Annotated in this window: 53 protein-coding genes, 1 tRNA gene, 1 pseudogene and 1 riboswitch; of the genes and pseudogenes, 31 read left to right on the top strand and 24 right to left on the bottom strand. The window is 61.5% G+C overall.

Annotation, left to right across the window (positions count from 1 at the left end):
• Positions 1–48: 48 nt before the first annotated feature.
• A complete protein-coding gene (locus NKJ91_RS33865) occupies positions 49–252 on the bottom strand; it encodes a beta-barrel domain-containing protein (RefSeq protein WP_502903631.1) in 204 nt (67 codons plus the stop codon).
• A 116-nt stretch (positions 253–368) separates the two neighbouring features.
• Complete coding sequence (locus tag NKJ91_RS24790; RefSeq protein ID WP_352457635.1) at positions 369–1,466, bottom strand: cupin-like domain-containing protein; 1,098 nt, start codon at positions 1,464–1,466, stop codon at positions 369–371.
• A 183-nt stretch (positions 1,467–1,649) separates the two neighbouring features.
• On the opposite strand from NKJ91_RS24790, the gene NKJ91_RS24785 reads away from it, so the two are divergent.
• Positions 1,650–1,790 (top strand): hypothetical protein, encoded by a 141-nt coding sequence (locus NKJ91_RS24785; RefSeq protein WP_352457634.1) that lies wholly within the window; start codon positions 1,650–1,652, stop codon positions 1,788–1,790.
• A 68-nt stretch (positions 1,791–1,858) separates the two neighbouring features.
• On the opposite strand, the gene NKJ91_RS24780 is transcribed toward NKJ91_RS24785, so the two are convergent.
• The 3 genes from NKJ91_RS24780 to NKJ91_RS24770 form a co-directional block, all read right to left on the bottom strand.
• The gene (locus NKJ91_RS24780; RefSeq protein WP_352457633.1) at positions 1,859–3,184 is read right to left on the bottom strand and encodes an HlyD family type I secretion periplasmic adaptor subunit; all 1,326 of its coding nucleotides are present in this window, start codon (positions 3,182–3,184) and stop codon (positions 1,859–1,861) included.
• Complete coding sequence (locus tag NKJ91_RS24775; protein ID WP_352457632.1) at positions 3,181–4,698, bottom strand: ATP-binding cassette domain-containing protein; 1,518 nt, start codon at positions 4,696–4,698, stop codon at positions 3,181–3,183. The genes NKJ91_RS24780 and NKJ91_RS24775 overlap by 4 nt, the downstream gene beginning before the upstream one ends.
• A 186-nt stretch (positions 4,699–4,884) precedes the next feature.
• Positions 4,885–6,528, bottom strand: a complete 1,644-nt coding sequence (locus NKJ91_RS24770; RefSeq protein ID WP_352457631.1) for a hypothetical protein — start codon at positions 6,526–6,528, stop codon at positions 4,885–4,887.
• Between the two features lie 585 nt (positions 6,529–7,113).
• Between NKJ91_RS24770 and NKJ91_RS24765 the strand changes: the two genes are divergently transcribed.
• From NKJ91_RS24765 to NKJ91_RS24745, 5 genes are all read left to right on the top strand, one after another.
• On the top strand, positions 7,114–9,264 hold the full coding sequence (locus tag NKJ91_RS24765; RefSeq protein ID WP_352457630.1) for an ATP-grasp domain-containing protein: 2,151 nt from the start codon (positions 7,114–7,116) through the stop codon (positions 9,262–9,264).
• A gap of 46 nt (positions 9,265–9,310) precedes the next feature.
• Positions 9,311–9,775 (top strand): hypothetical protein, encoded by a 465-nt coding sequence (locus tag NKJ91_RS24760; protein WP_352457629.1) that lies wholly within the window; start codon positions 9,311–9,313, stop codon positions 9,773–9,775.
• 311 nt (positions 9,776–10,086) lie between these two features.
• Positions 10,087–12,393 (top strand): CapA family protein, encoded by a 2,307-nt coding sequence (locus tag NKJ91_RS24755; RefSeq protein WP_352457628.1) that lies wholly within the window; start codon positions 10,087–10,089, stop codon positions 12,391–12,393.
• A 714-nt stretch (positions 12,394–13,107) separates the two neighbouring features.
• Positions 13,108–13,533: a hypothetical protein gene (locus tag NKJ91_RS24750; RefSeq protein WP_352451186.1), complete on the top strand. Its 426-nt coding sequence runs from the start codon at positions 13,108–13,110 to the stop codon at positions 13,531–13,533.
• 175 nt (positions 13,534–13,708) lie between these two features.
• The gene (locus NKJ91_RS24745) at positions 13,709–14,914 is read left to right on the top strand and encodes a TadE/TadG family type IV pilus assembly protein (RefSeq protein ID WP_352457627.1); all 1,206 of its coding nucleotides are present in this window, start codon (positions 13,709–13,711) and stop codon (positions 14,912–14,914) included.
• Between the two features lie 337 nt (positions 14,915–15,251).
• Here NKJ91_RS24745 and NKJ91_RS24740 read toward each other — a convergent pair whose 3' ends face one another.
• From NKJ91_RS24740 to NKJ91_RS24730, 3 genes are all read right to left on the bottom strand, one after another.
• Positions 15,252–16,643 (bottom strand): UDP-N-acetylmuramoyl-tripeptide--D-alanyl-D-alanine ligase, encoded by a 1,392-nt coding sequence (locus NKJ91_RS24740; protein ID WP_352457626.1) that lies wholly within the window; start codon positions 16,641–16,643, stop codon positions 15,252–15,254.
• 1,084 nt (positions 16,644–17,727) lie between these two features.
• Positions 17,728–17,804 (bottom strand) — tRNA-Arg (locus tag NKJ91_RS24735).
• Between the two features lie 47 nt (positions 17,805–17,851).
• The gene (locus NKJ91_RS24730) at positions 17,852–18,544 is read right to left on the bottom strand and encodes a winged helix-turn-helix transcriptional regulator (protein ID WP_352457625.1); all 693 of its coding nucleotides are present in this window, start codon (positions 18,542–18,544) and stop codon (positions 17,852–17,854) included.
• A 174-nt stretch (positions 18,545–18,718) separates the two neighbouring features.
• On the opposite strand from NKJ91_RS24730, the gene NKJ91_RS24725 reads away from it, so the two are divergent.
• The 4 genes from NKJ91_RS24725 to NKJ91_RS24710 all read left to right on the top strand — a co-directional run bounded on the left by NKJ91_RS24725 (position 18,719) and on the right by NKJ91_RS24710 (position 20,293).
• On the top strand, positions 18,719–19,045 hold the full coding sequence (locus NKJ91_RS24725) for a DUF1330 domain-containing protein (protein WP_023677873.1): 327 nt from the start codon (positions 18,719–18,721) through the stop codon (positions 19,043–19,045).
• Positions 19,046–19,172: 127 nt separating this feature from the next.
• Complete coding sequence (locus tag NKJ91_RS24720; RefSeq protein ID WP_352489378.1) at positions 19,173–19,697, top strand: hypothetical protein; 525 nt, start codon at positions 19,173–19,175, stop codon at positions 19,695–19,697.
• A gap of 120 nt (positions 19,698–19,817) precedes the next feature.
• A complete protein-coding gene (locus NKJ91_RS24715; protein WP_352457623.1) occupies positions 19,818–20,108 on the top strand; it encodes a hypothetical protein in 291 nt (96 codons plus the stop codon).
• A gap of 41 nt (positions 20,109–20,149) precedes the next feature.
• Positions 20,150–20,293 carry a glycine zipper domain-containing protein gene (locus NKJ91_RS24710; RefSeq protein WP_198023575.1) on the top strand — a complete coding sequence of 48 codons (144 nt, stop codon included), beginning with the start codon at positions 20,150–20,152 and terminating at the stop codon, positions 20,291–20,293.
• 72 nt (positions 20,294–20,365) lie between these two features.
• On the opposite strand, the gene NKJ91_RS24705 is transcribed toward NKJ91_RS24710, so the two are convergent.
• Positions 20,366–21,529 (bottom strand): M20 aminoacylase family protein, encoded by a 1,164-nt coding sequence (locus tag NKJ91_RS24705; RefSeq protein ID WP_352451192.1) that lies wholly within the window; start codon positions 21,527–21,529, stop codon positions 20,366–20,368.
• 270 nt (positions 21,530–21,799) lie between these two features.
• Between NKJ91_RS24705 and NKJ91_RS24700 the strand changes: the two genes are divergently transcribed.
• Together NKJ91_RS24700 and NKJ91_RS24695 are read left to right on the top strand one after the other, a co-directional pair.
• Entirely contained in the window at positions 21,800–22,978 is a 1,179-nt protein-coding gene (locus NKJ91_RS24700; RefSeq protein ID WP_352457638.1) for a D-alanyl-D-alanine carboxypeptidase family protein, read from the top strand.
• A gap of 4 nt (positions 22,979–22,982) precedes the next feature.
• The gene (locus tag NKJ91_RS24695) at positions 22,983–24,095 is read left to right on the top strand and encodes a CobW family GTP-binding protein (protein ID WP_352457622.1); all 1,113 of its coding nucleotides are present in this window, start codon (positions 22,983–22,985) and stop codon (positions 24,093–24,095) included.
• A 194-nt stretch (positions 24,096–24,289) separates the two neighbouring features.
• Here the strand turns inward: NKJ91_RS24695 and NKJ91_RS24690 are convergent, their stop codons facing one another.
• From NKJ91_RS24690 to NKJ91_RS24670, 5 genes are all read right to left on the bottom strand, one after another.
• Positions 24,290–24,565 carry a sulfurtransferase TusA family protein gene (locus tag NKJ91_RS24690; RefSeq protein ID WP_352457621.1) on the bottom strand — a complete coding sequence of 92 codons (276 nt, stop codon included), beginning with the start codon at positions 24,563–24,565 and terminating at the stop codon, positions 24,290–24,292.
• A gap of 5 nt (positions 24,566–24,570) precedes the next feature.
• A complete protein-coding gene (locus tag NKJ91_RS24685; protein ID WP_352457637.1) occupies positions 24,571–25,896 on the bottom strand; it encodes a L,D-transpeptidase family protein in 1,326 nt (441 codons plus the stop codon).
• A 212-nt stretch (positions 25,897–26,108) separates the two neighbouring features.
• The gene (locus NKJ91_RS24680) at positions 26,109–27,059 is read right to left on the bottom strand and encodes an acetyl-CoA carboxylase carboxyltransferase subunit alpha (protein ID WP_352457620.1); all 951 of its coding nucleotides are present in this window, start codon (positions 27,057–27,059) and stop codon (positions 26,109–26,111) included.
• 99 nt (positions 27,060–27,158) lie between these two features.
• On the bottom strand, positions 27,159–28,079 hold the full coding sequence (locus NKJ91_RS24675) for a site-specific tyrosine recombinase XerD (protein WP_352457619.1): 921 nt from the start codon (positions 28,077–28,079) through the stop codon (positions 27,159–27,161).
• Positions 28,076–28,225, bottom strand: a complete 150-nt coding sequence (locus NKJ91_RS24670; RefSeq protein ID WP_023677884.1) for a hypothetical protein — start codon at positions 28,223–28,225, stop codon at positions 28,076–28,078. The genes NKJ91_RS24675 and NKJ91_RS24670 overlap by 4 nt, the downstream gene beginning before the upstream one ends.
• A gap of 158 nt (positions 28,226–28,383) precedes the next feature.
• Between NKJ91_RS24670 and NKJ91_RS24665 the strand changes: the two genes are divergently transcribed.
• From NKJ91_RS24665 to NKJ91_RS24650, 4 genes are read left to right on the top strand one after another with little or no spacing between them, the layout of a single operon-like run.
• Positions 28,384–28,986, top strand: coding sequence for a shikimate kinase (locus NKJ91_RS24665; protein WP_352457618.1), 603 nt, complete (start codon positions 28,384–28,386; stop codon positions 28,984–28,986).
• A complete protein-coding gene (gene aroB, locus NKJ91_RS24660; RefSeq protein ID WP_352457617.1) occupies positions 28,983–30,125 on the top strand; it encodes a 3-dehydroquinate synthase in 1,143 nt (380 codons plus the stop codon). The genes NKJ91_RS24665 and aroB overlap by 4 nt, the downstream gene beginning before the upstream one ends.
• A complete protein-coding gene (locus NKJ91_RS24655; protein WP_023677887.1) occupies positions 30,122–31,018 on the top strand; it encodes an HlyC/CorC family transporter in 897 nt (298 codons plus the stop codon). The genes aroB and NKJ91_RS24655 overlap by 4 nt, the downstream gene beginning before the upstream one ends.
• A gap of 40 nt (positions 31,019–31,058) precedes the next feature.
• On the top strand, positions 31,059–31,865 hold the full coding sequence (locus tag NKJ91_RS24650; RefSeq protein ID WP_352457616.1) for an alpha/beta hydrolase: 807 nt from the start codon (positions 31,059–31,061) through the stop codon (positions 31,863–31,865).
• Between the two features lie 3 nt (positions 31,866–31,868).
• Here NKJ91_RS24650 and NKJ91_RS24645 read toward each other — a convergent pair whose 3' ends face one another.
• On the bottom strand, positions 31,869–32,171 hold the full coding sequence (locus NKJ91_RS24645) for a BolA family protein (protein ID WP_023677889.1): 303 nt from the start codon (positions 32,169–32,171) through the stop codon (positions 31,869–31,871).
• A gap of 133 nt (positions 32,172–32,304) precedes the next feature.
• Between NKJ91_RS24645 and NKJ91_RS24640 the strand changes: the two genes are divergently transcribed.
• From NKJ91_RS24640 to NKJ91_RS24615, 6 genes are all read left to right on the top strand, one after another.
• Positions 32,305–32,934 carry a J domain-containing protein gene (locus NKJ91_RS24640; protein WP_036238769.1) on the top strand — a complete coding sequence of 210 codons (630 nt, stop codon included), beginning with the start codon at positions 32,305–32,307 and terminating at the stop codon, positions 32,932–32,934.
• A 123-nt stretch (positions 32,935–33,057) separates the two neighbouring features.
• Positions 33,058–34,044 (top strand): cobaltochelatase subunit CobS, encoded by a 987-nt coding sequence (cobS, locus tag NKJ91_RS24635; protein ID WP_352451201.1) that lies wholly within the window; start codon positions 33,058–33,060, stop codon positions 34,042–34,044.
• Between the two features lie 11 nt (positions 34,045–34,055).
• The gene (gene cobT, locus NKJ91_RS24630; protein ID WP_023677891.1) at positions 34,056–35,954 is read left to right on the top strand and encodes a cobaltochelatase subunit CobT; all 1,899 of its coding nucleotides are present in this window, start codon (positions 34,056–34,058) and stop codon (positions 35,952–35,954) included.
• Positions 35,951–36,976: an esterase-like activity of phytase family protein gene (locus NKJ91_RS24625; RefSeq protein WP_352457615.1), complete on the top strand. Its 1,026-nt coding sequence runs from the start codon at positions 35,951–35,953 to the stop codon at positions 36,974–36,976. The genes cobT and NKJ91_RS24625 overlap by 4 nt, the downstream gene beginning before the upstream one ends.
• Before the next feature lie 188 nt (positions 36,977–37,164).
• A complete protein-coding gene (locus tag NKJ91_RS24620) occupies positions 37,165–37,533 on the top strand; it encodes an ArsR/SmtB family transcription factor (protein WP_352457636.1) in 369 nt (122 codons plus the stop codon).
• Positions 37,530–38,015 carry an SRPBCC family protein gene (locus NKJ91_RS24615; RefSeq protein WP_352457614.1) on the top strand — a complete coding sequence of 162 codons (486 nt, stop codon included), beginning with the start codon at positions 37,530–37,532 and terminating at the stop codon, positions 38,013–38,015. Before NKJ91_RS24620 ends, NKJ91_RS24615 begins: the two co-directional genes overlap by 4 nt.
• 57 nt (positions 38,016–38,072) lie before the next feature.
• On the opposite strand, the gene NKJ91_RS24610 is transcribed toward NKJ91_RS24615, so the two are convergent.
• From NKJ91_RS24610 to rpmB, 3 genes are all read right to left on the bottom strand, one after another.
• Positions 38,073–38,747, bottom strand: a complete 675-nt coding sequence (locus tag NKJ91_RS24610) for a spermidine synthase family protein (RefSeq protein ID WP_352457613.1) — start codon at positions 38,745–38,747, stop codon at positions 38,073–38,075.
• Between the two features lie 55 nt (positions 38,748–38,802).
• A complete protein-coding gene (locus NKJ91_RS24605; protein WP_352457612.1) occupies positions 38,803–39,483 on the bottom strand; it encodes a queuosine precursor transporter in 681 nt (226 codons plus the stop codon).
• An 81-nt stretch (positions 39,484–39,564) separates the two neighbouring features.
• Complete coding sequence (gene rpmB, locus NKJ91_RS24600) at positions 39,565–39,861, bottom strand: 50S ribosomal protein L28 (RefSeq protein ID WP_352457611.1); 297 nt, start codon at positions 39,859–39,861, stop codon at positions 39,565–39,567.
• 610 nt (positions 39,862–40,471) lie between these two features.
• Between rpmB and NKJ91_RS24595 the strand changes: the two genes are divergently transcribed.
• From NKJ91_RS24595 to NKJ91_RS24585, 3 genes and pseudogenes are all read left to right on the top strand, one after another.
• Complete coding sequence (locus NKJ91_RS24595) at positions 40,472–41,263, top strand: DUF3108 domain-containing protein (protein ID WP_352457610.1); 792 nt, start codon at positions 40,472–40,474, stop codon at positions 41,261–41,263.
• A gap of 43 nt (positions 41,264–41,306) precedes the next feature.
• The gene (gene yddG / locus NKJ91_RS24590; protein WP_352457609.1) at positions 41,307–42,194 is read left to right on the top strand and encodes an aromatic amino acid exporter YddG; all 888 of its coding nucleotides are present in this window, start codon (positions 41,307–41,309) and stop codon (positions 42,192–42,194) included.
• Positions 42,191–42,863 (top strand): annotated as a pseudogene (locus tag NKJ91_RS24585) (lysoplasmalogenase family protein). The gene yddG and the pseudogene NKJ91_RS24585 overlap by 4 nt, the downstream one beginning before the upstream one ends.
• A gap of 4 nt (positions 42,864–42,867) precedes the next feature.
• Here the strand turns inward: NKJ91_RS24585 and NKJ91_RS24580 are convergent.
• Entirely contained in the window at positions 42,868–43,296 is a 429-nt protein-coding gene (locus NKJ91_RS24580) for a cupin domain-containing protein (RefSeq protein WP_352457608.1), read from the bottom strand.
• An 11-nt stretch (positions 43,297–43,307) separates the two neighbouring features.
• Positions 43,308–44,075 carry a hydroxyacylglutathione hydrolase gene (gloB, locus tag NKJ91_RS24575; RefSeq protein WP_352457607.1) on the bottom strand — a complete coding sequence of 256 codons (768 nt, stop codon included), beginning with the start codon at positions 44,073–44,075 and terminating at the stop codon, positions 43,308–43,310.
• Between the two features lie 98 nt (positions 44,076–44,173).
• Between gloB and NKJ91_RS24570 the strand changes: the two genes are divergently transcribed.
• The 3 genes from NKJ91_RS24570 to NKJ91_RS24560 all read left to right on the top strand — a co-directional run bounded on the left by NKJ91_RS24570 (position 44,174) and on the right by NKJ91_RS24560 (position 47,788).
• On the top strand, positions 44,174–44,944 hold the full coding sequence (locus tag NKJ91_RS24570) for a class I SAM-dependent methyltransferase (RefSeq protein ID WP_352451212.1): 771 nt from the start codon (positions 44,174–44,176) through the stop codon (positions 44,942–44,944).
• A 128-nt stretch (positions 44,945–45,072) separates the two neighbouring features.
• The gene (locus NKJ91_RS24565) at positions 45,073–46,905 is read left to right on the top strand and encodes an ABC transporter ATP-binding protein/permease (protein WP_352457606.1); all 1,833 of its coding nucleotides are present in this window, start codon (positions 45,073–45,075) and stop codon (positions 46,903–46,905) included.
• A 76-nt stretch (positions 46,906–46,981) separates the two neighbouring features.
• Positions 46,982–47,788, top strand: a complete 807-nt coding sequence (locus NKJ91_RS24560) for a DUF1194 domain-containing protein (protein ID WP_352457605.1) — start codon at positions 46,982–46,984, stop codon at positions 47,786–47,788.
• A gap of 18 nt (positions 47,789–47,806) precedes the next feature.
• Here NKJ91_RS24560 and NKJ91_RS24555 read toward each other — a convergent pair whose 3' ends face one another.
• Positions 47,807–48,832, bottom strand: a complete 1,026-nt coding sequence (locus NKJ91_RS24555) for an RNA polymerase subunit sigma-70 (protein WP_023677906.1) — start codon at positions 48,830–48,832, stop codon at positions 47,807–47,809.
• 42 nt (positions 48,833–48,874) lie between these two features.
• Positions 48,875–49,621 (bottom strand): SDR family NAD(P)-dependent oxidoreductase, encoded by a 747-nt coding sequence (locus NKJ91_RS24550; protein WP_352457604.1) that lies wholly within the window; start codon positions 49,619–49,621, stop codon positions 48,875–48,877.
• A 234-nt stretch (positions 49,622–49,855) separates the two neighbouring features.
• Here NKJ91_RS24550 and NKJ91_RS24545 point away from each other — a divergent pair, with 234 nt between their 5' ends.
• A complete protein-coding gene (locus tag NKJ91_RS24545; protein ID WP_023677908.1) occupies positions 49,856–50,176 on the top strand; it encodes a DUF1330 domain-containing protein in 321 nt (106 codons plus the stop codon).
• A gap of 25 nt (positions 50,177–50,201) precedes the next feature.
• Here the strand turns inward: NKJ91_RS24545 and metW are convergent, their stop codons facing one another.
• Both metW and metX read right to left on the bottom strand, forming a co-directional pair.
• Positions 50,202–50,816 (bottom strand): methionine biosynthesis protein MetW, encoded by a 615-nt coding sequence (gene metW, locus NKJ91_RS24540; RefSeq protein WP_023677909.1) that lies wholly within the window; start codon positions 50,814–50,816, stop codon positions 50,202–50,204.
• 115 nt (positions 50,817–50,931) lie between these two features.
• Positions 50,932–52,101: a homoserine O-acetyltransferase MetX gene (metX, locus tag NKJ91_RS24535; protein WP_023677910.1), complete on the bottom strand. Its 1,170-nt coding sequence runs from the start codon at positions 52,099–52,101 to the stop codon at positions 50,932–50,934.
• A gap of 92 nt (positions 52,102–52,193) precedes the next feature.
• A riboswitch (SAM riboswitch) is annotated at positions 52,194–52,271 on the bottom strand.
• Between the two features lie 138 nt (positions 52,272–52,409).
• On the opposite strand from metX, the gene hisC reads away from it, so the two are divergent.
• Positions 52,410–53,519, top strand: coding sequence for a histidinol-phosphate transaminase (hisC, locus tag NKJ91_RS24530; protein WP_023677911.1), 1,110 nt, complete (start codon positions 52,410–52,412; stop codon positions 53,517–53,519).
• 6 nt (positions 53,520–53,525) lie between these two features.
• The gene (locus NKJ91_RS24525) at positions 53,526–54,461 is read left to right on the top strand and encodes a prephenate/arogenate dehydrogenase family protein (protein WP_352457603.1); all 936 of its coding nucleotides are present in this window, start codon (positions 53,526–53,528) and stop codon (positions 54,459–54,461) included.
• Positions 54,462–54,682: the final 221 nt, after the last annotated feature.

Raw genomic sequence — 54,682 nt, 5'->3', positions numbered from 1 at the left:
ATATCATCGCGTCTCCCCAAAGAAAGCTTGACCCCAGCACTCCGGTGCTCAGGTTCTCCTGGCTGCCGGATGCGCACGTCTGCGGTCTTCACCGGATGCGTACGCTTTCAAAGACTCCGGTCTCAGAACAATTCGAACTGAATAGAAAGTTTGACCGGTCCGAGGATCAATCAGTTGGTCAGCTGAAAGAGTGCGCATGTCGCCGCTCATCGCTTGCTGGTAACGTCTGCTCACAGCGCTCAGCCAAACCATCGCGTAACCGCCGTCCCCTCCTCAGCTTGTCGCAGGATGAAGGCGATCTGCACCTCCGAAAACTTCAACTCAGTGGAAAATTCCAGCTCAGAATGGTCAGAAATCCGGGATGCAGGTCACTGCCGAACAGGTAGTCCAACCGCGGGATGCGAGAGCGCCTCAAACTCTGCCTTCGTTAGGTCTTGCTCGGTCTGAAACCACCGCGCCATGAGGACTCCGAGATCTTCGGGGATCCGCAACGCCTTTGCTTGGTCCCGCCCCAACTGCGCCAGGAATGCGCACCATTGATCGTATTCGGTTTTGCCGGTGTCGCTCTTCCACTCAACATAGGCATGCTGGGCCAGAGTCTTAATTTCGTCGGTGGGGATCGGTTCGATGCCGTAACGGTATGCGCCTTGCAGGACCTGATAGCCGAATACAAGCAGAGCGCCGGCCCAGTCCAGCGCACTCCGTCTCAAACGCCGGTTGATGCTGACAGAGAATCCCTCGGTTTCAACCTCATGCCACCAATCGACTGGCATATACAAAACGTCACCTGCATTCAGTACGGCAATCTCTCCATGCAGTTGATTCAACAACGGGAACTGGTCAAAATCGGGATTATTCAAATCCACAAGCGCCCGCCTGGGCTTGTCGGCCGTCTTTTCATGCTGCGGATAGATGAAACTATAATCCCAAGGGGGGAACATTTTTACGGCTTTTGTCCCGTGTAGCTGCACCAGGAATGCGTACCAATGATCATAATGCGCCTTGGCGGTAACCCCTTCGGAAGCAACATAGGGAGACGAGCCAACGAACTCCAGGTCGCTTGGCCAAGGCAATGCCTCCAGAAGACTGCTCGGGACTTTCCCACCAAACATGTAGTAGCGCTCGTTTGCATCGATCAGCGGTTGCCATTCCCCCTGGCCTAGGATCCGCTCGAACAACTCACGGAAGGTCATTTCGTGTGTCATCCCGCTCTTGCGTAAGACATAGGATGCAGCGGAAACCGTGGTCTCGTCCCCTGGAACCACCGTAACCTGCCCGGTATGCCGCGCCCATTTGGGGTCATCCAATCCCCAACCGTCGGAGGCTGCAACCCAGCCTCGAACAACAAACGGCCGATTTTGTCGGATTGCCGTGGAGATTTGCTTGCTGTCAATCTCCTCGATCGGTTTCATGTTAAGCTTTGGCGTTTCGCGAGCTGATTCAGCGAGTTTGGCGTTGCTGGCCATGGTTTCCACCCTTATTGAGATGACCTTAATCAAAGAAATGAAATACAAATTGCGTTTCAGTTGGATGATATGTGGCTGTCGGGAGCGATGTCGTCGTGCATTCGAATGGCAGCGATCCAGGCACTTGGTGTTCAATGGCCGTGCTGATCGACGAAAGCCGTCACCTGGCAGCGGGATACGCCGATGGCCTGGCAGAGCTTGGCGCTGTTTCCATTCCTCACCGTGCGCGAGAATGTCGAGTTCGGCCTGCGCATGCGCGGCGTCGACAGGGCCGAGCGGCGGCGACGCGTCGACTGGTGGCCGCGAATCTGGAAGAAGACATAATACTCGATACTCGCCCCCAATTATACTCGAACGGGAGCGTAAAAGTCTTTGTCTATTGCTCGTTCTCTTTATTCACGAAGAGCACGTCCCATAGCGGCATAGACCGGCGCGCTGAGATACTCCCATGCTGACCTCGCTCCAGTTTCGATCATGACCTGTGTGCCCATTCCAGCTTGCAATGCTCCAGGCTTCAAAGACTCCGGCCTCAGAACAATTCGGACTGAATAAAAACCCTGACCGGTCCGAGGGTCAATTAGCCGGTCAGCTGAAAGAGTGCGAACGTCACCGCTCATCGGTTGCTGGTAACGTCTGTTCACAGCGCTAAGCCACACCGTCGCGTGCAGTCCCACTTTCACCTGATCGACGTCGAGGGGGTCAACGTTTGCCACAACAACGAAGCTATCCTCCTGAGGGACGATGTCCATCAGCGGCTCTCCCGCCGTTACGACCCCTCCATTCGTGTGGACCTTAAGTCCCACTATGGTGCCTCCGATAGGAGCACGTATCTCGGTACGCGTCGCCACGTCATCAGCAGCGGCCATTCGCTGCTCGTATTCGTATATTTTGGCGCGGGTTTCTCCTAGTGTCTCGACGATATCGGCCGTCGTCGAGGCGCTAAGTTCGGCAATCTTGAATTTCGTCTCCTCCATCTTTTGCTGGGTCGCGCCGATCGACGCTACATACCCGCTTAGGGCACCTCCCACGTCCGCCTTTTCTCTTTCCAAATCTACAAGGCGCGTCCTGACTACCAACTTCCTTTCGTACAGGCTGCGCACATCACCTAATTGCTCCTCGATCAGCTCGAGCTTCCGGGTAGCCGCTACCACTTGCCCTTCAAAACCCTCTATCTCCTTCGCCATGCTTCCGGTTGCTTGCTGCAGCAGGGAGAGCTGCTCTCTGAAGAGGTTTTGACGTGTCCGAAAGACACTCTCCTGCCCGGAAACAGCATCCGCTGCCAATTTGCCGGACGCTTTCAATTCAGGCGGAATTTCGATCGAGTCCTTTCCATCTCGTTCCGCGACCAAGCGCGCTTCCGTAGCCTTCGCCTCGTACCACTGCGCCTTGATTTCATTTGCAGCAGCCGCCGAAGCGGTGTTTTGCAATCGTATCAACACCTGGCCTGGCGACACGCGATCTCCTTCTTGAGCCAATATCTCTGATATGATGCCGCCTTCGAGGTGCTGAACTGTCTTTACGTTTGACGCGACATTCACCACCCCGGTGGCCAAGACCGCACCCTGGATAGGTGCCGCGACAAGCCACATGCCGGTCAGGGTCGAGAAGGCAGCGACAATCGCGAAACCAGAGATCACTAAACGCCTACCAAACGGCGGCGGATCTTCGGCTCGCTGGGTACCGGGGTGTTTGGTGCCAAGAGCGAGCGAAGCTATCACTTAACGCTCCGCAATTCAGTTTTCCCGAAAGCAACGGGACGAACGGAACCTCCGGTGAGCTCGGGCGATCGACTTCCTAGGATCAGCGACCTATCAACTAATCCGGCAAGACGGTTGGTCTGTCCGGATATGGTGACAATTACCGAGCTTCCCGCATCCTTCATAAGCCTAACCGCCGACTCGAGGGTCTTCTTCGAGGCAGCGTCCAAATTGGCGAATGGCTCGTCCAAGACAATAAGTCTCGGCGCGCGAAAGAGCGCGCGGGCAAGGGCTACTCGCTTCCGTTCACTCCCGGACAGGCCGACCGAGTCGTTAAGCAAAGTGTCATAACCCTGGCCCAGACGAATGATAACTTCGTGTATTCCGGCTATTTTTGCTGCGGAAACCACGTCATCGATAGAACTTTGTTGAAAACGTGCAATATTTTCCGCGACGGTTCCGTCAAAAAGTTCAACGTGCTGAGGTAAATAGCCGATGCCTCCAACTCTAACATTATCCGGAAGCCTGGTTATGTCCATGTCTCCCAAGCGGATCTGACCGGTGCGGGGCTTGAGCAAACCAATGAGAAGACGAGAAAGCGTCGTCTTGCCGGTGGCTGCACGTCCTATGACCAGCAGCAATTCCCCAGGAGCCAGAGAAAGCGACAGTTTCCTAAATACGTCTGCTCGCGATCCAGCATGCCTGAATGTAACTTGATCGAGAACTAACGAGCCTTGCGGCGTTCCAGGAAGCAGGGACGGCTCTACGTCCAACGGTTTGGCAAGCTCCGCCTTGATCTGAGAGTATCCCTCCCGCGCTTCCCTGAGGCTTCTGAGCTCCCGAACTGCCTTTTCCACCATTCTGTAAGCAAATCTGGCAATGAGCCGGGCTGCAAATACGCCTCCGAGGGACGCCGAATCGTTCAGGAACAGCCAGATGCCCGATGCCAATAGAACTATGAAAACGCAACGGTTCAGCGCCCGGATCGCTGCATCAAGGCTCGATCCTCTGGCATTAAGCCGCTCCCGCTGCAAAAAGCCATCTACTCTGTTCCTACCCCAGCGACCGGCGATCGCGTCGGCCATTGCGAAGGCGCCGACTACGTCTTTGTGCCTTTCCGCTGAGATCAATACCTCTTTCGCCTGCTTGGCAGCTTCACGTTCAGCTTGGCGGGGCTCTTGTGTGATCTTTTCTTTGAGCAGGCTCATACCTGTCAGCAAAGCCATGCCTGCCAACGCGATCAGGCCGAGAACAGGATGGATCAAGTATACACATAACAGGAAAACGGGAGCCCAGACCACGTCCAGCCAAGCAGCTAGCCCTCGCTCAACAAAGCTGGAGACTTTCTCGATGCTGGTCAGAAGCGGCGGATTGGGGACGCCTGCCGTCAATCCGGCTTTCACGGACTGGCTGGTCAAGTGGTGCTCGATCCAAACGCTCCAGCGGGAAAGCATACGACGACGAATGGCTTCCAGCACGACGCCGGTTACCAGAGCGAGCAAGGCGGCCAAGGTCAGAATAACGAGGGTTTCCACGCTGCGGCTGGAAATGACCCGGTCGAATATTTGTATAAAATAAAGCGGCCCAGCAAATCGGAGCGCATTGATACAGACACCAAAACCCACAACCGCAGCAAGGCCAGGTATCGACCTTCGCCACATTTCGCTGAGGGGGGCGCTGTACCGCCGCCTACCTCGTGTTCTCAGCAAGGACACCGTCTTTCACGCCCGTCCAAGCGGGGCATGCTGGTCGGGGTCCTCGTTGAAAATTCCCGAGAAATTCATGATCATCCCATCCAAATCGTCATGAGGGCTCAAAGCAGGTCCCGCAAGAACATTTGGCTGAAGCCGATTTGCTGCCCAAAGGCGTTCATCGTGATCAACTGCCTCGAACATCGACCAAGCTCCGCTCACGAGGTTGTACATTTGGGTGGCGGACAGGGGAGGGCACCCGAGGGCTTGGACCAGGCTGCCCAGAGATGACTTGAGGGCTCCACGGGTTTTTGCCAGCACTGCCGCTTCTATCAACTCAGCGGGCGCCTGGATCGACATAAACGCGGGGTTCGAGCTTTGCGATAGCAACTCGGGTAAGGTGACCGAGACGCTCCCAAAGGGACTGGGCCATGTCGCCCTGCTGTCACTGGCAGGCCTTCCCGGACCAGGTGTTTCTCCCAACTCTGCCTGAACCAGTTCGTGCGCAAGCTTCCCCAAAAAATCAATTCGCAGCTGGGAAGAGTAGGCTCGACCCTGGTCGAGTGCCGTCATTGGATTTGGGGAATCAGCAATACGCCGTAGATATGGATTATTGCCCTGTCCGTTAGCCAGTTTTTCAGAAGCGCGAGCCTTTAGAACGGGGCTGAGTGCCCCATCCTGGAGCTCCCATGGGGAATAGACATGCAGGCCAGTGGCTTCTTCAGCCTCCCTCACACCGAGCGGCGATCGGCCGATCCTGCCACTAATTGCAAGTACCTTGTGGCCAGCAGCGCGGAGGGTATCAACTCCATACTTTGCTCCCATCGCGTCATAGGAAGCGAAAATCGCGCCAAGAGCCATGCTCCGAAAAGATTCAGCCAGAATTAGCTCGGAAGTTTCCTTCTGCTGCAGCCCATCGGCAATCTCAATAACAGCGACGTCACATCCATTTTCAGCGGCATGGTTCAGTAGGCGGAAAGCACCCTTCTCAATCAACTCTACCGGGGCTAAATACGTCGTTGCAAATCCGGCATCTGTGAAATCAAGAACGATGTCGGCTCCGGCATCCCGCACAATCCAGGTGTCGCCACCCGAGCCAGTTCCTGTAATTTTCAGTGCCGCGACCTTCAGTCCCGCCTTTTTGAACCCTCGGACCAATGACGTTGCCGTCAATGTCTTGCCGGCGTTCATTGACGTCCCAAGCGACAGAACAATCGGCAGAGAAGGGGGTAAATCGTCTGAGCTGACCTTGTAATCCCACACGTTTAGCCGGCGGCCGAACTTGTCGCCAATCAGGCCGAGCGGGGTGATCTTGGTTGGCGCCAGCATGCGAGCATGCCTGGAAAGCTCACATGCCGCGATGCCGCCCCCCGCTACCAAGTCGCACGGCCCCAGATCGGGGCCTATTACCGCCTCGAACTGGTCAGGAGCGTACCTGTTTCCATAACAGAGGATTATCTCATCTCCGCGAAACATGATCGCCTTTCGCCCGCAGATGAGCTCCAGTCTGCTGTGATTGCCGAGTTCATCAACGCGCGCCAAAACAAGATCGCCAGCGACGGGCTGTATAGGTCCGGTAACGAGTGTGCGCATGTGAGATGCGGCGACCCGGCGGGTGGCGAATGCTCGTTTAGCTCTCTTCAGGCGCCCGCGCTTAATTCTTGAAACGGACATGAACCCCCCAACTTACATTTGGATGGCATTTAGAAGTCTTTTCTGTTCTATGTATAAGATTAAGCCCTTTTCTATACTCCTCTCCGTTTGCAATCGATTATCCAATAACCAATATGATTAGATAAATATGATTAGCTAAATAGCATTAGATGCCTAAAATACATACCCAAGCTGACGACTTTTAACGGCTATTAACACTATAATGTCTGGATCTCTGCCATTCGAATGCATGACGACATCTCCCCGCGAGGCCACATACCATCCAGCTGCATTGTCCGGATCAGGCCGGCGGGAAATCCACTGGTCTTTCAAGAGAATAAGAACGCGACTTCCGGATGCTGCGGCCGTAGCGTTTAGGCTGAACGCGGGGGATCAGAGATAAAGCGTGCTTAAATGTGGTGGAATGCGCCACATCTTCGCCCCTTCACATCGGGTCTTGCCGAAGCCGCTCATGCCCATCGATGCGATGCCCGTTTCGAGATGCATTTGAAGTGGCTGCAGCGGAAGCGTGGTCAGGAAGTCTGTATTGTGGGAGACGGTCGAAAAGCAGGCGGAGCGTGAACATCCGGGGTCAAAAGTGGGGTTATGGTCAGCCTATCTGAAGAGTTTGGACAAATTGAGATTGTCAGTTTTAAGGTGCTATCGGGACTTAACGTGCATAGCACGAACACGGTGGTCAAATTAACCCTGAATATCGGGCGGCTAGCGGTTTCTTGCATCTCCGATTTTACTGCGCTGGCTCGCTCAGCGCTGTCCGAAATGTTTCCCGGTTGTGCACAAAACGCTTTGGTCCCTCGCTACATTGCCGACGCAATCCTGTCCGCTGATCTTGAGCTTCGCCGCGCGATGAATTTCTATTCGTTTTCGCCGACGGCGTCGCTAATAGGCGATCCGTCCGAAAGCCATCTTGCAATCGTTTGGGAGTCGGATGACCCGCAGATGTCGCGCGCGGCTGCTTCGGCTGTCGTTGACGCGATTGGTGAGGCGGCGCGAGGCGAGGACGGGGCAGCGAAATACGCTCAGACTCGGGAGCTAAACCTGGAAAGGGCGAAGAGACGACGTCTTTCAAATTCGACCGCTGTGCTTGTAGCTGCAGCTAAGAGAAATCACATCCCGTTCGAATTCATTGCCCGTAACCACCTTCGCCTTGGCCAAGGCAAGCACCAGAAGCAGCTGTTCTCGACGATATCGGGTTCTACATCGTTTGCGTCGGCGAAGGTGGCCTTGGACAAAAGGCTGGGCAACAGACTTTTGGCGCAAGCGGGGATCCCAGTACCCCGTCAGATTACCGTTCGCACCAAACCTGAGGCCGTCGCTGCCGCCAAACAGCTGGGTAAGACCGTCGTGGTCAAACCGGTTCAGGGAAATCAGGGGCGGGGAGTCTCGGTTAAACTGCGGGGACGCCGTGCAGTTGAGGCTGCATTCGATATAGCGCACGACGTCACTCAGTCAGAGCGGTTTGGCGTCTTGGTTGAGCAGTTCATCGCCGGCCCGGAATTTCGAGCGACAGTCGTTGACTATCATCTCGTGGCGGCGGTCATGTGTTGCCCCCCCCAAGTCGTTGGCGACGGTGAAAAAACGATAGTTGACCTGATTCATGATTTGAACCGAGAACCCGACAGAGACGGGAGACGTCTTTCTCCTGTAGAGATTGACGATGAGCTGCTACGGCACCTAGCCTTGCGTCGTCTTACGCTGGAGTCCGTCCCAATTTCCGGGCAGCCTTTGGTTCTCCGACCTACCGGCCACCTCGCCCGTGGAGGCGTCCCGGTCGATGTTACAAACTCCGTTCATCCAGATAACAGGCAACTGTGCGAGCGCATCGTGAGAGTCATCGGCCTTAACATTGCCGGGATAGATCTCATCATGCCCGATATTGCAAGATCATACAAAGAGGTCGGGTGTACTGTCATCGAGGTAAATGCACGGCCGGGGATCGAGTTTCATCTTTGGCCGCGAGCGGGGACCTCGAGAGATGTGAGTGAGATAATCCTGGCCAATATGTACAATGAGCCGGGCTCTTCGGAAATTGCCACCGTACTCGTCATCGGCGATCGACACACTGGTGCGGTGGCGACAGCAATCGATCATCGGTTCCAGGCGGAAGGGCGAAGAGTTGGTCTCTTGTCGAAAAGAGGCGCTTACATCAACACTGTACCCCAGGAATTTGGGCGGCGGACAACCCCGCAAATGCTGGCCAGAGACCCGTTCCTGGAAGCCCTGGTTTATGCAGCCTCTCCGGACAGACTTTGGGCGAGCGGTCTTTGTCTGGGTGCTTGCCGTGCGGTCTCGATGACTCGAACGGATGCAGACAATGGTACAGTTCTCGAAGATCTCGCCCAGCGAGTGTTGCAGTGCGGAAACCAGGGCTATTTCATTGTCAACAGCGAAGATGAATGGCCCCGCCGTGCGCTGTCGACCTTGCCGATCACACGACTAATATTGGTCAGTTCCGAGCCTGATACTGATACCGACCTACGTCGGCACCTACAGAGTGGTGGTTTGGTTCTAACTTTGAGATGGAGCACTGACGGATCGGGTGCCAAAATGGCGCTTTTGTCGAGATCTGGTGAGCTAGCCGCGGAACCCCTCGCATCTATGTCTCAGTCGCGGCCACCGCAAATAAAGGCTGCCATGCACGCAATGGCAATGTCGTATTTGGCAAAAAAGGATGGCTGGTTCGATGAAGTGGCCCCGTTTCCTTCAGTTCGGCCCGAGACGAACGACGTTCGATAGCAGTGATGAGTTTATCGATTCTGCTCAAGCTAAGGAGAGTAAGGTTATGAACACTGTTTCGCCGATTGCAACACCGAGTGTTTCGCTAAGTGATGCGGCGACACTCGTTGCTTTGACTTTGAAACGCACCACAAACAAAGCAGGACAGCCGCGAACCCGTGCAAGAATGTCGTACAAGACATTCAGGCGCCTGACCGGACGGCGTGTCGGCGGGGCGGCGTTCGTGAGAGGCTTCACGGAGGAATTGTTGAAGCTAGGCTGGCTGATGGTCCGTATGCCATCGGCTTACGGCTTCGTGCGCGCCGCCTCCCTCGACAAGTGGCGTCTCATAAAATCAAATATGGTCGCGGAAGAACTTAAGGTGATTAAGGAGGGATCTGCGGCGAAGGCATTGGAGAGCGCTCGGCAAGAACTCGCTGGATCGGGTGAGAATAACGGTTCAGCAGGCGGCCTCAGTAAGGCAGTTCGAATAAGCGGAGAGAAGAAAAAGCCGGTCGCAAGCATCGGATAGATGTGCCTCGTCAGGAGATTGATTTGTGTAGCCCCCATCAGGGGCAGGCGAATTGAGGCCAAAACGCTGCCGGAAGCTGGGCTGCAGACTCGGATCCAGCTTCCCACCATGGAGCGAAAATGCGGCCTCAGAGCATGTTGAAGGACAATCTCCACGCCCTGTAGAGAGTTGGCCTCAGGGCAACCGACGGCATGTCCTTTCGATCAATTTCAGCACCCGTCGGCGAAAGGTTCGCAGGATTGCGGAGCGCAAGACTTGTGAATTCTTGCGTCTCAGCGTTCGCAGAAGAAGCAGTAGCTTTGGGGAAAAAGATGGCGACTGGATCTGTTTACGTCTGGGAGCGTTGCGATTCAGATTTTACTGGCGGCCGGGTGCATTTAACCGAGGTCGAACTGCCTTATCTTTGCCAAAACACGGGGAGGCAAGGGCTGCGTGGGCGGTACGTGGACGTAATCGGTCATCCAGCCACGGATGTTCACTGGCCCACGGGTGAGATGGGCGAAGCACTGCCCGACAAGCAAGGTAACTATGTTTTCAAGCCTTTCGGCGGCGGAATTCTTGGTGAACAGGAAGGTTGTGAGGCCGCGGCACGCTTCGGCCAGGTCAACGTCTACTACCACGTCTCCTTGATAGCTCATCGAGTGAACGAAGTGCTGCGTTCACTCGGCGAGGGCCCGTTGCCGAAGGTCAGAGCGATCGTTAATGCGCACCAGCCGAAACAAGGGGGAGTTAACGGGGATCTGCTTAGGTTGGTGCCGGTCAAAGGGACCAAATACCGATATCCAGCAAGAATCGAAAATCTCGATGATTTTTCGATCCCCCTCTGTGGGGAATTGCTGTTCGGCCCGGGGCGTGCAGTCACAGCGGAAGGGTGGCTTCCACGAATTTCAGGCGGTGCTTATCTGTGCGACCCCTCGCACAATGCCAGTTTCATATATCAGGCATTCGGGTTTCACGTGGTGCGCCATACCGCTGACATCCAAGCTGACAGGCTGCATGCACCGCGCGCCAGTTTCAGTAAGCCTGGTCCCCTTGAGTACGCCTTGAGCGCATACTTTGCGGCCGCGATGCTGTCGACTCCCTACGTATGGTGTTGGCACCTCCGTCATGATGCCGAGTTCGTACCATCGGATACTCTTGCCAATGATTCGCGTATGGACGACGCCGAGATGCCACCGCCGGAGGCGCTGGTCGCGCAAGTCATAGCGGCGACAATGTGGGACCTACACAAGGCTTTTCCGGGAGACGAACTTACTTGCATTTCGTTAGTTGTAGCTGCCCTTTTGGCGCTGGGACGACTTTCTGATAGCCCGTATGCTCCTTCCGGAATTCGAACGCGCGCCCTCAGGTCACTTCCGAAGAGCTTTGCCTCGTGTTTGCTTCATGCAGACCGAATGAGATTCAGCAGCCGTTACGAAACACTGATCCGAAGCGTTTTTGAGAAGCGTGGGATCGGCTTTAGTTCTTCAGCGGTTGAGACATTGTTGGCACCCTCCGTTCAGCCACCCCTTTACCGCCTCAGTGAATCGGAAGAAGTCCGGCGCCATGTTGTAAAAATTCGCGAGAAGTTTTCAGAGGTCATAATTCCGGATGACATCGATCTCATCGACCCGGACCAACTTGAACAGTTCCTCTCTTCGTCCGCCAGCGCTCCGTACCATTTGGCGGCGGTCGGAGATGTGATGACCGGGATGCGGATGCGTCATCGTATCCGCAGGTTTGGCCCAGACTATGCCTTCGCCTGGGTCAGGCCGATCTTTAGACGCTGCGCTTTGATAACGGGAAACCTTGAGGGGCCGTTCTCCACCATCTCTGAGAAAGCAGATACCACTCGGAACTACTCATACAAAGTCGACCCCAAGTCAGCCTCTGTCTTACGTCGTGCAGGCTTCGCTGCCATGACTGTCGCGAATAACCACATTCAAGACTGCGGTCGGGGTGGCGTGGTTGAGACGCTAGCCACGTTAGAGCGACAGTATATCCAACCGTACGGTGGTGGTAGGAACCAGAGCTCTGCTTACCACCCCGCGATTTTTGATGGCGCAGATATCCGCATCGGACTTCTCGGATATTACTGGAACCGTCGAACAGCGGCTCGTGGCGAACTTCCAGGCTCCGCACAAGATGTGCCCGAATTCATCGAGCGTGATCTGGCCCAACTTCGTCCACTGGTCGATCGGATCGCCGTGATGGTACATTGGGGTTTGCCATACCAGCGCCAACCTACCGAGCAAGACCGCATGAAAGCACGGCTATTTATCGACCTGGGTGCGGACGCAGTCATCGGCCATCATCCCCACATCCTTCAGCCGATCGAGATTTATAACGGTCGGCCGATATTATACAGTGTCGGCAATTTTGCATTTGGGTCCGGAAACAGCAAAGGGGAGTCCATTCTCCCTTGCTTCCACTTTAGTGCGAAGCAGATCCGTTTAGATATTTATCCAGTTTACGTTCAAAACAGAGATCCGCGCCTCGACTACCAACCAAAGATAATGGGAGGAGCAGCCGGTCGCGCGACAATCGATCGGTTGCTGGCGTTGTCGCCTGGACTCGCCGATGTTGTCGTAGCCGTTCAAGACAGATGCCTTAGATTGGCCATCCCTGCACTGGCGTGAGGCTCCGAAGCTCATGCGTATGCCGTACGCGGATTTGCACTGGGTTCCTCGATCGCAATGGCGGCGCGAGCGATACGTGCCGACAAAACAAGGAGCCGATACCCTGTCACGCAGGAGGTGCCGCGGAGGCGTCGCTTGCGAACATTGCGAGGACCAGACGTGGAGAAACGAACTCTTTACTGCTCAGCCGGTTTTGATTTGTTTAGCTGCCGCTAATGGGATATGTCATCCCTGCGGGATCGTCCATGGGAGCGACAGGTGCGATTTCTAATCCGTCTGTTAGGGGCAGTCGTCTTAGGCTGTAGTCTGACGTATTCAGGCCAAGTACTTGCCTGGAAGGTCGGCAAAGGTACGACCTCAGCAACTATTAACGGTATAAAGTTGACAGTATACACCTATCATCCGAAGAACTGTGCCAGTCCATCGATCCTGTTCGTGTTCCATGGACTAAGCCGAACGGCCGAATCCTACCGAGACTACGCGCAGCCTCTTGCGGATCGAAATTGCCTGATCGTTATGGCGCCGCTTTTCGACCTGGAAAGGTTCCCAGGCTGGAGCTATCAGCGGGGAGGCATTGTCAACTCGGGCACAATTCAACCTCGGGACAGGTGGACTGTCTGGTACGTGAAGGGCTTGGTAAACTGGGCGAGGGCCCGAGAGGGGCTGCCGACTGCGCAGTATTACCTTTTTGGGCACTCGGCGGGAGGTCAATTCATGTCGCGTGTTGCAGCATTTGCCTTGTCGGATGCCAAGAGAGTGGTCGTAGCCAATCCGTCGACCTACGTATTGCCCTCGCTAGCAGAGGCGGCAGCCTACGGGCTGGGATGTCTCTCCTCGGGTTGCGTCTATACGCCGGATCAAGCCTCTCAGGAGTTGAAGGCCTATCTGGCTTTGCCTCTAACGATCTATCTTGGAGAAGACGACACTGGCGATGTCGATCTAAACGAAAGCGCAGCTGCTATGCGCCAAGGAGAGACGCGTTTGGATCGGGGGCAGTTCACTTTTGAGCTGGCGCAAGCTGTCGCGACCGCTAACGGGTGGCCTTTCAATTGGCGTCTCGTGATTTTACCGGGTGTCGGACATTCGGCGCGCGACTTGTTGCAGTCTGACCAGGCTCAGCAAGTCTTCGGCCTTAAGTAGAGAATTAGCACATCGCTGACCTCAAGGTCTGCCGCGTTTCACTCAGCTCAATGAGCAGCGAGACAGCTTGCATCGCCTTTTTGCCGAGCGTGAATTGCCGCTGCGTTTTGTTGTTCTAATTTAGTAAATTCTAAACCATCTTCGGTCTAAGTTGCTCTTAAGAGAGGGCTTCTGGATGCGGAGACTGCAAGATCTGCCGCCCGAAAAACGGGGGAACTTTGCCGTCGCGATGGCCTTAATGGTGGTGCCACTGGGCTTGGCCCTCGGCCTTAGCATTGACTTTACCAACGCCGCTTCCTGGAGATCCAAGCTGCAGGAGATAGCCGATTCGGCGGCTCTTGTTGCTGTCGAGAGCGATGGAGGAAACGAAGCAGCCGTCCAGGCCGCGAAGAATTGGGCGCTGGCCAATGGCTCCTTCGTGACCGGCGCTGTCGTTGGGGTGAGCATCACCACTCCTTCTGCTGGGACGCGAGAGGCGGCGGTTGAAATCTCAGCTGGAATGCCAACCGCTTTCATGAGTCTTGCTGGAATTCGGAGCATTAACCTTCACGCGGCGGCAACGGCCCGAAAAGCCGCGCCGGATTATTGCTTCTATGTCCTCGATCCTGCCTCAAATGGAGCGCTGACGGTAATGGGTTCCGGGGGGCTTTCGGTGCCAAACTGCGGTATCCAAGTGAATTCCTCCAGTCCAAGGGCACTGAGGCACGTTGGAACCGGAAAGATTGTCGCCAGAAAAATCTCTATAGTGGGCAATTACCAAGGCGGCGGTTACACCATCATCCCGAAAACCAACCAACCCGAACTTGCAGACCCCCTTGTCGATCTACCGCAGCCCGTTCCACCGAACGGCTGCGACTACAGTGATCAGATGCTGACCGATGTTACCATTCCGGCCGGCCGGGTGTTCTGTGGAAACATTGTCCTCGATGGAAATGTCGTTCTTTCTCCCGGAGTTCACTATTTTCAGAACGCAACAGTGAGCATCGGCAGCCATGTGAATCTCTCGGGCGACGAAGTCACGATATTCGTTGACTCCGAGTCAAGCATTATTCAGTCAGCAGGCAAAGGTGGCGTAAGGATTTCGGCTCCCACGAGCGGCATTTACGCTGGCATCGCTATCTTCGGGTCACGCACAGTTACGCCCTCTGTGCCCACGGTCTCATTGTCCGGAAACAAAAACTACTTAATTGAAGGGGCTATCTACCTGCCCCATCATCGTTTTCGGATGAGAGGGACAACAGACCTGAAGTCGACTGCCAACTCAGGTTGGATTGTTGCGTGGCAATTTTTCTATAGTGGCAACTCGAGTGTGGCCCTGGACTGGTATGGTGCGACTCCGCCGAAAGGCCTTGGAGACTTAGGAATAGTGCTCCTTCGCTGAAGCAATGCTGATGTCAGTGCTCGGCACAGGGCTAATCTTTGTTGTTGCTGCATTGGGCTCGGACCAACCAACCATTCCCGGCGGCTGCCGTTATATGCATGGCCGAAATGACCGAGCGGGGCATGACTGTGCGCAGCTCTTCGGTTGGCGGCGTCCAGCCGGCGCTACCCTGGTCACCCGGAGGCAGCACAGATCGAATCAGGCGGCGAAGCACAATTTTCCGCCAAGTGCCTGAGACTGTTTGGTTGTGGAACCAGTCATGGGCGGAGCTGATCTCCGGTCAATTTTTCTGCTTTGGTCCAAAAAAACAGCGAAATTCGACGTATATCGCGGCGGACTAGCGTCCAAATTGCCGGCGCAAGCGAGTTACAACTTCATGCAGACCCATGGCATTCGAAGCTTTCACAAGAAGGCGGTCCTTCGCGCGCAGGATAGTGGCGAGCTCGGGCAACACATCGTCTGCTGTCGCGAAGTGTGGGCCGAGGAGGTACTCCGGCAGGGCACGACGGAGATATGTCATCTGCGTCCCAACCGTCATCACCATATCCAGATCGGCCGCGAGAACGGGTTCCGCCAGACCGGCGTGAAATTCGGCCGATCGTGGCCCGAGTTCCCGCATGTCGCCAAGAAGGGCAAGCTTTCGGCCCCCACTTGCGCGCTTCCCCTCAGCGAGTGCCGCCAGCACGGCGGCCACCGATGTCGGATTCGCGTTGTAGGCCTCATCGACGACATGGACCTCGCCGGACGCGAGGGCGATGCGTATGACTTCGCCACGTCCGTGGATGGCCTGCACCTCCCCGAGCGCGTTGGTCGCAGCTCCCAGATCAAGGCCGAGCGAATCGACAGCCGCCAGCGCGCTGAGGCTGTTGACTGCCATGTGCCGCCCTGGATTACCTAGCTTGTAGGCGAAATCCCGGCCCTTCAGGACCGCACGCACCAGTTGATCTTCGTGCGAATAGTCCACGAGCCGGTAGTCGGCCTTAGCATGTCCACCGAAGGACACGACCTTCGCCCCGAACGACAGCGCGCGGGCTCGGAGATATTCGAAATGCTCGGAATCCCGAGGCATGATCGCAGTGCCGCCCTCAGCGACATCGTACAGGCGGGCTTTCAACTTGGCGATGGCCTCACGCGAGCCGTACTCTTCGAGATGGGCGTCGCCGATCGTCGTGATAAGAGCGACATGCGGCTTGAGCGCAGATACCTCAAGGAGCCGCCGAAAAAAGCCAATCGACACCTCGACAGCGTGGATGCCATCAGGGGGAAGGTTGGCGATCAGGCCGAGCACGCCGGAGACGGTATTGAAGTTTTCGCCCGGAAAAGGTGGATAACCAGCTGCGGTGAGAATGACGTTGATCATCGCCGTGGTGCTCGTCTTGCCGACGCTGCCGCCAACCGCGATCAGGCGTCCGCCGTAAGCAGACCGCGCTCGCTCGGCGAGATACTTCATGGCGACGCGGACCGAAGCCACCCGGAGCAACGGCAAGCCTTCGAAGTTGGGCCGGTACTCTCGGTCCGCGAGGAGCGCGAGCCCCTGTCGCCTGAAGCGCCTGATCTTCCTGGGGTGTACTCCGTAACGGTAGGTGCCAACGCGCGGGATGACGAGCGCGCCGGGGCCGATCAGTGCGTCGCAGAAGGCTATGCAGTCGGTCGTCCAGGCTTCCGGCAACTCGCCTTCCCATATGCCTCCGGTGATCTCCGCAAGCTCAGCCTTCGTCCAAGGGTGCATTTCTCCCCCTGTCCCGCCGATCGACCCGAATCACGTTAACCCGCGCCCCGGCCACCTTGAATAGGTGGCCGTCCGACATCCCTGTCCTGTGGTTCGATCACTTTCAGCCAATTCCGCTCAATGTGCAATGGTTCCGGGTACCACCTGAGACCTTTGCCGGGTTCAAAGCAGCCTTCGCCAAGCCCGCTACTTTAACGACCACATCCGCAATCACTTTTGAGATCGTCTGGTTGGAACCGATCACGATCTTGGATGAGCGAAACCATCTGTTCGAACGCTAGTCACCTATTCATCGAGTTCAACGGCTCATGGTCGGGGAGACAGTGATGCAGCACCTCGCCAAGGTTTCGCTTGTCGAACGTCTGGCCACAAACGGGGCAGAACTCGAAATATCCTGCTTCGTCGTTGGCCGGCGGCCCGTGGCGCTTGCCCTTGATGCCGGTTGCGGGGTTGTTGGTTCGATCTCGTCTCACGTTGGTCGCCACCGCACGTAACTTTCATGGGGACGGGCCGACAGCCGATCGGGGGTTCCAGCGGGCCGCCGGGCCTACCGGCTGCCAGTGGCGCTGCCGGGTAGAGTCAATTGTAGGCCATTTCATGCGTCATTACTAATACAATAAAATGATAGCGTTCCGTTCCTCTAGCCGCCAGACCGGGCGCGTCCATTCCCCCTATGATGCGGACTTTGGTGGACAATCCGCCCTAAGGGGACGGATGGACACACGAGTCGAGTTCGACCTCGTGATCGATGATGCCGATGTTCGCATTCTTACTCGCCGCGGTCTCGATTGAACGACGAAGTAGCGAGACCTTTCGGCGCCGCCAAGGAGACGTCGACGCTGACGGTCGGTAGCGGCTGTCGTCCGTCGTCTCGGTGCGTCGAAAAACGGGCAAGTTGATTGGGAACAACGATTACCTACCTCGATTTAGGCATCGTAGCGCCGCGCTTCGCAGCGGTTTTGGGCCGCTTCGCCCTTGGAATATGGGTGCCCAAAGTCTGAAGGTCTGCGAAATTCGCCGTACTTATTTCGCAAAAATCCTGCAAAAAAAGTACGGCGATTTCGCGCTAAGTACTTGAAAAACATGGTGATCCCGACAGGAATCGAACCTGTGACCTACAGATTAGGAATCTGCCGCTCTATCCTACTGAGCTACGGGACCATCGCGCCCGACACATAACCGCTTCGGATCGTTTCGCCAAGAGGCAGCTAGGCCGCTCGCTTGGGTTCGACCGCGAACGGGCTCAGGCCGAGCCAGGTCTGCATTTTGCGGGCGATGTCCTGGTCGCCCGTCAAGATGACTTTCGGCCCGGCCTTCTCGACGGTGATCAGCCCCATCCAGATTTCGGTCATCGTGTGCAGGTCGGTCGAGACGTAGAGATCGACATCGAAGCCCGGGTCGTACCAGCAGAGGTCGACCTCGCCGTGCTTCTCGACGATCAGCCACCACGACCGTTTCGAGGCGGGGAGCTCCTGATACAGAAATTGTATCACCGTGCGCCCGTCGGGCAGCGGCGACGCGTTGAGGTTGCGCCGCATGTCCCACATCAGCAGCGACGGATCGAGGTTCTTCAGCGACAGCCGCGACTCGACCCATTTCTGCCCCCAAAAGCCCATCGCCTCGACAACGGAACGCAGATCCCTGCCTGCCTCGGTCATCCGGTATTCGAAGATGCCTTTCTCGCCGCGCACCTCCTTGCGCTCGACGATCCCGGCCAGCTCGAGCTCCTTGAGGCGTTGCGACAGAAGGGTCGGCGACATTTTGGGGACGCCGCGGCGCAGATCGTTGAAACGGGTCGAGCCCGCCACCAATTCGCGAAGCAGAACCATGGTCCAGCGGGTGCACAGCACCTCGGCGGCCATCGATAGCGGGCAGAACTGCTTGTATCCGGACTGGGTCATGATGTTGCCTTCCCCTCAAACTCAGCCGGGATCATAGGCCTTCCCCCGCGGCACGGCGAGTACAGAAACTGTACCACACCAGTACAGATCGGGGACTGGCTGGCGCGACCCTTGCCATGCGACCCCTCTGCCGCTGCACGGGATACCCCTGTGCACGACCAGGAGACATGACCCATGACCGCTTACGTTATCGCAGACATCAAGGTGAGAGACCCGAAGTGGATGCCGGCCTATGCCGCGTCGGTCCACGACCTCGTTCACAAGCACGGCGGCAGATATCTGTCGCGCAGCGGCAATGTGAAGACGCTCGAAGGCAAGCCGCTCGACACGACGCTGATTGCCTTGATGGCGTTCCCGACCGAGGCCGCGGCGCGCGCCTTCACCGACGATCCTGCCTACGCGCCGTTCGTTTCGGCCCGTCAGGGCGGCAGCGACAGCCGTTTCCAGCTGATCGACAACTCCGATCTGGCCGGAACCATCCCGTATCTGCCGAAGGGATGATCTTCCCCTGCATTCGTCGCATCGGGACAGGGATCTCCCAGCAACAACAGCCACAGCGCCCACCTGCCGGACCTCCTTACCTCCGGCGGCCGGCCGGGCTGTGCTTTTCAAGAAGAATGGAATGACTATGACAATCAACTTTCGCAACAAGTTCCTCGCTGCCGCGGCGCTGCTGTCGGCCTGCACTGCGTTGGCGCAGGCGCATCAGGCAGCGCCCGCGTCCGGTCCCAATCCGCTGGCCGACAAGGTACGCGCCGCCAACAGCCGCTTCGAGAATGTGGCGGCGGCGACCGCTGAGGGCTATGCGCCGATCCCCTGCGCCAGCGGCATCACCGGCGGCGCCATGGGCATCCATTACGTCAATCCGGGCTACCTCAAGGACGACGCTGTCGATGTCGCCAAGCCGGAAGCGGTGATGTACGAGCCGATGGCCGACGGCACGCTAAAACTGATCGCGGTCGAATACATCACCTCGAAAGGCCCGGCCTCGCTCGATGGGCATCTGTTCAACTTCAACAGCGCGCCCAATCGCTATGGCCTCGGTCCGTTCTATGAGCTGCATGTCTGGGCCTGGAAGGGCAACCCGACCGGCGCGTTCGCGGATATGAACCCGAACGTGTCGTGCGAACCGACGACTGCTGCCAGCCGGTAAGCAGCCGGGCCAGGCGGCGCCAACGCCGCCTGGCCGAATGTGGGAGCAGGCCCCAAAGAGGTCGGGATAGCGGAACTTTCGGGACGCCGGCGCGCTTTAGTGTCCCGAAGGAGACACCGCATGAGCGCCACCAAAGAGTTCTTTCAAACGTGGCTGCAGGAGAATGTCGGCAATCTGCCCGCCGAGAGCGAGGTGAGCGTCGCCGTCCTGGCGCAGCAATTCGAGCAGGATGCCGATGCTGCCGGCTATGGCCACGAGGTTCGCGAAGACGAACTCGGCAATATCCAGGAGGCGATCGAGGCAGCCCTGACGAAGGCGAGGACAGGCGAAGAGCCGCAGGCTGCCGACGACAATGAGCTGGCGCCGGTCATGGAGGCGCTGGAGGTCGAGGATCCGAAGAGCGGACCTTAGCGGTTGCGGCTCTTCCCTTCCACGCTACATGACCGGGCATAATGGATGCCAAACACCTCACACTCGGCGTCGTGATCGGCGTGGCTATCGGCGTCGTGTTGGACAACATTGTTGCGGGCATCGGTATAGGTATTGCTCTGGGCATTGCCTTCGGCCTTGCCCGGAAGTCGTCCGGCCGGAAGTGACCAGCAGAACATGTCCTGCCCGGTTTTGCCGCCCAGAGGTGCGGCGGTTGCCGCACCGCCGATGCCGAACGGCTACGCCGCCAGCGCCGTTTCCGCCAGCTTCACCCAATAGCTCATGCCGTGCGGGATGACCTCGTCGTTGAAGTCGTAGGCTGGGTTGTGCAGGCCGGCGGTATCGCCATTGCCGATGAAGATGAAGGCGCCCGGCCGCGCTTCAAGCATGTAGGAGAAATCCTCGCCGCCCATCACCGGCTGGATCGCGCGGTGCACATGGCTGTCGCCGGCGACGTCGGCCGCGATGTCGCTGGCAAAGACCGTCTCTTCCGGATGGTTGAAGGTGACGGGGTAATTGGCATTGTAATCAACCTCGATTGTCGCGCCGAAGGCAGCGCCCAGGCCTTGGCAAAGCGCGCGGATGCGCTCTTCGGCCTTCTTGGCGACCTCCTTCTTCAGCGTGCGTACGGTGCCGGCGATCTCGGCCGTCTCGGGAATGACGTTATAGGCGTCGCCGGCGTGGAATTTCGTCACCGAGACGACCACCGCCTCGACCGGATCGGTGCTGCGCGAGGCGATCGTCTGCAATGCGCCGACAAGCTGGCTGGTGATGACGATCGGGTCGATGGTGCCGTGCGGCATCGCCGCGTGGCCGCCCCGGCCCTTGACGGTGATGGTGAATTCGGCGGTCGCCGCCATGATTGGACCCGGCCTGATGGCGAACTGACCGACCGGCAGGCCCGGCATGTTGTGCATGCCGAACACCTTGGAGATACCGAAGCGCTCCATCATACCGTCCTTGACCATCTCGTTGCCGCCGCCGCCGCCCTCTTCGGCCGGCTGGAAGATGACCGCGACGGAGCCGGCGAAATTGCGCGTTTCGGCGAGGTATTTGGCGGCACCCAACAGCATCGCGGTGTGGCCGTCATGACCGCAGGCGTGCATCTTGCCGGGGACGGTCGAAGCATAGGATTTGCCGGTGATCTCGTTGAGCGGCAGGGCATCCATGTCGGCGCGCAGGCCGATGGTCGAGCCTTCGCCGTGGCGGCCGCGGATGATGCCGACGACGCCGGTCTTGCCCAAACCCGTCACGATATCGTCGCAGCCGAAAGCCTTCAGCTTCTCGGTGACGAAAGCGGCGGTCTTGAAGACGTCGAAATTCAGCTCCGGCGTCTGGTGCAAATGGCGGCGCCAGCCGGCCACCTCGTCCTGCATTTCGGCGGCTCGGTTCAGGATCGGCATGATGGTTCCATTTCGCTGTTGGAGCAGGCGGTCTTGGCCTGCTGCTTTGCAATTGTGCCTGCTGCCTTGCAACCATGCACGCTGCTTTGCATTGTGCTGCTGCTTCCACATTGTGATCGGCAGCACTTTGCCATGTTGACGTCACATAGAGTAAATAGCACCGCGACTGTGGTCCGGGAACAGAGGGCCGGACCATTATCCTGGCGATCGTGTAACGAAATCTTACGGAGCCAGGTGGGACTGCGGCAAGAGGCTATTTCGGTTTTCATGATGCGCTACAGGCATTTCCTCAAACTGTTGGTGGCGGGCACGGTGGTGCTTGCGGCGCTGGCCGGGCCTGCCTTGGCCAATCCGACAATCCTGTTCGACCTGAACAGCGGCAAGATCCTGCAGCACCAGGAGGCGTTCAGGCGCTGGTACCCGGCTTCGCTGACCAAGCTGATGACCGCCTATGTGGCGTTTCGGGCGATTGCCGCGGGCGAGGTCCAGCTCGATTCGCCGATCAAGGTAACGAAACATTCTGCCGGCGAGCCGCCGAGCAAAATGGGCTTCAACCCGGGCTCGGTGATGCGGTTGGACAATGCGCTGAAGATGATGCTGGTCAAATCGGCCAACGATATCGCCATGGCGGTCGGCGAGAATATCGGCGGTTCGCAAGCGGCTTTCGCCGAACGCATGAACGCCGAAGCGCAGAGGCTCGGCATGAGCGGGTCCCATTTCGTCAATCCGAACGGGCTCTATTCGCCGGACCAGTATACGACAGCGCGCGATCTCGCTTTGCTGGTGATGGCGATTCGCAAGGAATTTCCGCAATATGCCCCCTGGTTCTCGATCGAAGGCCTTGCCGTCGGCAAGAAGGCGATCTCCAACTACAACCTGCTGATCGGCCGCTATCCGGGTGCCGACGGCATGAAGACGGGTTTCGTCTGCTCGTCCGGCTTCAACATGATCGGCTCGGCGACCCGCAACGGCCGCACCCTGGTCGCCGTAGTGCTCGGCGAGCAATCGGCCATTACCCGCGCCGAGGCGGCGGCAAAATTGCTCGACCAGGGCTTTGCAACGCCGGCGCCGAGCTGGCTGACGGTAGCGGCGCTGCCCGCCTATGGCGACACCATGTCGGCCAACGACATGAATGACGAAATCTGCAAGAAGAAGCCGGTCGAGGAGCAGTCGGAAACCGCACCCGCCGTCGGCGACAAGGGCAAGGACGTGCCGAAATCGCCCTATCAGGAAAAGCTCGACCATGTACCGACGCTGATCGCCGTCGGCCTCGGCGGCGCCACGGGACCGAAGCCGAAGGCGATGCTCGACGCCTCCGGGCAGGAATATGCCGACGTGCCGCTGCCGACATGGCGGCCGGACCGGGCGCCGCCGGCCGGCGCCGAGCCAGTTGTGGCCGGATCCGCCACCGCCGCGCAGGTCCAGCAGCCGGCCAAGGCGCTGAACTAGCCGCATGGCCGGTTTCCCGATCCCCGTTTCGGTGCTCACCGGCTTTCTCGGTGCCGGCAAGACGACGCTGCTCAATCGGCTGCTCCGGGATCCGGCGCTCGCCGACACCGCCGTCATCATCAACGAGTTCGGCGAGGTGGCGATCGACCATCTCCTGGTCGAGCAGGCCTCCGACGGCATCATCCAGCTCTCCGACGGCTGTCTCTGCTGCACGGTGCGCGGCGAGCTGGTCGACACGCTGGCTGACCTCGTCGACCGCCTGCAGACCGGCCGCATCGACCGGCTTGCCCGCGTCATCGTCGAAACCACCGGGCTCGCCGATCCCGCCCCCGTACTGCAGTCGATCATGGCACACCCGGCCCTGGTCCAGGCCTTCCGGCTCGACGGCGTCATCACCCTGGTCGATGCCGTCAACGGCAATGCGACGCTCGATGCGCATGTCGAGGCGGTGAAGCAGGTGGCCGTCGCCGATCGCATCGTGCTCAGCAAGGCCGACCTGACCACGGATGCAGGCGATGTCGAGGCGTTGCGGGCGCGGCTCAGGCAGCTCAACCCGGGCGCCGTGGTGCTCGACGCCGGCGAGGCAAGCACCGCGACCCTGTTCGATAGCGGCCTCTACAATCCGGCCACCAAATCCGTCGATGTGCAGCGTTGGCTCGGCGAAGAAGCCGGCCACGACCATGACCACGGCGGGCATGATCACGACGGGCATGACCATGCCGACCATGATCACCATGACCACAGGCACGATTCCCGCGTGCGTTCGTATTCGCTGGTTCATGACGGGCCGGTGCCGTTTTCGGCAATCGAGATGTTCCTCGATCTGTTGCGCTCGGCGCATGGCGAGCGCCTTTTGCGGATGAAAGGCGTCATCGAGCTTGCAGAAGACCCGTCGCGGCCGCTGGTTATCCATGGCGTGCAGAAGATCCTGCATCCGCCGGTGCAACTGCCGGCCTGGCCGGACAGCCAGCGCGGCACCAGACTGGTGCTGATCACGCTCGACATGCCCGGAGACTATGTCCGGCGGCTGTTCGCCGCCTTCACCAACCGGCCGTCGATCGACACGCCGGATCGCGCAGCACTGGAAAGCAACCCGCTGGCTATTGCCGGATCGTGATCTCCCCCCTTGAGGGGGAGATGTCGCCGAAGGCGACAGAGGGGGTCGCCTCGGCTGGCGCGACGCCCTGTGGGACGAGAGAAAAGGTTGGCGCTTCACGCGCGGCAACCCCCTCTGGCCTGCCGGCCATCTCCCCCTCAAGGGGGGAGATTATCCCGCTCAGCCGCTTTCGCCAGAACGAGCTAAGTCGAGACTCAGCCGATCCCGCACTCGACCAGGAAGCGGTGGCCGCCCGATATCGCCGTCGTCTCGATCAGCCGATGGCCGGTCTCGGCGCAGAAGGCGGGAATGTCGATGACGGCGAGCGGATCGGTGGTTTCGAGCCACAGCCGGCTGCCCGGCTGCATTGCGGCCAGGCGCTTTTTTGCCTTGAGCACGGGCAACGGGCAGTTCAGGCCTTTGAGGTCGTAGACGGCGGCGGGGCTGGTTGAGGGCCTGTGTTCTTGGCCCCCATCTTCTTGCTCAAGCATGAAGTTCAGCCGCCAAACATGCCGAGCAGCTTTTTCTTCAACCTTGTCGCCGTGCTTTCGGCGTCCGCAGCCTGCGTTTCGACTGCCGGGGCGGCGTCCGATGGCGCTACGGTGGCGGTGGCGACAGGCATCTCTGCGGCGGTCTTGGCAGCTTCCTTTTCGGCGAGCGCCTGGGCTTTGGCAGCTTCCTTCTCGGCCAAGGCCTGTGCCTTGGCTGCCTCTTTCGCGGCCTTGGCCGCTTCTATGGCGGCAAGCCTTTGTTCCTCGGCCTTCTGCTTGGCGGCCTTTTCGGCATCGAGCGCCGCCATCTTGCGGCCCGCCGGCGAATCGATGCGGCCCATGCGCGCCGTTTCGGCCACGGTGCCGTCCGGGTTGAGCGAGGGCGGCTCGATCGGAACGCGTTCGCCGCGGGCACGCCGCTTCGACCAGTCGGAAACGATGCTGGCTTCCTTGATCCCGGCGATGGTTGGCTTGGGTGCCGGCACGCTGGCCTTGACGGCGCCGTTGAAGGCCGCCTCATAGGTGCTTTGATAGGCGTTGATGGCGCTCTTCAGCGAATCGGGCTGGGTGGTCACAGGGCAAGCGCCGGTCGGATTAAAGGTCGAGCCGTCGGCCGCTACCTGGTTGAAGACGTAGCGCTTCTCGCAGACGTCGACTTTCGGCGGCACCTTGGTGACCTCGAAATTGTCGTAGCCGACCTTCAGCATCTTCCAGAATTCGTAGTTCGGGTCGTTGCGATAGCGCGCCATGTTGGCTGCGGTCATGCGGAACGGAAAAGCCTGGATCTGGAACTCGGTCTGGCCGCCCTGGAAGGCGTCGCGGCCGAAGGCGTAGATCTGCTCGATCTGCGCGTCGGTCATCGAATAGCAGCCGGACGACGAGCAGGCGCCATGGACCATCAGGTTGGAACCGGTGCGGCCATTGGCGCGGTCATAGGCGTTCGGGTAGCCGATGTTGAAGGACAGGTGGTAATTCGACCGCGGATTCATCTGTGCCGGGCGGACCGTGTAAAAGCCTTCCGGCGCCTGGCGGTCGCCTTCGGTGAATTTCGGCCCGAGCTTGCCCGACCATTTGCAGATGTCGTAGCTGGCGACCAAGTCGTAGCGGCCGTTGGTCTTGGCCTTCCAAATTTCGAGCTTGCCTTCTTCCTTGAAGATGCGGGCCATCACCGAGGAGGTGCGGACCATGCCCTTGGCTTTCATCTCGGCCAGGATCTTGTCCGGCAGCGGCTTGTTGGCTTGCGGCGCAAAATCCTTCATCGAAGCGTCATTGCAGCCGGCGACGCCGATCGCAGCGATCAGAACTCCGGTGCGGGCAAGCTTGGCAAACATGGATATGGCTATCGTCTTCATCTCTGCGCCGCGGATGCCGCGGCTGCTAAACTGACCACTGACGGACCCTAAGCCCGTTAACCTTGAAAATTCCTTACTGCAATCATGCTGGCGCGTCCCCTTACGGCAAGCCCACTGAGCCGAATGCGGCGGCATTTTTGTGGCGAAACTGCTTCACGCCGCCACATTTCGGGCCGCGTGCCTGCCGGATGTTATAGATTGCGGCCCATCGCCAGGTATTTCTCGCGGCGATGCTCGCGGAAGTCGGTGTTGGCGCCGGAGAATTCCTTCATCGTCCTGGCGATGAGGTCGCCGGTGGCGGCAATCACCGTTTCGGGGGCGCGATGGGCACCGCCGAGCGGCTCGGCGACGATGGCGTCGATGATCTTCAGCTCCAACAGATCCTGCGCCGTGATCTTCATGTTGGTCGCAGCGTCCTTGGACCGCGTGGTGTCGCGCCACAGGATCGAGGCGGCGCCTTCCGGCGAGATCACCGAATAGATGGCGTGTTCGAGCATGTAGACGCGGTTGGCGGTGGCGATCGCTATGGCGCCGCCCGAGCCGCCTTCGCCGATCACCACCGAGATCGACGGCACCTTCAGGCCAAGGCAGGCCGAGGTCGAGCGGGCGATGGCTTCCGCCTGGCCGCGCTCTTCGGCGTTGACGCCGGGGTAGGCGCCGGCCGTGTCGACCAGCGTCAGCAGCGGGACTTGGAAGCGGTCGGCGAGTTCCATCAACCGCACCGCCTTGCGGTAGCCCTCCGGCCGCACCGAGCCGAAATTATGCTTCAGCCGGCTTGTCGTATCGGAACCCTTCTCCTGGCCGATGATTGCCACCGGCTCGCCACGGAAGCGGGCGAAGCCGCCGACGATCGCCTGGTCCTCGCCGAAATTGCGGTCGCCGGCGAGCGGCGTGAAATCGGTAAGCAGGCCCTTGATGTAGTCGATGCAATGCGGCCTGTCCGGATGGCGCGCCACCTGCACCTTCTGCCATGGCGTCAGCGCCTTGTAGGCGTCGCGCAGCGCATCGCGCGAGCGCTTCTCGAGACGGGCGATCTCATCGCCGACATCGACCGCCTCGCCGTTCTCGGCAAGCTTCTTCAGCTCAAGGATCTTGCCTTCGAGATCCTGCACAGGCTTTTCGAAATCGAGGTAATTGTACATTCTTGGGCGGACCGGCAAGTCGGAAGGCAATGACTGACGCAAGCCTGAAAATGCAGGCTGGGCGCGGTGGAACGTCGTTCTCACATAGCGGCATGACGCCTAGTCGGCAAGCGGATGATGATCGTTGACCAGAAGCACCAGCCGCTCCTCCAGCACATGCGTGTAGATCTGCGTCGTTGAAATATCGGCATGGCCAAGCAACTGCTGCACGGCCCTGAGATCAGCGCCGTTCTGCAGCAGATGGCTGGCGAAAGCATGGCGCAGCACATGCGGCGATATCTTCGCCGTGGCAATGCCGGCCCGAGCGGCAAGCCCTTTCAGCTCGCGGGCAAAGACCTGTCTCGAGAGATAGCCGCTGTCGGAGGCAGCCGGAAACAGGAACGGGCTGTCGGCAAGAGCCGGCACCGCCGCCCCCCGTGCGGCAAGCCATGTCCGCATCGCGGTGCGCGCCTTGGCCGACAGCGGCACCATGCGTTCCTTGTTGCCCTTGCCTCGCACCATGAAGAAGCGGTCGTCGCGCTGCGCCACCGTCACGGGAAGGCCGACCAGCTCCGAAACGCGCAAGCCGGTGGCGTAGAGCACCTCGACCAGCGCGTGCAGGCGCAGCGCCGCCAGCCTGTCGCCGTCATGCATGGAGGGGTCCACCGCCTCCTGCGCCGCGCGGTCGAGCAGCCGGCCGGTATCGGCCTCGCTCATCGTCTTAGGCAGCGGCCGGCCTTTCCTCGGACTGTCCAGCGTGCCGGTCGGATCGTCACCCCGCAGGCCTTCGGCGTAGAGGAACTTGAAGAACTGCCGGATCGCCGACAATTTGCGCGCCTGCGAGGTGGCGGCAAAGCCGCGCGCGGCGATGTCGTCGAGATAGGTACGGATGTCGGCGCTGGTGGCAGCGGCAAGCCCACCGCCGATCCCGACGGAAGCGTCTTCGAGGTCGCGGCGATAGGAGGAAAGCGTGTTTTCGGCCGCGCCGCGCTCGGCGCTCATCATCTCCAGGAAGGCTTCGATGCGGGCGGCGCTGTTCATTTTTTGGGATTGAGCTTTTCCGGAGGGATACGCACGCTCATTTCCGCCTTCCTCGGCTCGACGAACATGACCAGGGCGAACATCGCGCCATAGACAATGCCGGCCAGAATCGCGAGCGTCACGACAAAGCGAAACAGTGTTGGCATTAATTTTCGCCCGTCGTCTTATTCTGCATTTCCAACCCTGTGCCCTTATGAGACGCCAATCCGGCCAATTCAAGGGTGAAGCCCATAGTCCCGGTTGCGCCGCGCTTGACGCAAACAGGCTTTTGATGTCGATACGCCGCCAAAGAGGCCCTAGAAGCATGAACGCGCTACCAGCAAATCCTCCGGGCGAGAGCCATGCCGCGCTGCTCGGCCGGCTGGGCGGCCGTTCCATCGTCTTCGTCGGGCTGATGGGCGCCGGCAAGACGGCGATCGGCCGCAAGGTGGCGGCGATGCTGGCACTGCCCTTCATCGACAGCGACCAGGAGATCGAAACTGTTTCGCGCATGAGCGTCCCGGACCTGTTCGAGCGCTATGGCGAGGCGGAGTTCCGAGCACTGGAGCAGCGCGTCATCCTGCGTGTGCTGGAGCACGGGCCGCAGGTGCTGTCGACCGGCGGCGGCGCCTTCATGAACGCGCAGACGCGCGAGGCGATCGCCAGCCATGGCGTGTCGGTTTGGCTGAAAGCCGAGATCGACCTGTTGATGGAGCGCGTTTCCAAGAAACAGAACCGGCCGCTGCTGAAAAGCGCCGATCCACGCGCCGTGCTGGAACGGCTGATGGCGGAACGCTACCCGGTTTATGCCGCGGCCGACGTCGTCGTGCCGACCCGCGACGACCGCAAGGAGATCATTGCCGCCGAAGTGGTGGACGCGCTGCGCGGCCATCTCGGCGTTGCCGATATTGACGAGGTGCGGTCGTGAGCGCTGATGCAACGGTCTCTGTCGAAGTCGGGCTTGGCAAGCGTGCCTACAATATTTTGATCGGTCCCGGCCTGCTGTCACGCGCCGGCGCCGAGATTTCGCGCCGTCTGCCGGGGACGCGGGCGGCGGTCGTCACCGACGAAAACGTCGCGGCCGCGCATCTCGCGACGCTTGCGGCCGGCCTGGCAAGCGGTGGCATCCAACATGCCGTCATCACGTTGCCGCCAGGCGAAAAGACCAAGAGCTTTGCGCATCTCGAAGAGGTGGTCGACGGCGTGCTGGCCGCCAAGCTGGAGCGCGGCGACGTCGTCATCGCGCTCGGCGGCGGCGTCGTCGGCGACCTCGCCGGCTTTGCCGCCGGCATCGCGCGGCGCGGCATGAACTTCGTGCAGGTTCCGACCTCGCTGCTGGCGCAGGTCGATTCCTCCGTCGGCGGCAAGACCGGCATCAACAGCAAGCGCGGCAAGAACCTGGTCGGGGTATTCCACCAGCCTAGGCTGGTGCTGGCCGACACCGAAGTGCTCGACACGCTGCCAATCCGCGAGTTTCGCGCCGGCTATGCCGAACTGGCCAAATACGGGCTGATCGACCGGCCCGAGTTTTTCGCCTGGCTGGAAGAAAACTGGCGTCAAGTGTTTGCCGGCGGGCCGGAGCGGGCTGCGGCCATCGCCGAGGCCTGTCGTGCCAAGGCCGACGTCGTTGCCCGCGACGAGTTCGAGACCGGCGACCGCGCGTTGCTCAATCTCGGCCACACCTTAGGTCATGCGCTGGAGGCGGCGACCGGCTATGACGGCGCAAGGCTCGTGCATGGCGAGGGCGTCGCCATCGGCATGGCGCTGGCGCACCGCTTTTCGTCAAGGCTCAATTTGGCGAGCCCCGACGACGCGGCGCGTGTCGAGGCGCATCTTCGCGCCGTCGGTCTGCCCTGGCGCATGGCCGACATTCCCGGCGAACTGCCCGATGCCGAGACGCTGTTCTCCTTCATCACCCAGGACAAGAAGGTGTCGCGCGGCGCGCTGACCTTCATCCTGACGCGCGGCATCGGCCAGGCCTTTATCGCCCGGGATGTGCCGGCCTCGGAAGTGCTGGCGTTCCTCCGGGAGAACCATCCGGGTCGGCAGGAAAGCCGCCCGGGATGAGCCAGGCCGGCTGGATCGCGGCTGCCGTGCTCGCCGGCCTCGGCCTGCTGGGCTTCGTCTTGCGCCGGCGCCTGCTCGCCGCCTTCGGCTACGAGCTGCAACGCATCGAGCCGCAGCGCTCTGCGCGCGAGGAACTGCGCGGCGCCGTCGACGATTTCCGCCGCGACGGCCAGGTGGTGCGCGAGGACCGCGCCCGCATCGGCGGCCTGTTCGACCTCGAGGAGCTCGAAGTGTCGGACGTCATGGTCCACCGCACGAATATGCGCTCCGTCAACGCCGACGACCCGCCCGAAGCGGTGGTTCGCGAGATCCTGCAGAGCCCGCACACCCGCATGCCGTTGTGGAAGGGTTCGCTCGACAACATTGTCGGCGTGCTGCACGCGAAGGATCTGCTGCGCGCGCTGAACGAGGTCGGCAACGATTTTTCCAGGATCGACGTGATGAAGATCGCGTCGAAACCGTGGTTCGTGCCCGACACCACGACGCTTCAGGAGCAGCTCAATGCCTTCCTGCGCCGCAAGGCGCATTTCGCCATCGTCGTCGACGAATATGGCGAGGTCGAAGGGCTGGTGACGCTGGAAGACATCATCGAGGAGATCGTCGGCGAGATCGCCGACGAGCACGACATCGACATCCAGGGCGTCAAGCAGGAGGCCGACGGCTCCGTCGTCGTCGACGGCACGGTGCCGATCCGCGACCTTAACCGGGCGCTCGACTGGAACCTGCCGGACGAGGAAGCCACCACCATCGCCGGCCTTGTCATCCACGAGGCGCAGTCGATCCCGGACGAAAAGCAGGCCTTTACGTTTCACGGCAAGCGCTTCGTCGTCATGAAGCGCGACAAGAACCGTATCGCGCGGCTGAGGATCAAGCCGGCGATGCTTGGAGAATGACAGTGCGCACCTTGTGGCAGCCGTGGGCAGTCAGGAGTTGATGACGATCGATCGGCGAAGCCTGCTTCTGGCGTCGATAGCGGCGCTGCTGCCGGGACAGGCGGCGGCATTGCGGCTGCGTTCGCCGTCGCCCGAAACCTTCGACTATGGGCCGGCCAAGCTCGACATCTATTCCCGCGATGGCGCAAGCGGCCTGCCGGTCGTCTTCTTCGTCCATGGCGGCGCCTGGCGGGTCGGCAACCGCAACAATGTCAATTCCAAGCCTGGTTTCCTGCTCGACAATGGCTTCGGCTTCGTCTCGATCGACTACCGGATGCTGCCTGAAGCCGACGTCGCCACCCAGGCGGCAGATGTCGAACTGGCCTATCGTTACGTCCGCGCCAACATCGCCAGGCATGGCGGCGATCCGGACCGGATCGTCGCCATGGGCCATTCGGCCGGCTGCCATCTCGTCGCATTGACCGGGCTGCGCGGCGGCCTGCCCGGCGTCGCGGCGCTGGTTCTCGACGACACCAGGGCCTACGATCTGGAGGCGCTGGCCAGAAGCGGCGGCATGGCAGGGGTCTATGCCCGCGCCTTTCCCGATCCGGCGCAGTGGCGCGCGCTGTCGCCTGTCACCTATGTGGAAGGCCGCAAGCACCCGCCGACCTTCATCGCCCATTCGCGCGCGAAAGCCCGCGCGGCGGACGCGCAGGCCTTCGCCGAGCGTCTGCGCGCCACCGGAACCAAGGTCACGCTGTTCGACGGCAGCGACTATTCGCACATGTCGATCAATCGCGACTTCGGCACCGAAGGCGATGCATTGACCGCAGCGGTGATGGCCTTCCTGAGGGCGAGCCTCGGCTGAAATTTACCAGCGGGTCTTTTCACCGGGCGCCACCGGCTCGATTGCCAGGGCGTGGACGCCGGATTTCAACTCCTCGGCCAGCAGATCGTTGACTGCGCGGTGACGTTCGACGCGGCTCATGCCGGCAAAGGCGGGGGCGACGATGCGGACGCGGAAATGCGTCTCGCCAGTGCCGTCGAAGGTGGCGTGATGGCCGGAATCCACATGATGATGCCCGGCATGGAGATGGCTTTCGTTGATGACGTCCAGCCGTTCCGGCGAAAACGCCTTTTTCAGCTTACCTTCCATCGTTGCCTGTATGGACATCGCCGCTTCCCTTCACCACATCTATGTCATCGCACAAAATTCGCAATTCGCCGGTTTTATGCCGCGATTCAGCGGTTAGGGCGATCATCGCGAAAATGTCAATTCTTGTTTCGCATCAGCGAACAGCCCATAAATGGGTGAGATGAAGCCGTACCCAAAATATTTCGAGAAGATTCGCATCCGCCCGGAGAAGGACGCGGAGCTGAAGTCGCGTTCGCCGATCTGCCAGTGGGATGGCTGCAAGGAGGCCGGTACCCACCGTGCCCCGGTCGGACGGATGAAGGAAGGCGAGTATTTCCAGTTCTGCTTCGACCATGTGCGCGAGTACAACAAAGGCTTCAATTATTTCTCGGGCGTTCCCGACACCGAGATCGCCCGCTTCCAGAAGGAAGCCATGACCGGCCATCGGCCGACCTGGAAAATGGGCGTCAACGGCGCCTCGACCCGCTCCTCGCCGGACTTTGCCCAGGCGCGCTCCGGTCGCGCCGGCTACTACAATCGCATGCGCGATCCGTTCGACCTGTTCAAAGGCCCGAAAGACCCGCGCGAAGCACGCGAGCGCAAGGCCAAGCCGCTTGAGGCCAAGGCACTGGAAACGCTTGGCCTTGATACAAAGGCAACTGGCAAGGATATCAAGGCGCGCTATAAGGAACTTGTGAAACGCCACCACCCGGATGCGAATGGCGGCGACAGAGGTTCGGAAGACCGGTTCCGCGATGTGCTCCAGGCGTATCGCGTGCTCAAGCAGGCAGGTTTGTGCTGAGCGACCATACGGTTCGTGTCGCTTTCCAACTTTCATAAGGTTGGAAAAGGCTCTAAGACCGCCCCCGAACAAAATCGATTGCCGGCGAAACGCGGCGTTTCGCTTGTGGAGACGTTGATAGAGATGAACAAGGTCGATCGCGACATCGCCAACCTGCCCGACACCACGGTGTCGGTGAAGGAGACATTCGGCTTCGACTCCAAGATGGTGGTGCCGGCCTATGCGGTGACGAGCGAGCATGTCCCCGACATCGATCCGGACTACCTGTTCGACAAGAACACGACCATGGCGATCCTCGCCGGCTTTGCCTACAATCGCCGGGTCATGGTGTCCGGTTACCACGGCACCGGCAAGTCGACGCATATCGAACAGGTCGCCGCCCGCCTCAACTGGCCCTGCGTGCGTGTCAATCTCGATAGCCATGTCAGCCGTATCGACCTCGTCGGCAAGGACGCCATCGTGGTCAAGGACGGGCTGCAGATCACCGAATTCCGCGACGGCATCCTGCCCTGGGCCTACCAGCACAATGTCGCACTGTGCTTCGACGAGTACGATGCCGGCCGTCCGGACGTGATGTTCGTCATCCAGCGCGTGCTGGAATCGTCGGGCCGGCTGACGCTGCTCGACCAGAGCCGGGTCATCCGCCCGCACCCGGCCTTCCGGCTGTTTTCGACCGCCAACACGGTTGGGCTGGGCGACACCACCGGCCTCTACCACGGCACCCAGCAGATCAACCAGGCGCAGATGGACCGCTGGTCGATCGTCACCACGCTGAACTACCTGCCGCACGACAATGAAGTGAACATCGTGCTGGCCAAGGCCAAGCACTACCGCGATGGCAAGGGCAAGGAGATCGTCAACAAGATGGTGCGCGTCGCCGACATGACGCGCTCGGCCTTCATCAACGGCGATTTGTCGACGGTTATGAGCCCGCGCACGGTTATCACCTGGGCCGAGAATGCCGAAATCTTCGGCAATATCGGCATGGCGTTCCGGCTGACCTTCCTCAACAAATGCGACGAGCTGGAACGCTCGCTGGTCGCCGAATTCTATCAGCGCGCCTTCGGCGAAGATCTGCCGGAATCGGCTGCCAATGTGGTGCTGGGCTAAGCAGAGTCTCGATGGCGGGTCCGGGCGACAACACGCGAAACAAATCCAAGACCGGCGCTGAGAATGACAGCTTCAAGCGCGCCGTCACCGTCTGCATGCGCGCCATTGCCGGCGACAAGGATCTCGAGGTCGGCTTCGCCAAGGACCGGCCGGCGCTGGCCGGCAGCCGCGCCCGGCTGCCCGAATTGCCGAAGAAGGCATCAAAGGCCGACATCGCCATCACCCGCGGGCTCGGCGATTCCATGGCGCTGAAGCGCGCCTGCCACGATGCGCGCATCCACACCAGGCTGGCACCGGAAGGCAAGCAGGCCCGCGCCATCTATGACGCGGTCGAGCAGGCCCGGGTGGAGGCGATCGGCAGCCGCGCCATGCAGGGCGTCGCCGACAATATCGGCTCGATGCTGGAGGACAAATACGCCAGGGCCAACCTCATCGACGTCAAGGACAAGGCCGACGCGCCGATCGAGGAGGCGCTGGCGCTGATGGTGCGCGAAAAGCTGACCGGCCGCACTGTGCCGAAGAGCGGCGAACGGCTGGTCGATCTCTGGCGCCCTTGGGTCGAGGAAAAGGCCAGTGCCGATCTCGACGGGCTGTCGGCAAAGCTCGACGACCAGCAGGCGTTCGCCCGCGTGGTGCGCGAGATGCTCGCCTCCATGGAAATGGCCGAGGAGCTCGGCGATGACCAGGAGACGGAAGACTCGGAGGACAACGACGAAAACCAGCCGCAAGGCGAGGAGCAGAGCGAGGAGGGCGGCGAAGACGATTCGGGCTCCGAGCAGTCGCAGTCCGAGGATACAGAGGCATCGTCGGACGACGAGCAATCGGCCGAGACAGAGGCCTCCGACGCCACCGCCGAGGATCTCTCCGACGATGACGACGCCGATGCGGAGACGCCCGGCGAGGCGCGCCGCAACGACAATCCCTTCACCAATCTGCCGAAAGAGATCGACTACAGGGTCTTCACCACGGCCTTCGACGAGACCGTAGGTGCGGAGGAACTGTGCGAGGAGGAGGAGCTCGACCGGCTGCGCGCCTTCCTCGACAAGCAGCTCGCCAACCTTTCCGGCGTCGTCGGGCGGCTGGCCAACCGGCTGCAGCGCCGCCTGATGGCGCAGCAGAACCGCTCCTGGGATTTCGACCTCGAAGAAGGCTATCTCGATCCGGCACGGCTGGTGCGCGTCGTCATCGACCCGATGCAGCCTTTGTCCTTCAAGCAGGAGCGCGATACCAAATTCCGCGACACGGTGGTGTCGCTGGTGCTCGACAATTCGGGTTCGATGCGCGGCCGGCCGATCACAGTCGCCGCCACCTGCGCCGACATCCTGGCGCGCACGCTGGAACGCTGCGGCGTCTCGGTCGAAATCCTCGGCTTCACCACCCGCGCCTGGAAGGGCGGGCAGGCGCGCGAGAAATGGCTGAAGGAAGGCAAGCCGCCGAACCCCGGCCGGCTCAACGATCTGCGCCACATCATCTACAAATCCGCCGACCATCCGTGGCGGCGGGCGCGCCGCAATCTCGGCCTGATGATGCGCGAGGGCCTGCTCAAGGAAAACATCGACGGCGAGGCGCTGCTGTGGGCGCACAACCGGCTGATCGCGCGGCCGGAGCAGCGCAAGATCCTGATGATGATCTCGGACGGCGCGCCGGTCGACGATTCGACGCTGTCGGTCAATCCCGGCAATTATCTCGAGCGGCATCTGCGCGCCATCATCGAACTCATCGAGACGCGCTCGCCGGTCGAGCTTTTGGCCATCGGCATCGGCCACGACGTCACCCGCTACTATCGCCGCGCCGTCACCATCGTCGATGCCGAAGAACTGGCCGGCGCCATGACCGAGCAGCTGGCCTCGCTGTTCGCCGAGGAAACCGTGCGCGATACGCGGCGCGGCGGCATGCGGCGCGCCGGATGATTTTTTCCCGCGGCGGCTTTTGGCAGAAGCTTTTGGCCGCCATCGCGTTGTTCGGCATCAGTTTGGCGCCGGCTGTCGCTGCCGGGCCGGCCTCGGTCGAGCCGGCCGAAATCTCGGCCCGGCCCATAACCCAGTTTCGCATCGGCGATGACGAAAAACAGTTCGGGCCGCTCGAATTCGTCGGCGGGCTCGAAATGACCTCGCCGACGCGCGATTTCGGCGCGCTGTCGGCGCTTCGGTTCCTCAAGCCAGGCAGCGATTTCATCGGCGTTGCCGACACCGGTTTCTGGTTCTTCGGCACCCTCGTTCACGATGCCGAGAAGCGGCCTTCCGGCATCCAGAATTTTCGCATGCAGCAGATGGTCGATGCGGCCGGCCAGCCGATCGACGAGAAATGGGCGGTCGATGCCGAAGGCCTCGCGGTCAAGGACGGTATTGCCACGGTCGGTTTCGAGCGCGATCACCGTATCGCCGAGTTCAAGATCGATCCGGACGACATGAAGGCGCCGTTCAGGCAATTGGACTTCCTGATTCCGGCCTGGGAACTTCGCCGCAATCGCGGCTTCGAGACCGTCACCCGCGCCAATCCCAACGGGCAGCACGCGGGCGGGCTGGTCGTGGTGTCGGAAAAGAGCCTCGACAAGACCGGCAACATCTTTGCCGCGATCATCGAAGGGCCGCGCAAGGGCGTCTTCACCGTCAAGCGCAATGGCGATTTCGACATCACCGACGGCGCCTTCCTGCCGGACGGCGACCTGTTGCTTCTGGAGCGCAGTTTTTCGATGGCCGGCGGCGTCAAGATGCGGCTGCGGCGCATATATGGCGAAAGCGTCGAGAAGGGCGCCGTCGCCGACGGTCCGGTGCTGCTCGAAGCCGACATGGGCTACCAGATCGACAACATGGAGGCGCTCGACGTCTGGACCCGCGACGATGGCGCGCTGATCGTGTCGTTGATGTCCGACGACAACCACTCGATCCTGCAGCGCAATCTTTACCTGGAATTTGTGCTGCACGAGGATTGACGCGCGACCGGCCTGCTGGCCGACAGCATCGCTGGCGTTTCCGCGCCGTTTTGCAGCGCAGGCAATTTCCCTTGCAATTTCCCCTGGCAATGACCCGCGTCGCGGGTTTTCCAGCCGGCTCTCACGATCTGCAAAAATACTTTAGCCGTGACTTGACAATTTGTGTCATCGGCGAAATACTCAAGTCCATGCTTAAGTATTCCGAGATCGACAGCATCCTGCGGGCTCTTGCCGAGCCGACGCGCCGGGCAATCCTGGAAAGGCTGAGCCGCGGGCCGGCCACCGTCAGCCAGTTGGCGGAGCCGTTCGGCATGACCTTCGCCGCCGTGCTCCAGCATCTCCAGGTGCTGGAAGCGTGCGGGCTGATCCGCAGCGAGAAGGTCGGACGCGTGCGCACCTGCCGGATCGAGCCCGGCGGGCTAGCCCCGCTCGCCGACTGGATCGCCGCGCGCCGTACGCCGGCCGAACGCCACCTCGACCGTCTCGGCCAGATCCTGGCGGAGACTGACCAACCGGACGCAACACTCCACGACCAGGAAAAGGACGACAAGAAATGAACCAGATTGCCCCCGTTAACGACGAGCACTCCGTTATCCATTCGACCTTCACGATCGAGCGGACCTATCCGCAATCGCCCGAGAGCGTCTTCTTCGCCTTTGCCGACAAAGCGACGGTGCGGCGCTGGCGTGTCGAAGGCGACGGCTTCACCATCGCCGAATTCACCTTCGATTTCCGTGTCGGCGGCGGCGAGGTTTCGCGGTTCAGCTACCAGGGCGGCCCGGAGATCAGGCTCGATGCGCAGTTCCAGGACATCGTCCCTGACCGGCGCATCGTATTTTCCTACCGGATGGCGGTCGGGCCGCAGCCGCTGTCGGCGTCGCTCACCACGGTCGAGCTTGCACCTTCCGGCGAGGGCACCCGCCTGACCTATACCGAACAGGGTGCGTTTTTCGATGGCGTCGATTCAGCGCAAGGACGCGAAGAGGGCACGCGCGGGCTGCTGCAGGCGCTCGCCGCCGAGCTTCAGAAGGCGAGGTAGAGGTTCGTCGGTGTACCGGGCGGCGTCCAACAAGGGCCCGCTCGGATTGCGAGGGGCCTATTGCCCTTTGCTCGCGATCCAGACGACGTGCCGGGCGCCGCGCTTGCCGTGGGCCCGCACCTTGACCTCCTCGACCGTGAAGCCAGCCTGCCTGAGCCGCCGGGTGAAAGCTGCGTCAGGGCCTTGCGACCAGACCGCCAGCACACCGCCGGGTTTGAGCGCAGCGCGTGCGGCGCTGAGGCCGGCTGCGCTGTAGAGCGCATCGTTGGCCTTGTAGACGATGCCTTCCGGGCCGTTGTCGACATCGAGCAGGATCGCGTCCCAGGCCGAAGCTTGCGATCGAATGAGCTGCCCGACATCGGCCTCGCGAATGCCGACACGCCGGTCGTCAAGGCAACCGTCGAAAACTTCGGCCATCGGGCCGCGCGCCCACGCCACGACCGCCGGCACCAATTCGGCAACGGTGACCTGCGCATCGTCGCCGAGCTCGGCCAGCGCCGCGCGCAAGGTAAAGCCCATGCCGAGGCCGCCGATCAGGATGTTTGGGGTCCGGCGGCCGGCAATCCTTTGGCAGGACAGTTTCGCAAGCGCCTCTTCGGAACCGCTGAGCCGGCTGTTCATCAGCTCGTTCGCGCCAAGCATGATCGAGAATTCGCCGCCGCGCCGCTTCAGGCGGAGTTCCTGTCCGCCGTCAGGCGTTTTTGCCGAGTCCAGTTGAAGCCAGGGGATCATGCTCGATAGTCTTTGAGCATGATCTTGTCCGAAAACCGGTTCCCACTTTTCGGGATCATGCTGCCAGTGCCGGCTGGCTCCAGCGGGCGGCAAGCAGCCGGTAGGGGATCAGCGCCACCACCGCTATGATCAGCTTGACGCCGAGATCGCCGAGCGCCCAGGAGACCCAGCGCATCGTCTCGACCGGCAGCACGCCCATCAGCGGTGCGGTTTCCAGCGCAAAGCCGTCATTCGGCCCGGCGAGGGCGAAAGCCGCCGCAAAGGCGACGGTGAAAAACACCACCGTATCGAAAACGGAGCCGACCAGCGTGCCGACGATCGGCGCGCGCCACCAGCTCTGCCGGCGCAGCCGGTTGAACACGGTGACGTCGAGCAACTGCGCGGTGAGGAAGGCGGCACCCGACGCCGCGGCAATGCGCACCAGCCGGTCGGCGGCGGTCTCGAATTCGATCAGGCCGTGGCGAAACAGCAGCGGCGGGATGACGATCGAGCAGATCACCGCTGTCATGAAGCCGACAAAGACGATCCTGCGCGCCACCGCCGGCCCATAGCGGCGATTGGCGAGATCGGTGACCAGGAATGAGAACGGATAGGTGAAGGCGCCCCAGGTCAGGATGTCGGCCAGCGACAACCCGCCGATTGAACCCTGCATCGGGAACTGCACGAGGATGTTCGAGGCCACGACGACGAGCGCCATGGCCGCCACGAAGGGCAGGTACCGCGAGAGGAAAGTCATTTTTTTATCCTGGGTAATGGAACCAGCGGAACGCGATCCGGAACCGGATCACGCCCTGGAAGGCGGCTGCCGCCGAAAAACTCAGGCGGCCGGCTGTTCGGCGAGCTTCTTGGCGATCTGCTTCTTCAACAGGCGGGCGCGCTGCGACAATTCCTTGGCATCGGCCTTGGCCAGGAAGGCGTCGAGGCCGCCGCGATGCTCGACCGAACGCAGCGCGTTGGCCGAAACGCGCAGGCGCACGTTCTGGTTCAGCGCTTCCGAGATCAGCGTCACATTGACGAGATTGGGCAGGAAGCGACGCTTGGTCTTGTTGTTGGCGTGGCTCACATTGTTGCCGGACATGACTGCCTTGGCAGTGAGTTCGCAGGTGCGGGACATGGTTCTAACCTTCGGTTCTCGGTCCTGGCCAAACATTCGACCCGCGCCGGGTGGCGCGCGGTCCCGGTCAGGCGGCCTTATGGAAAAAGTTGGCGTTCCATAGTTGCATTTCGCCGAGGCGTCAAGCTTGGGGTTGGTTAGTGCCAAGGGAATCAATCAAAAGATGACCGATGCCGGCGCTGCCCCTCATCCGCCTGCCGGCACCTTCTCCCCGTATAGTGACGGGGAGAAGGGGCTTGGCCGCAGGCTCGGCGCTTTCTGCAACTCCGCAAATTGGCGAAACCCTTTGCAAGGCGACCTTCTCCCCGTCCCTATACGGGGAGAAGTGCCCGGCAGGGCGATGAGGGGCTGCGCAAACCTGTCGATTTTCCGGGTAGCCACATTTTGTTCTTGCTTTGTGCCGGCAGCTATGCTACTAATTTCGGTATGGTGCTAATTGGCTCCAACGACCCGCCCGCCGAGGCGGGTTTTTTATTTTGGCCGTCGACCAGCCCCACCGTTGCCTGCCGACGGCGCCTTTCACATTAAGGCCGGAATTCAGCCTATAAGCGGTCGCACAGGGACATGCCAGACCGGAGCCGCCCGTCCGGTCGACAATCAAGGACCCGCCATGCCTCGTTCTTTCCTCCATGCCCTGGTCGTGCTGATGGCCGTCGCGCTGTCGACGACGGTTTCGGCCGCTGAGCCGCAATCCTTCACGGGCGAATATTCGGTGTCGTTCCTCGGCCTCTCCGTGGCCAAGGCGAAATTCTCCAGCCATTACGAGGGCGACACCTATTCGATCGAGGGCAGCGTTTCCGCCGCCGGGCTCGCCACTTTGTTCGACGATACCCGAGGCACGATCTCGTCGAAGGGCAAGATTTCGGGCAAGCAGTTGCAGCCGCAAGCGTTCCACGCCGACTACACGTCCGGCAAGAAGGCATCGATGATCGACATCCAGTTTGCCAACGGCGTCGTCACCTCGACCAAGGTCGTGCCTGAGCCGAAGAAGCGCAATCCCGAGAATTGGATACCGCTGGTCGGCAGCCATCTCGTATCGGTCCTCGATCCGATGGCCGCCACCGTCATCCATGCCGACAGCCTCGACCAGGTCTGCGGGCGCACGGTGAAGCTCTATGACGGCGAAATGCGTGCCGATCTGAAACTGAGCTACGAGTCCAAAGGGTCGATCTCGGTGACCGGCTACAAGGGCGATACGGTCACCTGCAGGCTGGGCTTCGAGCCGGTGGCCGGTTACCGCAAGAACCGCAAGGCGCTGAATTACCTGAAGAAACGCAGCCGCATCATGGTGACGTTTGCACCGGTCGGCCAAAGCGGCGTATATGCGCCGATCCGCGCCACGGTCAGCACGCAAATCGGCCCGTTGACGATCAGCGCGGAGCGGTTCGAAGCAAACGAATAGGCGTGATGGTGCGCCGCCAACGATGGGCAGGGGGGCGACGGGTATGGCGCGCGCAACACTGATCGGCTTCTGCGCGGTCGCCATGTGGGCGCTGCTGGCGCTGCTTACGGATGCCTCGGGCGCCGTGCCGCCGTTCCTGCTTTCGGCAATCACCTTCACGATCGGCACTTGCGTCGGGCTGGTTGCCCGGCTGTTCATGCCGGCAGCCGGCGGCGCCGCGAAGATACCGCGCCAGGTCTGGGTGATCGGCATTGCCGGCCTGTTCGGCTACCACTTCTTCTATTTCACCGCGCTGCGCAATGCGCCGGCCGTCGAGGCCAGCCTGATCGCCTATCTGTGGCCGCTGCTGATCGTGCTGGGGTCGGCGCTGATGCCGGGCGAGCGGCTGGCCTGGAACCACGTCGCCGGCGCGCTGCTCGGCCTTGCCGGCACGGTCCTGATCGTCACCAAGGGCGGCGGGCTTGCCTTCGACGCGCGTTATGCCTTCGGCTACGCCATGGCCGGCGTCTGCGCGGTGCTGTGGTCGTCCTATTCGCTGTTGTCGCGACGCTTCCCGTCGGCGCCGACCAGCATCGTCACCTGGTTCTGCGCCGCCACCGCGGCACTTTCGCTCATCTGCCATCTGTTGCTGGAAGAAACGGTGCTGCCCAACGGCGCCGGCCAGTGGCTGGCCGTGCTCGGCCTCGGTCTGATGCCGGTGGGGGCGGCGTTCTATGCCTGGGACATCGGCGTCAAGCGCGGCAACATCCAGGTGCTGGGGGCGGCGAGCTATGCCGCGCCGCTGCTGTCCACCCTGGTGCTAATCGCGGCCGGCTTCGCCGAGCCGTCATGGCGCATCCTCGCCGCCTGCGTGCTGATCACCGGCGGCGCGGCACTGGCGGCGAAATCGCTGTTCCTGCGCAAGAGGGCCGCGAGCGAGGCAAACGCATGATGCCGTTTCCCGGCGGCATCGATGCCAATGCCAATGCGACGCTGGCATTTTCGCTGGCGGCAGCGGTGATTTACGCGTTCAGCCTCGGCATGCCGCCGCGCCTTTCGCGGTCGGCGGCAAGGACATTGGCGGTGGCGATGCTGGCGGTGCTGGTCGCGCAGCAGGGCGGCCCATGGCTGCTCGTCGCCGCGCTCGGCGCCAGTGCCATCGGCGACGCCTTCCTGTCGCGCGACGGCGAGAAGGCATTTCTTGGCGGCACGGCCAGTTTTCTTGCCGCGCACGTGCTTTACGTCGTGCTGTTCCTGCGTGCCGGCGGTGGCCTCGGGCTGCTTTCGGCCGAGCCGTGGCGGGCAGCGATCGTGCCGGCGATGATCGTGTCGGTGCTGGCCATGCTTTTTCGCGCTCCGGCGCCGCATCGGCCCGGCCTTGCGTTTGCCGATCGGTGTGCATGCCGCGGCACTGCATGCCATGGGCATTGCGGCGCTCACCCTGAACAGCGTCGGGGTCGTCGGCGGCGTCGTCCTGCTCATCCTGTCCGACGGGCTGCACGCCGCGGAAAAGTTCCTGCTGCCCGCCATCTCGCCACACCGCATTTGGGTGCGCCATGCGGTCTGGGCGCTGTATTACGTCGGCCAGCTGGCGATCACGCTGGGTTTCCTGTTGGGCTAGGTGCCTAGGGCGTGCCCGGCAGCCAGCCTGGTTCGGCCAGTTCGAAGGCGGCGAAATCGAAGCCCGGCGCCACGGTGCAGCCGACCAGGGTCCATTCGCCGCGGCTGCGTGCCGACTGCCACCAGCCTGCCGGCACGACGATCTGCGGCCGCTCGCCCGCGGCAAGCGCCGTACCGAGGATCTCCTCGATGACGGGGCCGCCTTCTCGATGTATCGACAGCGCCAGCGACGCACCGTCATAGAAGTGCCAGACCTCCGCCGCGTCTCTGACCCGGTGCCAGGCCGACAATTGGTCCTTCTCGAGGAGGAAATAGATCGCCGTCGAATGGCCGCGGGCGCCTGCCGCGCCGTCGCGAAAGGTCTCGGCATACCAGCCGCCTTCCGGATGCGGCTTCAGGCCGAGCAGGGCGATGATTTCGGCGGAACTGGTCATCGCTGTTGCGCTCAGAAATTGTCCTTGCGCTTGCGGATCTCGGCGAACACTTCGGCGTCGGAGGCGTTCTCCAGGCCGAGATGCCTGCGGATCGCCGGATCGTGCCAGCGCAGGAACGGATTGGTCGACAGTTCCTCGCCGATGGTCGTCGGCAGCGTCGGCTTGCCGTCGGCGCGCAGCGCCTCGACCTTGGCGGTGCGCTCTTTCAGCGCCGAATTGGTCGGGTCGACGGTCAGCGCGAAACGGGCGTTGGCCAGCGTATACTCATGGCCGCAATAGACGACCGTCTCGGCCGGCAGCGCCGCGAGCTTCTTCAGGGATTCGTACATCACCGGCGGCTTGCATTCGAGCAGCCGCCCACAGCCGAGCGCAAACAGCGTGTCGGCGGCGAAAGCCACTTTCGACGCCGGCAGATGATAGGTGACATGGCCGGCGGTATGGCCGGGTGTGGCGATGACCTCGATCCGCTCATCGCCGAGGTGGACGACCGAGCCTTGCTCGACAGTTTCGTCGATGCCGGGAATCTTTGCCTTTTCGGCTTCCGGCCCGACAATGCGCAGCTTGAAACGCTCCTTCAGCGCCAGATTGGCCTCGACGTGGTCGAGATGGTGGTGAGTGGTCAGGATCATCGTCGGGGTCCAGCCGGTGCGCTTGATCGCCGCCAGGATCGGCGCCTCCTCGGGCGCATCGATGAGCGCCGTCTGACCGCTTTTCGGGTCATGCACCAGCACGCCGAAATTGTCGCTGCGGCACATGAATTGTTCGATCTCGACCGGCATCGCATCTCTCCCTTTATTGCCGCAGACATAGGGCGCCTGCCAGCCGATGTCATCTGCCTTTGTTGAACTTGGACTGCTTCGAAGCTACCGTTCCGCGCATGCATTCAGACATTGTCGATCTCCGTTCGTTTTATTCGACCACGCTCGGCCGCCTGGCCGAACGCTCGATCACCATGGCGCTGTCCTCGATATGGGCCGTCGTGCCCAACGAGCGGCTGGTCGGCCTCGGCTACACCTTGCCGTGGCTGGAGCGCTTCGGCAGCGATGCCGAGCGCGTCTTTGCCTTCATGCCGGCGACACAGGGCGCAGTGGTCTGGCCGGCGACGGGGCCGACGGCGACCGCCCTGGTCTTCGATGAGGAACTGCCGCTGGTCGATTCCTGCATCGACCGCATGCTGCTCGTCCATTCGCTCGAACATGTCGAGAACCCACGCGAGACGCTGAACGAGATCTGGCGGGTGCTGTCGCCGGCCGGCCGTGTCGTCATCGTCGTGCCCAACCGGCGCGGCGTCTGGGCACGCTTCGAGCATACGCCTTTCGGCAATGGCCGGCCGTTCTCGCGCGGCCAGCTGACCGAATTGCTGCGCGAAGCGAATTTCACGCCGGCGGCGTGGTCCGATGCGCTGTTCTTCCCGCCGTCGCCGCGACGTTTCATGATGCAGTTCCACAATGTGCTGGAACGTGCCGGCCGGCGCTTCTGGCCGATCTTTTCGGGCGTTATCGTCGTCGAGGCGCAGAAGCGGCTCTATCAAGGCGTGCCGGTCGCCCAGCGCGCGTCCCGCCGCGTCTTCGTGCCGGTTCTCTCGCCGCATGGCGCGCCGACGCTTGGCCGGCTGTCGCGGGCCGAACACCCGGCACCGCCAGGATGACGCGTTCGTGATCCGAGACGTGCTTTTTCACGCCTATCTGACGATATCAGGTTTGCTGTCCGATTGAAGGCCGTGCGGCCGATCCCTATGACCGGTTTGGCATTGCTCCGAATGCAAGGATTTAACCGATGGATGATCGTCCGGATGTCGAGGCCAGCGCCCAGAAGCTTGCCACGTCGATCGAAGCCAGCAGCCTGCGTGAGCAGCTGGCAACAATCAAGATAGCGCTGACCACCTCGCCGGTGCGAAAACAATTGCTTTGGGCAGCGATCGGCATCGTCGCCGTCATCGTGGCGAGCTCGATCGGGCAGGTTCTGCTCAATCGCTGGAACCAGCCTTTCTACGACGCGCTGGCGCGGCGCGACATGCCGGCTTTCCTGCATCAGCTTCTGGTCTTTGCCGGCATCGCCGGCGGGCTTGTGGTGCTCAATGTCGGCCAGACCTGGCTCGACCAGATGCTCCGCCTGAAGCTGCGCGAGGCGCTGACGCTCGACCTGATCGACGAATGGATGCGGCCGGCGCGTGCCTTCCGGCTGACCCATGCCGGCGCCATCGGCGTCAATCCCGACCAGCGCCTGCAGCAGGATGCCGGGCATCTCTCCGATCTTTCCACCGGTCTTGGCATCGGCCTGCTGCAGTCCTGCATCCTGCTTGCCTCGTTCGTTGGGGTCCTGTGGTCGCTGTCTTCCGGCTTCGTCTTCCACATAGGCGGCCATTCGCTGGCCATACCCGGCTACATGGTCTGGGCGGCGATCCTTTATGCTGGCACCGCCTCCTGGTTGAGCTGGCTGGTCGGGCGACCGTTGATCCGCTTCAACAACGATCGCTATACGCGTGAGGCGGAGCTGCGCTCCTCGGTGGTTCGCGTCAACGAGAATGTCGATGCCATCGCGCTGGCGCATGGCGAGGCCGATGCCAGGCGCCGGCTCGAATTCGATCTCGGCACGGTGCTGGGCGCCATGCGGCGCATCTACAGCGCCCAGATCAATCTTTCCTGGGTTACCGACACCTATGGCTGGATCACTGTCGTCGCGCCGATCCTGGTCGCCTCACCGGTCTATTTCGCCGGCGATATCAGCTTTGGCGGCTTGATGATGGCAGTCGGCGCTTTCAACCAGGTCCATTCGTCGCTGCGCTGGTTCATCAACAATATCGGCGGCATCGCCGATTGGCGCGCTACGCTGATGCGGGTCGCCGACTTCCGCATCGCGCTTGGCGACACCGACGCGCTGCACGATACGGAACGGCGCATTTCGTTCGGCGAAAACCCGGACGGCAGCCTGACATTCGAGAAACTCGAGATCGCCTCGCCGGAGGGATGCACCAAGCTTGCCGAGCCGCATGTCGAAATCCGCGCCGGCGACCGGGTCATGATCACCGGAGATCCGGGCGCCGGCAAGACGCTGTTCTTCCGGGCCATTGCCGGTCTGTGGCCATGGGGCAGCGGACGGATCGGCATGCCGGCCGGAGAAGCGCCGATCTTTGTTCCGCGTATCCCCTATTTCCCGCTCGGCAAGCTGCGCGAGGTGCTCAACCATTCAGACGGCGCGGCGGAGGCGAGCGATGCCGAGATCTCGGAGGTGCTGGCCGATGTCGGGCTGCAACGCCTGTCGTCCTCGCTCGATCGCTCGGCGCGCTGGGAGCGTGAGCTCAGCGACGACGAGCAGCGTCTGCTGGCCTTTGCCAGGCTGGCCTTGCGACGGCCGAAATGGGTGATCATCGACGAGGCGCTGGACGCGTTCGACGGCCCAACGCTGAGGCAAGTGCTGTCGATGCTGGAGAAGCGCCTTCCCGACGCCGCGATCCTCAATATCGGCCGCGGCCAGCACAATGCCCGCTTCTTCCGGCGGGCGTTGACCATCGTCAAGGATGCCGGCCAACCGCCACTCAAGCCGGCCCGTATCAGGGCAGGTGCCATCGAACCGCCCCCGGTTATCGTTTCGGCTGGCCGAAAGAAATAGAAGGCAAGCTTTATTTCGCCGCGATCGCGGCGAAAAACTGTCGCGATCGTTTCAGATGGGAACGTTCCGATCGGCCATGCGTGACGCTCTCGCCCTGCTCGCCTGCCTTGCCTGCACCCCGGCGGCACCTGCGGACGCGCCGGCCAATGCAATTGCCGTCGATGTCGAGCTGGTGCTGGCCGTCGACATCTCGCAGTCGATGGATGAAAGGGAGTTTGCCCTGCAGCGCGCCGGCTATGTCGCGGCGCTGCGCCACCCCGACTTCATCAACGCCGTGCGTGCCGGCACCTTCGGCCGCATCGCCATCGCCTATTTCGAATGGGCCGGCACCATCCGCGACGACGCGGTCATTGCCTGGCAGGTCGTCGACAGCAAGGAGAGCGCCAACGCTTTCGCCGACAAGATCGCGGCCCGCCCGTTCAGGAGCTTTCGCGGCACCTCGATTTCCGGTGCTGTGGCTTTCGGCGCCGAGCTTTTCAACGGCACGGCCTTCACCGGCAAACGCCGCGTCATCGACGTCTCGGGGGACGGCCCAAACAACACCGGCTTGCCGGTCACAACGGCACGCGATGCGGCGCTGGCGAAGGGCATCGTCATCAACGGGCTGCCGATCCTGATCAGCCCGTCACCCACCTTCAGCCATCTCGACCGGTATTATGCCGAATGCGTTACCGGCGGGCCGGGCTCGTTCGTGCTGCCGATCTATGCTGCTTCCGAATTCGCCACCGCCACTCGCCGCAAACTGATCCTCGAGGTCAGCGGCATCGAGTATCCCAAGGTGGATCCGAGGACGATCCGCATCGACGCACCGATCGACTGCCTGCAAGGCGAGCGCGACCGAAGGTTTTTCTCGGACCCATATTTCCCGGAACTTGACCGATAAGGCTGGCCCAGGGGTAAGCTAGGCTGGTGGCAGGCCGAAGGCCGGGAACAGAGATGGCCCGAGCGGCCCTATGAAGATCGTCAAGGAAGCGATCCCGCCCTCGGCTGCGTCGAACACATGCAGGGAATGGGCCCGCCATTCAGGGCCATCGTGGCTGCGGGAATAAACCCCGACCGCCGGCTGGGCATTGGCCCGGGTGGCCAGCGTGCGAAAGCCGCCAAACCTCGGCCAGACGGTCTCGAAGAAACCGCGGATCGCTTCGCGGCCTTGATACCATTCACGCCAAGGCGGCATGGTGTAGATGGCGTCCTCACGCAGCAGCTCGATCAAGCTGTCGAGATTGGCGGCCTGCCAGGCCTGCATGTAGCGTTCGAGCAGCAGGCCTTCTTCGCGGCTGGGCCGTGATCGGCTGGCCGGCCGTCCCTGAGGATAGCGCGCCGCCAGCGTTACGCGGGCCCGCTGCAACGCGCTGTTGATCGAAGCCGTCGATCCGCCCAGCAAACGCGCCGTCTCGACAGCCGACCATCCGAGGACGTCGGCAAGCAGCAGCGCGGCGCGCTGCCTGGGCGGCAGATCCTGGATCGCCGCGACGAAGGCGAGCTGGACGGCCTCGCGGCTCTCGTAACGGGCTTCCGGACCTGGCTCGCTGCCGGCAATGTCTGGAAGCTCGGCGTCGGGGTAGGGCTCCAGCCAGGCGATGTCGGCTACGGGCCCGCCTATGGCCGCCCCGTGCGAGGGCTGCCGTCCGGGTTCCCGGAGAATGCGACGCGCCCTCGACCTCGCCTTGATGGCGTTGAGGCAAGCGTTGGTCGCGATCATGTAGAGCCAACCGCGAACCGAACCTCGCCCGTCGAACTCCGATCTTGCGCGCCAGGCGCGAAGCAACGTGTCCTGGACGAGGTCGTCGGCCTCGTGCAGCGAACCCATCATGCGATAACAATGCAGCTTGAGCTCGCGGCGATGGGCGGCCGTGACCTTCTCGAAGGCCAGCCGATCGAGGATCGGCTGGCGTGCTGGTTCCAGAGGTGGTTGAGCGTCTGTCATGTGGCTTGTGCGGTTACGAGCGAGCGTTGCATTACGCGCCCCTCAGGCGGCCGGGGCAAGCCCGCTACCGCTCACCATGAAGGAACTGCCTTGCGGCTGGCCGGTGGCGAGTGCGACCACCGCCCGTCCGACATCGGCCGGCGTTTGCATGTCGGTCATGGCGGCGATGAAGTCCGCCGGCTGGATGCCCATATAGGCCGCTATGCTGTCGACGCCGGCCTTGCCCACGCCGGTTTCCGGCATGATGCGCATCGGCGCGAGCGCCATGAAGCGCAGGCCGAGGCCAAGCCGGTCGGCCTCCTTCTGGCTATGACCGGCCAGGAACATCTGCATGCGTTTTGCGCCGGCATAGCCGCCGGCGTTCGGTGGTCCGCCGGTCAAGGCCGCGCCGCTGGAGATCAGAACGATCCGGGTCCCCGGCTTGAGCGGACGCCGCAGAGCGGCCCGGCAAAACAGGAACGACGCCTTGACGTCCGTGTCCCAATTTGCCGAGAACGCCTTCCAGTTCTGTTCATGCACCGGCGCAGAAGGCGCCAGCGCGCCTGCACAGATCACCAGCACGTCCGGCTCAAGCGCGGCGAAGACCTTATCCGGGGCGGAGTCCACCGTAGCATCGACCGCGAGCGTCTTCACGCCCGAGACCTCCCAGGCAAATTGCGCCAGGGCCTGTTTTCCGCGGGCAACGGCCAGCACCGCCGCTTTCTCCTTGAGAGCGGCCTCCGCGATCGAGTGGCCGACACCACGGCTGCCTCCGACGACGACGACATTCTGATTTTGCAACGATCCCATGGATCACCTCTCGTTCCCGGCCGCCGGACCATCCAGGCGCGCTCATCGATAAGGACAGCGCAGGTGTGCCAAAATCATCGGTGCCAGGTGGAAATATCTTTCAGGTGACGGCAGCCGCGCTTCGTTTTTGTATTCAGTGTCATTACCTCTGGGGTAATCGACCAGCGCATTACGTCTCGGCAAACTGCTCCCATCAAGCCGGTTGTCCGGCCTTCGACCACAAGGAGATACGCCATGACCGCCTACGCCGTCGCCCATATGCGCCAGGTCACGCCGGGGCCGCAGATCGTCGAGTACCTGCACAAGATCGATGAAACGCTGGAACCGTTTGGCGGCCGCTTCGTGGTGCACGGAGGCGAGGTGGAAGTCGTTGAAAACACCTGGCCGGGCCACCTCGTCATGATCGAATTTCCAGACATGCAGCAGGCGCGCGCATGGTACCGCTCGCGCGCCTATCAGGAGATCTTGCCGCTGCGCACCGAGAATTCTCAGTCCGACGTGGTCCTGGTCGATGGCGTTGCGCATCCGCACAAGGCCACCGACGTTCTCGAATAAGGGGACGATCTGCGACGATTGGCTCTTATCGTTTCAGCAGAAACACCGCCTGCTGGCCGAAAAAATTCCAGAACCACCACGGCATCGAGAAGCCGATCCGCTGGCCATTGGCGTCGAGCGCGGTCGCCTTTTCCACCGTCGCGCCAAGCTCGTCGCACAGATTGACGAAATCGCGAATGGTGCAGAAATGGATGTTGGGGGTGTCATACCAGGAATAGGGCAGGTCCCTGGTCACCGGCATGCGGCCGTTGAAGAGCAACGAAAAGCGCACCCGCCAGTGGCCGAAATTCGGGAATGAGACGATGGCGCGGTTGCCGATCCGGAGCAGTTCGTCGAGCACCAGCTTCGGATTGCGTGTCGCCTGCAAGGTCTGCGACAAGACGACGAAGTCGAAGCCCTTGTCGGGATAGAATTGGAGATCCTTGTCGGCATCGCCCTGGATGACCGACAGGCCACGCGCCACGCATTCGTTGACGCCGCGCTGCGACAGCTCCAGGCCGCGGCCATCGACCTTCTTGGTCGCCTGCAGCAATTCGAGCAGCAGGCCGTCGCCGGAACCGACATCCAGCACCCGCGACTGCGGCGGGATGAGATCGGCGACGACTTCGAGGTCGACGCGCTGGGCGCGGTTGACGCTCATGCGTTCGCCTCTTGCCTGGCGCATGATCCTGATCCGAAAAGTCTGCAACTTTTCGGGGTCATGCGCTGATGCCTGGCGCATGGTCCTGATCCGAAAAGCCGGCAACTTTTCGGGGTCATGCGCCGAGCCCTCTCGCCCGAGCGGCCGAGGCGATGAAGCCTTTGATGGCGGCGAACAGTTCGGGCTCGTCGAGCAGAAAGGCGTCGTGGCCGCGGTCGGTCTCGATTTCGACGAACGATACCGAGGCGCCGGCCGCGTTCAGCGCGTGCACGACCGAGCGGCTCTCTTCGGTCGGGAACAGCCAGTCGCTGGTGAACGAAACCAGGCAGAAGCGCGTCTTGGTGCTGGCGAAGGCATCGGCCAGCCGGCCGCCATGGTCGGCGGCGAGATCGAAATAGTCCATCGCCCGGGTCATGTAGAGATAGGAGTTGGCATCGAAGCGATCGACGAAGGTCATGCCCTGATGGCGCAGATAGCTCTCGATCTGGAAGTCGGCATCGAAACCGAAGGTCAGCGCTTCGCGGTCCTGCAGGTTGCGGCCGAACTTGCGATGCAGCGCTGCTTCCGACAGATAGGTGATGTGGGCGGCCATGCGCGCCACCGCCAGCCCCTTTTCCGGCCGCTTGCCATGCTCGAAATATTTGCCGCCGTGCCAATCGGGGTCGGCCATCACCGCCTGCCTGCCGACCTCGTGGAAGGCGATGTTCTGCGAAGAATGGCGGGCGCCGGTCGCGATCGGCAGCGCCGAGAAGACGCGCTCGGGATAGCTGGAGGCCCATTGCAGCACCTGCATGCCGCCCATCGAGCCGCCAAGCACGCTGAACAACTGTTCGATGCCGAAATGCTCGACCAGCATCAACTGCGCCCGCACCATGTCGCGGATGGTGATGATCGGCAGGTCGAGCCCGTAAGGCTTGGCTGTGGCGGGATTTGTCGAGGCGGGGCCGGTGGAGCCGAGGCAGCCGCCGATGACGTTTGACGAGATGACGAAGAAACGGTCGGTATCGATGATCTTGCCGGGGCCGATCAGCACTTCCCACCAGCCCGGCTTGCCGGTCACGGGATTGGTGTTGGCGACGTGCTGGTCGCCGGTCAGCGCATGGCAGACGAGGATGGCGTTGGAGCGCGCGTCGTTGAGCGTGCCATAGGTCTGGTAGGCGATCTGGAACGGCGACAGCAGCGTGCCGGCGTCGAGCTTGAGCGGCTTGTCGGCGCCGAAACGCAACACCGGGCTCGACGGCTGGTCGGCCTCGTTGTTGGTTTTTCGAGCGCGCAAAGCGACCATTACATCTCCTTGCCCGGCCTTCCGTTGTCCGCCGGTCTGGGCAACAGCCAGTCAGGGCAACAAAAAACCGGCCATGCCTTCGCAAAGCCGGTTACAAGATGCAAACGGCCCTTTAGCAAGTTGTTTAACGTGGCTGCAAGCCGACCGGCCAAATCACCACGGAACTGTTGCTGCTCTTCTAGGACCGACGCATGGCTTCGTCAACGGCAAGTTCTTGATCCCGAATTGCCGCCCCTCGACATTCCGAGCCACGGCTTGTATTTCCGCTGCGGCCTCCGGATGGAGGCACTCTCGACGGATTTCATGAAATGAGCCAGACACCGGATCAGACACGTCCAAGGCCCCGCGCCGGCATCATGGACATCGAAGCCTATGTGCCCGGCAAGAGCGCGGCGCCTGAAGGTGTCGCCAAGGTCCATAAATTGTCGGCGAACGAGAACCCGCTCGGTCCTTCGCCAAAGGCGATAGAGGCCGCGCGCGCGGTCGCCGACAAGCTCGCGGTCTATCCCGACGGCAGCGCCAGGCGCCTGAGGGAAGCGATCGCCGAGGTGCACGGGCTCAACCCGGCGAACATCGTCTGCTCCAACGGCTCCGACGAGATTCTGGGCCTGCTGGCGCAGACCTATCTCGCACCCGGCGACGAAGCCATCATCACCGAACACGGCTTCATGGTCTACAAGATCTACATACAGTCGGCCGGTGCCGTCCCGGTAACGGTCAAGGAGACCGATGAACGCGCCGACATCGATGCGATCCTCGCCGCGGTGACGCCGGCTACCCGGATCATCTTCCTTGCCAATCCAAACAATCCAACCGGCACCTACGTGCCGTTCCAGGAGGTGCGCCGCCTGCATGCCGGCCTGCCGCGAAACGTGCTTCTGGTGCTGGATGCAGCTTACGCCGAATATGTCCGGCGAAACGATTATGAAGCCGGCGTCGAGTTGGTGGGCAGCGCGGAAAACGTGGTCATGACCCGCACTTTCTCCAAATTGGGCCTGGGCGGGGCGCGGATCGGCTGGATGTATGCGCCAATGCACGTCATCGACGCGATCAACCGCGTGCGCGGGCCTTTCAACGTCAATGCGACGGCGATCGAGGCCGGCATCGCGGCGATCCACGACCGCGCCCATATCCAACGCAGCGTCGCGCACAACGAGACCTGGCTAGCCTGGCTGAGCGAGCAACTAAGCGGGCTCGGGCTGCGGGTGACGCCGAGCGTCGGCAATTTCATCCTCATCCACTTTCCCGAGGACAAAAAGCATTCGGCGGCGGCCGCCGACGACTACCTCAGTGCGCGCGGCTACATATTGCGGCGCGTTTCCGGCTACGGTTTTCCGAACGCGCTGCGCATGAGCATCGGCACCGAAGAGGCCAATCGCGGCGTTGTCGCAGCACTCGCGACATTCCTGAAAAGCTAGAACACCATGACCTCACCGATGTTCGAAAAGATCGCGCTGGTCGGCATCGGCCTGATCGGCTCGTCGCTGGCCCGCGTCATCCGCCGCGAGGGACTCGCCGGCCAAGTCGCGATTTCGACGCGCAGCGACGCGACGCTGGCACGCGCGAGCCAACTCGGCCTTGGCGACACCTATACGACGGATGCGAAAGAGGCGGTTCGCGATGCTGATCTGGTTATCGTTTCGGTGCCGGTCGGCTCTTCAGGCACGGTCGCCGCAGAGATCGCGCCGGCGCTGAAGAAGGGCGCCATCCTCACCGATGTCGGCTCGACCAAGGCGTCGGTGATCGCGCAGATGCAGCCGCACGTGCCTGATGGCGTGCTCTTCATCCCCGGCCATCCTTTGGCCGGCACCGAAAAATCGGGACCGGACGCCGGTTTTGCCGAACTGTTCGAGAACCGCTGGTGCATTTTCACGCCGCTGCCCGGCACCGATCCCGCAGCACTGGAAAAGCTCTCGGAATTCTGGCGCCGCTGCGGCTCCAACATCGACACCATGGACCCGCAGCATCACGACATGACGCTGGCCATCGTTTCGCACCTGCCGCATATCATCGCTTACAACATCGTCGGTACCGCCGACGATCTGGAGTCGGTGACCAAGTCCGAGGTCATCAAATACTCGGCTTCCGGCTTTCGCGACTTCACCCGTCTCGCGGCATCGGACCCGACCATGTGGCGCGACGTCTGCCTGCACAACAAGGACGCCATTCTCGAAATGCTGGCGCGGTTTTCCGAGGATCTGTCCTCGCTGCAGCGGGCGATCCGCTGGGGCGACGGCGAAAAACTGTTCGACCTGTTCACCCGCACCCGCGCCGTCCGCCGCTCGATCATCGAGGCCGGCCAGGATATCGACGTACCGGATTTCGGCCGCCAGGCAGTCGAACACCCGCCGAAGGGATAAGCCGCGGCAGGCCGATCGCAGGCCGGCTCGGCTTAGAGCGGTTCATCGTTTCACAGAAACGCCGAACCGCTCTATCTCTTTGTTTTTGCGCAATTCCGGACGGAAAACCGTTTCACACTTTTCCTGGAATTGCTTGTCTTATGACTTTCGCTGCCGAATGGGTCAGAAAGGAACGCTGAGAGAGGGTAGCCGCCCCCCCTCAGCGGCGAGGGTCGGATCGG

This window comes from Mesorhizobium sp. M0040, from assembly GCF_040323505.1.
In the GTDB taxonomy this organism is placed as follows: domain Bacteria; phylum Pseudomonadota; class Alphaproteobacteria; order Rhizobiales; family Rhizobiaceae; genus Mesorhizobium.
The sequence above is the reverse complement of the archived record's forward strand: the minus strand, read 5'-3'. Positions and strand labels throughout refer to the sequence as shown.

Coding starts and splice junctions, on each gene's coding strand:
- NKJ91_RS33865 (WP_502903631.1), bottom strand. CDS start 252: ATGGTTTGGCTGAGCGCTGTGAGCAGACGTTACCAGCAAGCGATGAGC.
- NKJ91_RS24790 (WP_352457635.1), bottom strand. CDS start 1,466: ATGGCCAGCAACGCCAAACTCGCTGAATCAGCTCGCGAAACGCCAAAG.
- NKJ91_RS24785 (WP_352457634.1), top strand. CDS start 1,650: ATGGCCTGGCAGAGCTTGGCGCTGTTTCCATTCCTCACCGTGCGCGAG.
- NKJ91_RS24770 (WP_352457631.1), bottom strand. CDS start 6,528: ATGTCCGTTTCAAGAATTAAGCGCGGGCGCCTGAAGAGAGCTAAACGA.
- NKJ91_RS24765 (WP_352457630.1), top strand. CDS start 7,114: ATGGTCAGCCTATCTGAAGAGTTTGGACAAATTGAGATTGTCAGTTTT.
- NKJ91_RS24760 (WP_352457629.1), top strand. CDS start 9,311: ATGAACACTGTTTCGCCGATTGCAACACCGAGTGTTTCGCTAAGTGAT.
- NKJ91_RS24755 (WP_352457628.1), top strand. CDS start 10,087: ATGGCGACTGGATCTGTTTACGTCTGGGAGCGTTGCGATTCAGATTTT.
- NKJ91_RS24750 (WP_352451186.1), top strand. CDS start 13,108: ATGTCGCGTGTTGCAGCATTTGCCTTGTCGGATGCCAAGAGAGTGGTC.
- NKJ91_RS24745 (WP_352457627.1), top strand. CDS start 13,709: ATGCGGAGACTGCAAGATCTGCCGCCCGAAAAACGGGGGAACTTTGCC.
- NKJ91_RS24740 (WP_352457626.1), bottom strand. CDS start 16,643: ATGCACCCTTGGACGAAGGCTGAGCTTGCGGAGATCACCGGAGGCATA.
- NKJ91_RS24730 (WP_352457625.1), bottom strand. CDS start 18,544: ATGACCCAGTCCGGATACAAGCAGTTCTGCCCGCTATCGATGGCCGCC.
- NKJ91_RS24725 (WP_023677873.1), top strand. CDS start 18,719: ATGACCGCTTACGTTATCGCAGACATCAAGGTGAGAGACCCGAAGTGG.
- NKJ91_RS24720 (WP_352489378.1), top strand. CDS start 19,173: ATGACAATCAACTTTCGCAACAAGTTCCTCGCTGCCGCGGCGCTGCTG.
- NKJ91_RS24715 (WP_352457623.1), top strand. CDS start 19,818: ATGAGCGCCACCAAAGAGTTCTTTCAAACGTGGCTGCAGGAGAATGTC.
- NKJ91_RS24710 (WP_198023575.1), top strand. CDS start 20,150: ATGGATGCCAAACACCTCACACTCGGCGTCGTGATCGGCGTGGCTATC.
- NKJ91_RS24705 (WP_352451192.1), bottom strand. CDS start 21,529: ATGCCGATCCTGAACCGAGCCGCCGAAATGCAGGACGAGGTGGCCGGC.
- NKJ91_RS24700 (WP_352457638.1), top strand. CDS start 21,800: ATGCGCTACAGGCATTTCCTCAAACTGTTGGTGGCGGGCACGGTGGTG.
- NKJ91_RS24695 (WP_352457622.1), top strand. CDS start 22,983: ATGGCCGGTTTCCCGATCCCCGTTTCGGTGCTCACCGGCTTTCTCGGT.
- NKJ91_RS24690 (WP_352457621.1), bottom strand. CDS start 24,565: ATGCTTGAGCAAGAAGATGGGGGCCAAGAACACAGGCCCTCAACCAGC.
- NKJ91_RS24685 (WP_352457637.1), bottom strand. CDS start 25,896: ATGTTTGCCAAGCTTGCCCGCACCGGAGTTCTGATCGCTGCGATCGGC.
- NKJ91_RS24680 (WP_352457620.1), bottom strand. CDS start 27,059: ATGTACAATTACCTCGATTTCGAAAAGCCTGTGCAGGATCTCGAAGGC.
- NKJ91_RS24675 (WP_352457619.1), bottom strand. CDS start 28,079: ATGAACAGCGCCGCCCGCATCGAAGCCTTCCTGGAGATGATGAGCGCC.
- NKJ91_RS24670 (WP_023677884.1), bottom strand. CDS start 28,225: ATGCCAACACTGTTTCGCTTTGTCGTGACGCTCGCGATTCTGGCCGGC.
- NKJ91_RS24665 (WP_352457618.1), top strand. CDS start 28,384: ATGAACGCGCTACCAGCAAATCCTCCGGGCGAGAGCCATGCCGCGCTG.
- NKJ91_RS24655 (WP_023677887.1), top strand. CDS start 30,122: ATGAGCCAGGCCGGCTGGATCGCGGCTGCCGTGCTCGCCGGCCTCGGC.
- NKJ91_RS24650 (WP_352457616.1), top strand. CDS start 31,059: ATGACGATCGATCGGCGAAGCCTGCTTCTGGCGTCGATAGCGGCGCTG.
- NKJ91_RS24645 (WP_023677889.1), bottom strand. CDS start 32,171: ATGTCCATACAGGCAACGATGGAAGGTAAGCTGAAAAAGGCGTTTTCG.
- NKJ91_RS24640 (WP_036238769.1), top strand. CDS start 32,305: ATGGGTGAGATGAAGCCGTACCCAAAATATTTCGAGAAGATTCGCATC.
- cobS (WP_352451201.1), top strand. CDS start 33,058: ATGAACAAGGTCGATCGCGACATCGCCAACCTGCCCGACACCACGGTG.
- cobT (WP_023677891.1), top strand. CDS start 34,056: ATGGCGGGTCCGGGCGACAACACGCGAAACAAATCCAAGACCGGCGCT.
- NKJ91_RS24625 (WP_352457615.1), top strand. CDS start 35,951: ATGATTTTTTCCCGCGGCGGCTTTTGGCAGAAGCTTTTGGCCGCCATC.
- NKJ91_RS24620 (WP_352457636.1), top strand. CDS start 37,165: ATGCTTAAGTATTCCGAGATCGACAGCATCCTGCGGGCTCTTGCCGAG.
- NKJ91_RS24615 (WP_352457614.1), top strand. CDS start 37,530: ATGAACCAGATTGCCCCCGTTAACGACGAGCACTCCGTTATCCATTCG.
- NKJ91_RS24610 (WP_352457613.1), bottom strand. CDS start 38,747: ATGATCCCCTGGCTTCAACTGGACTCGGCAAAAACGCCTGACGGCGGA.
- NKJ91_RS24605 (WP_352457612.1), bottom strand. CDS start 39,483: ATGACTTTCCTCTCGCGGTACCTGCCCTTCGTGGCGGCCATGGCGCTC.
- rpmB (WP_352457611.1), bottom strand. CDS start 39,861: ATGTCCCGCACCTGCGAACTCACTGCCAAGGCAGTCATGTCCGGCAAC.
- NKJ91_RS24595 (WP_352457610.1), top strand. CDS start 40,472: ATGCCTCGTTCTTTCCTCCATGCCCTGGTCGTGCTGATGGCCGTCGCG.
- yddG (WP_352457609.1), top strand. CDS start 41,307: ATGGCGCGCGCAACACTGATCGGCTTCTGCGCGGTCGCCATGTGGGCG.
- NKJ91_RS24580 (WP_352457608.1), bottom strand. CDS start 43,296: ATGACCAGTTCCGCCGAAATCATCGCCCTGCTCGGCCTGAAGCCGCAT.
- gloB (WP_352457607.1), bottom strand. CDS start 44,075: ATGCCGGTCGAGATCGAACAATTCATGTGCCGCAGCGACAATTTCGGC.
- NKJ91_RS24570 (WP_352451212.1), top strand. CDS start 44,174: ATGCATTCAGACATTGTCGATCTCCGTTCGTTTTATTCGACCACGCTC.
- NKJ91_RS24565 (WP_352457606.1), top strand. CDS start 45,073: ATGGATGATCGTCCGGATGTCGAGGCCAGCGCCCAGAAGCTTGCCACG.
- NKJ91_RS24560 (WP_352457605.1), top strand. CDS start 46,982: ATGCGTGACGCTCTCGCCCTGCTCGCCTGCCTTGCCTGCACCCCGGCG.
- NKJ91_RS24555 (WP_023677906.1), bottom strand. CDS start 48,832: ATGACAGACGCTCAACCACCTCTGGAACCAGCACGCCAGCCGATCCTC.
- NKJ91_RS24550 (WP_352457604.1), bottom strand. CDS start 49,621: ATGGGATCGTTGCAAAATCAGAATGTCGTCGTCGTCGGAGGCAGCCGT.
- NKJ91_RS24545 (WP_023677908.1), top strand. CDS start 49,856: ATGACCGCCTACGCCGTCGCCCATATGCGCCAGGTCACGCCGGGGCCG.
- metW (WP_023677909.1), bottom strand. CDS start 50,816: ATGAGCGTCAACCGCGCCCAGCGCGTCGACCTCGAAGTCGTCGCCGAT.
- metX (WP_023677910.1), bottom strand. CDS start 52,101: ATGGTCGCTTTGCGCGCTCGAAAAACCAACAACGAGGCCGACCAGCCG.
- hisC (WP_023677911.1), top strand. CDS start 52,410: ATGAGCCAGACACCGGATCAGACACGTCCAAGGCCCCGCGCCGGCATC.
- NKJ91_RS24525 (WP_352457603.1), top strand. CDS start 53,526: ATGACCTCACCGATGTTCGAAAAGATCGCGCTGGTCGGCATCGGCCTG.